General features: G+C 71.2%; 30 protein-coding genes and 1 pseudogene (1 of these 31 running past the window's edge). 11 read left to right on the top strand and 20 right to left on the bottom strand.

The features are described 5' to 3' along the window. Window positions 1-621: 621 nt before the first annotated feature. The 4 genes from ACFP3U_RS20140 to ACFP3U_RS20125 all read right to left on the bottom strand — a co-directional run bounded on the left by ACFP3U_RS20140 (window position 622) and on the right by ACFP3U_RS20125 (window position 5555). The gene (locus ACFP3U_RS20140; RefSeq protein WP_380226974.1) at window positions 622-2247 is read right to left on the bottom strand and encodes an AMP-dependent synthetase/ligase; all 1626 of its coding nucleotides are present in this window, start codon (window positions 2245-2247) and stop codon (window positions 622-624) included. A 130-nt stretch (window positions 2248-2377) separates the two neighbouring features. Continuing rightward, entirely contained in the window at window positions 2378-3559 is a 1182-nt protein-coding gene (locus tag ACFP3U_RS20135) for a 2Fe-2S iron-sulfur cluster-binding protein (protein ID WP_380226969.1), read from the bottom strand. 53 nt (window positions 3560-3612) lie between these two features. Further along, window positions 3613-5100 (bottom strand): phytoene desaturase family protein, encoded by a 1488-nt coding sequence (locus ACFP3U_RS20130; RefSeq protein ID WP_380226968.1) that lies wholly within the window; start codon window positions 5098-5100, stop codon window positions 3613-3615. Beyond that, window positions 5097-5555, bottom strand: coding sequence for a nuclear transport factor 2 family protein (locus ACFP3U_RS20125; RefSeq protein WP_380226967.1), 459 nt, complete (start codon window positions 5553-5555; stop codon window positions 5097-5099). Before ACFP3U_RS20125 ends, ACFP3U_RS20130 begins: the two co-directional genes overlap by 4 nt. 199 nt (window positions 5556-5754) lie before the next feature. Here ACFP3U_RS20125 and ACFP3U_RS20120 point away from each other — a divergent pair, with 199 nt between their 5' ends. Together ACFP3U_RS20120 and ACFP3U_RS20115 are read left to right on the top strand one after the other, a co-directional pair. Further along, window positions 5755-6321: a PadR family transcriptional regulator gene (locus ACFP3U_RS20120; protein WP_380226966.1), complete on the top strand. Its 567-nt coding sequence runs from the start codon at window positions 5755-5757 to the stop codon at window positions 6319-6321. Between the two features lie 159 nt (window positions 6322-6480). Next, complete coding sequence (locus ACFP3U_RS20115) at window positions 6481-7317, top strand: alpha/beta fold hydrolase (protein WP_380226964.1); 837 nt, start codon at window positions 6481-6483, stop codon at window positions 7315-7317. Between the two features lie 67 nt (window positions 7318-7384). Here ACFP3U_RS20115 and ACFP3U_RS20110 read toward each other — a convergent pair whose 3' ends face one another. Both ACFP3U_RS20110 and ACFP3U_RS20105 read right to left on the bottom strand, forming a co-directional pair. Next, entirely contained in the window at window positions 7385-8260 is an 876-nt protein-coding gene (locus ACFP3U_RS20110) for a helix-turn-helix domain-containing protein (protein WP_380226962.1), read from the bottom strand. A gap of 242 nt (window positions 8261-8502) precedes the next feature. Continuing rightward, window positions 8503-9786 carry a PucR family transcriptional regulator gene (locus ACFP3U_RS20105; protein ID WP_380226961.1) on the bottom strand — a complete coding sequence of 428 codons (1284 nt, stop codon included), beginning with the start codon at window positions 9784-9786 and terminating at the stop codon, window positions 8503-8505. Window positions 9787-10561: 775 nt separating this feature from the next. On the opposite strand from ACFP3U_RS20105, the gene ACFP3U_RS20100 reads away from it, so the two are divergent. After that, window positions 10562-11923, top strand: coding sequence for a ricin-type beta-trefoil lectin domain protein (locus ACFP3U_RS20100; protein WP_380226960.1), 1362 nt, complete (start codon window positions 10562-10564; stop codon window positions 11921-11923). Window positions 11924-12061: 138 nt separating this feature from the next. Here ACFP3U_RS20100 and ACFP3U_RS20095 read toward each other — a convergent pair whose 3' ends face one another. From ACFP3U_RS20095 to ACFP3U_RS20065, 7 genes are all read right to left on the bottom strand, one after another. After that, window positions 12062-14455, bottom strand: a complete 2394-nt coding sequence (locus tag ACFP3U_RS20095) for a ricin-type beta-trefoil lectin domain protein (protein WP_380226959.1) — start codon at window positions 14453-14455, stop codon at window positions 12062-12064. 466 nt (window positions 14456-14921) lie between these two features. Beyond that, window positions 14922-16202 (bottom strand): FAD-binding protein, encoded by a 1281-nt coding sequence (locus ACFP3U_RS20090; RefSeq protein ID WP_380226958.1) that lies wholly within the window; start codon window positions 16200-16202, stop codon window positions 14922-14924. A 38-nt stretch (window positions 16203-16240) separates the two neighbouring features. After that, window positions 16241-18172 (bottom strand): phosphatase PAP2 family protein, encoded by a 1932-nt coding sequence (locus ACFP3U_RS20085; protein ID WP_380226957.1) that lies wholly within the window; start codon window positions 18170-18172, stop codon window positions 16241-16243. A gap of 117 nt (window positions 18173-18289) precedes the next feature. Beyond that, complete coding sequence (locus ACFP3U_RS20080; RefSeq protein ID WP_380226956.1) at window positions 18290-19651, bottom strand: jacalin-like lectin; 1362 nt, start codon at window positions 19649-19651, stop codon at window positions 18290-18292. Between the two features lie 253 nt (window positions 19652-19904). Then, window positions 19905-22304 carry a non-reducing end alpha-L-arabinofuranosidase family hydrolase gene (locus ACFP3U_RS20075; protein ID WP_380226955.1) on the bottom strand — a complete coding sequence of 800 codons (2400 nt, stop codon included), beginning with the start codon at window positions 22302-22304 and terminating at the stop codon, window positions 19905-19907. Between the two features lie 258 nt (window positions 22305-22562). Then, window positions 22563-25184, bottom strand: coding sequence for an RICIN domain-containing protein (locus tag ACFP3U_RS20070; protein WP_380226954.1), 2622 nt, complete (start codon window positions 25182-25184; stop codon window positions 22563-22565). Window positions 25185-25419: 235 nt separating this feature from the next. Then, window positions 25420-25791 carry a winged helix-turn-helix transcriptional regulator gene (locus ACFP3U_RS20065; protein ID WP_380226953.1) on the bottom strand — a complete coding sequence of 124 codons (372 nt, stop codon included), beginning with the start codon at window positions 25789-25791 and terminating at the stop codon, window positions 25420-25422. Between the two features lie 53 nt (window positions 25792-25844). Here ACFP3U_RS20065 and ACFP3U_RS20060 point away from each other — a divergent pair, with 53 nt between their 5' ends. Beyond that, window positions 25845-26732: an NAD(P)-dependent oxidoreductase gene (locus ACFP3U_RS20060; RefSeq protein ID WP_380226952.1), complete on the top strand. Its 888-nt coding sequence runs from the start codon at window positions 25845-25847 to the stop codon at window positions 26730-26732. Window positions 26733-27706: 974 nt separating this feature from the next. Beyond that, window positions 27707-30421 carry an AfsR/SARP family transcriptional regulator gene (locus ACFP3U_RS20055; protein ID WP_380226951.1) on the top strand — a complete coding sequence of 905 codons (2715 nt, stop codon included), beginning with the start codon at window positions 27707-27709 and terminating at the stop codon, window positions 30419-30421. Window positions 30422-30436: 15 nt separating this feature from the next. Here ACFP3U_RS20055 and ACFP3U_RS20050 read toward each other — a convergent pair whose 3' ends face one another. Then, window positions 30437-31327 carry a serine/threonine-protein kinase gene (locus ACFP3U_RS20050; protein ID WP_380226950.1) on the bottom strand — a complete coding sequence of 297 codons (891 nt, stop codon included), beginning with the start codon at window positions 31325-31327 and terminating at the stop codon, window positions 30437-30439. A gap of 73 nt (window positions 31328-31400) precedes the next feature. On the opposite strand from ACFP3U_RS20050, the gene ACFP3U_RS20045 reads away from it, so the two are divergent. The 6 genes and pseudogenes from ACFP3U_RS20045 (at window position 31401) to ACFP3U_RS20020 (ending at window position 42542) form a co-directional block, all read left to right on the top strand. Further along, entirely contained in the window at window positions 31401-32951 is a 1551-nt protein-coding gene (locus ACFP3U_RS20045) for a PD-(D/E)XK nuclease family protein (protein WP_380226949.1), read from the top strand. After that, window positions 32948-33994, top strand: a complete 1047-nt coding sequence (locus tag ACFP3U_RS20040; protein WP_380226948.1) for a pPIWI_RE_Y domain-containing protein — start codon at window positions 32948-32950, stop codon at window positions 33992-33994. The genes ACFP3U_RS20045 and ACFP3U_RS20040 overlap by 4 nt, the downstream gene beginning before the upstream one ends. Next, the gene (locus ACFP3U_RS20035) at window positions 33987-37544 is read left to right on the top strand and encodes a pPIWI_RE_Z domain-containing protein (RefSeq protein ID WP_380226947.1); all 3558 of its coding nucleotides are present in this window, start codon (window positions 33987-33989) and stop codon (window positions 37542-37544) included. The genes ACFP3U_RS20040 and ACFP3U_RS20035 overlap by 8 nt, the downstream gene beginning before the upstream one ends. Continuing rightward, a pseudogene (locus tag ACFP3U_RS20030) lies at window positions 37532-39288 on the top strand (pPIWI_RE module domain-containing protein); the annotation flags it as partial. The gene ACFP3U_RS20035 and the pseudogene ACFP3U_RS20030, both read left to right, overlap by 13 nt. Before the next feature lie 42 nt (window positions 39289-39330). Then, window positions 39331-40293, top strand: a complete 963-nt coding sequence (locus ACFP3U_RS20025) for an RNAseH domain-containing protein (RefSeq protein WP_380226973.1) — start codon at window positions 39331-39333, stop codon at window positions 40291-40293. 659 nt (window positions 40294-40952) lie between these two features. Further along, window positions 40953-42542 carry a PucR family transcriptional regulator gene (locus tag ACFP3U_RS20020; RefSeq protein WP_380226972.1) on the top strand — a complete coding sequence of 530 codons (1590 nt, stop codon included), beginning with the start codon at window positions 40953-40955 and terminating at the stop codon, window positions 42540-42542. A 32-nt stretch (window positions 42543-42574) separates the two neighbouring features. Here the strand turns inward: ACFP3U_RS20020 and ACFP3U_RS20015 are convergent, their stop codons facing one another. The 6 genes from ACFP3U_RS20015 to ACFP3U_RS19990 form a co-directional block, all read right to left on the bottom strand. Further along, window positions 42575-44143, bottom strand: a complete 1569-nt coding sequence (locus ACFP3U_RS20015) for an NCS1 family nucleobase:cation symporter-1 (protein ID WP_380226946.1) — start codon at window positions 44141-44143, stop codon at window positions 42575-42577. Window positions 44144-44238: 95 nt separating this feature from the next. Continuing rightward, window positions 44239-45255 (bottom strand): TIGR03842 family LLM class F420-dependent oxidoreductase, encoded by a 1017-nt coding sequence (locus tag ACFP3U_RS20010; protein WP_380226945.1) that lies wholly within the window; start codon window positions 45253-45255, stop codon window positions 44239-44241. 77 nt (window positions 45256-45332) lie between these two features. Further along, on the bottom strand, window positions 45333-46733 hold the full coding sequence (gene hydA / locus ACFP3U_RS20005) for a dihydropyrimidinase (protein ID WP_380226944.1): 1401 nt from the start codon (window positions 46731-46733) through the stop codon (window positions 45333-45335). Window positions 46734-46822: 89 nt separating this feature from the next. Then, window positions 46823-47665, bottom strand: a complete 843-nt coding sequence (locus ACFP3U_RS20000; RefSeq protein WP_380226943.1) for a nitrilase-related carbon-nitrogen hydrolase — start codon at window positions 47663-47665, stop codon at window positions 46823-46825. A 322-nt stretch (window positions 47666-47987) separates the two neighbouring features. Next, window positions 47988-52856: an aminotransferase class I/II-fold pyridoxal phosphate-dependent enzyme gene (locus ACFP3U_RS19995; RefSeq protein ID WP_380226942.1), complete on the bottom strand. Its 4869-nt coding sequence runs from the start codon at window positions 52854-52856 to the stop codon at window positions 47988-47990. Between the two features lie 184 nt (window positions 52857-53040). Next, window positions 53041-53702 carry the 3' portion of a TetR/AcrR family transcriptional regulator gene (locus ACFP3U_RS19990; protein WP_380226941.1) on the bottom strand. The gene runs 106 nt beyond the window's last position, so the window shows 662 of its 768 coding nt (coding positions 107-768); its start codon lies beyond the right edge, outside the window — the gene reads right to left on this strand; it ends in the stop codon at window positions 53041-53043.

The raw sequence follows: 53702 nt of genomic DNA, 5'->3' as shown, positions 1-53702 counted from the left end.
TGTTAAGCACGCCGCCAGCGTTCGTCCTGAGCCAGGATCAAACTCTCCGTGAATGATTACCCGTCATCGGGTCCGCACTCGCGTCGAGCGGCACGGCAACCACCGGAATAGGGCGGCCCCGCGCACTGCGTCCTCGCTAGTGTTTTACTTCAAAAGGAATCTCCAACCACGGAACAGAGTCCGAGGCCGGGGATGTCAACATATCTGGCGTTGACTTTTGGCACGCTGTTGAGTTCTCAAGGAACGGACGCTTCCTTCAGGCGGCTTTCACACCGGCCCTCCGGGCGCTTCGTTCTTTCGTGTTTCCAGCTTATCAGATGTTTTCCGTGCCGTTCCCGGCGCTTCCTTCATCCAACTCGCTGCTGTCTTCTGCGGCTTGACGCCCCGTCCGACGTTTCAAACTCTAGCCGATCCCCGCCCCGAAAGGCGAATCCGGCCGCAATCCCCGGAATTACGCACGCCGAATAAACCCGATGACCGGGCTGCGATGGTATTTCCAGAGGATTGGCCACTCCGGGACCGTCCGCGCTGTTGCGTGTCCGGTGCTCCCTGCCAAGCGACTTAAAAACACTACCCCTCCCCCAATCCACGAGGCAAGTCGGCCCGGCGCACCACGGCAGCTCAGGAGTAGAGCGAGTCGATGAGGGGGGCGTAGCGGGTCTCGACGACGTTGCGGCGGATCTTGAGGCTGGGGGTGAGGGTGCCGTCCTCGACGGTGAAGTCGTGGTCGAGGACGGCGAGGGCGCGGGCGCGGGTCGCGGGGGCGAAGTGGTCGTTGACCCGGTCGAGCTCGGTCTGGACGAGGGTGCGGACGGCGGGGTGGCGGGCGAGGGCGGGCAGCGGGTCGGCGATGCCCCGGTCGGCGGCCCAGGCGGTGACGGTCTCCGGGTCGAGGGTGACCAGGACGGCGGCGTGCGGGCGGCGGTCGCCGATCAGCACGGCCTGGGAGACGTAGGGGCTGCGGCGCAGCAGGTTCTCCAGGGCGGCGGGGGCGATGTTCTTGCCGGCCGAGGTGATGATGAGGTCCTTCTTGCGGCCGGTGACGGTGAGGAAGCCGTCGGCGTCGAGGGTGCCGAGGTCTCCGGTGTGCAGCCAGCCGTCGACGATCGCCTCGGCGGTGGCCGCGGGGTCGTCGAGGTAGCCGGCGAAGACACCGGGCCCGCGGGTGAGGATCTCGCCGTCCTCGGCGATCCGGATCTCGACGCCGGGCAGCGGTCGGCCGACGGTGCCGTGGCGGCGCTCGTCGAGCCGGTTGGCGGTCATCAGCGCACTGCTCTCGGTCATGCCGTAGGTGTCGAGCACGGGGATGCCGCAGGAGTCGAAGAAGTCGAGGATCTCCGGGGCGATCGGGGCCGCGCCGGTGGCGGCCAGCCGGATGCGGCCGCCGACCGCCTGGGCGACGACCTCCGGCGGCAGGTCCTTGACGGTGGCGTAGGCCTTCTCGAACAGCCGGGGCGCGGAGGGCAGGACGGTCGGGCGGACCTCGGCGAGTTCGGGGATGACGGCCCGGATGTCGCCGCCGAAGTAGGCGATGGCCACGCCGTGGGAGAGGGCGACCAGCTGGATGGAGCGCGACATGATGTGCGCGAGCGGCAGGTGGAGGTAGACCTCCTCGTCCTCGCCGAGGCCCTCCACCAGGGCGGCGGTCGCCGTGCAGGAGGCCTGCCAGTTGGCGTGGGTGATCATGCAGCCCTTGGGCCGGCCGGTGGTGCCGGAGGTGTAGATGACGGTGGCGGTCGCGGACTCGTCCGTCGCGCGGGCGAGGTCGTCCAGCCGGTCGCGTTCGGCGTCGCTCAGCGGGACGCGCAGGGAGTCCAGCGAGCGGTGCGGCAGCGCCGGGTCGGGGTCGAAGACGACGATGGTGTCGACGGCCTTGGCGTGCGCGACGGCGTCGGCGCGTGCGGGGGTGTCGCAGAGGACGACGCGCGCCCCGGCGTGGTCGAGGACGTGAGCGCACTCCTCGGGCGAGCCGGTCGGGTAGACGGGGATGCTGACGGCCCCGGCGCGGGCGATGGCCAGGTCGCAGAGCGTCCACTCGGGGCGGGTCTCGGCGACCAGGCCGACGTGGTCGCCGGGGCCGACCCCGAGGCGGACCAGTCCGGCGGCGAGTTGGTCGACGGTCTCGGCGAGTGCGATGTAGTCGAGGGTTTGCCAGGTGCCGTCGCGCTTGAACCGCAGCGCGGTGCGGTCCCCGAAGGCCTGGGCGGCGAGGCCGGGCAGGTGGGCGACGGTGGGCGGGGTGATCATGGACACGGTGGTGCGCCTCCTTCGGGTGCCGCGAACGGCGTGGGTACGCGGTGGTGTCGGGCGGACGGCGGTGGCGTCGCGGACGGCGGTGGTCTCGCGGACGGGGATGTCGCGGGGTCCGGTCGGTCGGTCAGACGTCGAGTTCGGTGTCGGTGATCGGGTAGGCGACGCAGGCGTGGGTGTAGCCGAAGCGTTCGTCGGAGAGGCGCAGCCGGGCCTCGATGGCGGTGTGCACCTGGCCCTTGACCACGCGGACCCGGCAGAGGCCGCACTCGCCGGAGCGGCAGGCGGCCTCCGGGCGGACGCCGGCGTCCTCCAGCGCGTCCAGCAGGGGCCGGTCGCGGCGGGTGCGGAAGGTGCGGCCGCGGGCGGTGACGTCGACCTCGCCCGCCGGGTCGGTGCCGGCCGGCCAGTGGGGCTGGGCGGTGGGGTCGGCGGGCGCGCCGTTGGCCTCGAAGCGGATCCGGCGCCGGGGGTGGTCGAGGTCGGCGAGCTGTCGGAGCGCGTACGGGTAGAGGGCCTGGGGGCCGCAGACGTAGACCGTGCGGCCGTCGAGCGGTCCGGCGAGGGTGTCGATCAGGGCGGCGGTGAGCAGCCCGGTGGGGCCGGTCCACTCCTCGGTGGCACCCTGGACGTCCTGGACGTCCTGGACGACGTGGTGGACGTGGATGTTCGGGTGCGCGGCGGCGAGGGCGTCGAGTTCGGCGCGGAAGATGATGTCGTCGGCCGAGCGGGAGCCGAGGAGCAGGTGGAAGCGGCGCGGCAGGGCGTCGTCGACGATCTCGCGGATCATGCTCATCGCCGGGACGACGCCGGAGCCGCCGGCGAGGAAGACGACGTCCTCGCCGTGGAAGAGCGGGTTGTGGTGGAAGGTGCCGGTGGGGCCGGTGGTGGTGAGGGTGTCGCCGGGGGCGAGGGTGTCGATCAGGTGGTTGCTGATCCGGCCACCGGGCACCCGGCGCACGGTGAGGTCCCAGTGGTCGAGCCGGGCGGGGCTGGAGGCGATGGCGTAGGGGCGGTTGGTGCCGTCGGCGAACACGCCGACGTACTGGCCGGCGAGGAAGGGCGGCAGGTCGCGGCCGTCGGGGCGGCGGAGGCGGAAGGTCCTGGTGCTGACGGTCTCGGTGCGGACCTCGGCGATGGTGAGGCGCAGCCGCTTGGGGTGGTGGGTGTCGACGGCGGCGAGGGCGGCCGCCGCGTCCCCGGTGGGACTGGTGGGCGGGGTGGCGCCGGTGGCGTCGTGCGGGCGGGTGTCGATGTCGGCCCGCACCGCGTCGTGGCCGTCGTAGCGCGGGGCGAGGGGGTGGCTCACGGGAGTGCTCCGTCCTGGTTCGGGAGGGTCGGCGGGCCGCAGGCGGGCCGGGCTCAGGCCGCGGCCCTCGCGCGCAGCAGACGGCGGGCGACGCGGGCGCCGGCTTCGAGGGTGGGCTGGAAGCCGCCCATGCCGGCCCAGGAGCCGGCCAGGTGCAGGCCGGGGACGTGGCTCTCGCGTTCGCTGTTGCGGAAGAGCCAGCCCTCGGTGCGGTCCTGGTCGTAGCCGTAGATCGCGCCGCCGGGGTGGCCGAGGTAGCGGGCCATGGTGAGCGGGGTGGCCACGTCGACCTCCTCGATCGCGTCGCGGATGCCGGGGGCGACCGCCTCGACTCGGTCGAGCAGGGTCTGCGCGTAGGCGAACTTGACGCGGGCGTAGTCGGCGGGCGGGATCTTCGCCCAGTGGTCGCCGTACTGGAGGGTCATCAGGCTGATGTGGGTCGCGCCGGACGGGGCGAAGCCGATCGGGGCGACGTCGTAGGAGGTGACGCAGATGCCGCGGGCGGGTTCCAGGGTGCGGGCGGCGGCGTAGGTGCGCTCGTCGTCCTCGTCGGCGTGGACGAAGGTGGTGCTGGTGGTGAAGCCGAGTTCGGCGGGGGTGGCGGCGAGGCCCATGTGCAGGACGACGCCGGAGACGCCGATCCGGCGGGTGGCGAGGTCGTCCCGGACGGCCGGGGGGACGCCGCCCTCGCCGAGCATCGCGTAGGTGAGCGGGAGCGAGGCGTTGGAGACGACGTCCCCGGCGGTGACCTCCTGCCCGTCGTCCAGCCGGACCCCGGTCGCCCGGCCGTGCTCGGTGAGGATGGCCTCGACGGAGGTGTTGAACCGCACCTGGCCGCCGGCGGCGAGGAAGGAGTCCAGGATCGCGGTGGACAGCGCCTGGGAGCCGCCCATGAGGTGCCAGGGCTTGAACTCCAGGTAGGCGTAGAGGGTCAGCGCGAGGTCCTGGAAGGCGAGCCGGGTGGGCGGCTGGCCGAGGTACGTCCAGTAGGTGCCGATCACCGACTTGAGGCCGGGGTCGTCGAAGTACTCGTCCAGGACGTCCTTGACGGGGCGCAGCCCGTACCGGAACAGCACCGGGTCGACCTGCTCGGGCGGCATGCCGCGGCGGGCCGCGATCTGCCAGAAGGTGACGTCCTTGACGAGTTGGAGGAACCGCTCGATCCGCTCGCGGTTGCCGGGGAAGGCGGCCTCCAGGGCGTCGGAGGTGCCCTGCCAGTCGGCGGGGAGGGTGACGTCGAAGCGGCCCGGGACGACGGCGCGGTAGAGGTCGGGCTCCTCGACGAACTCCAGCTTGTCGCTGACGCCGAGCCGGTCGAACAGGCCGCGGAGAGTGAAGGGTTGGCCCTCGGCGCCGACGCCGGAGAGCTGGTGCAGGGCGACCTCGAACTCGAAGCGGCCGCGCCGGAAGGAGGTGGCGCAGCCGCCGGGGAGGTTGTGGCGCTCGACGAGCAGGGTGCGCAGGCCGGCGAGTTGGAGGCTGGTGGCGGCGGTCAGTCCGGCGTTGCCGGCGCCGATGACGACCGCGTCGAAGTCGCTCACCGCTCCGCCGCCCCGGCCGCGTTCGCCAGCGCGTCCGCCTTCGTCAAGGCATCGGCCCCGGCCGCGTCCGCCGCCGCCTCGGCGGAGATCCGGTCGAACTCGGCCGCCATCGCCGCCGCGAGCGCCTGGGCGCCGGAGAGCGGACGGACCATCACGGTGAGCTCGTCGATCTTCCCGTCCTCGTCGAGGTGGAGGAAGTCGCACCCCTGGAGCCGCTTGCCGCCCACGGTGGCGGTGAAGAGGAGCGCGTGGTCCCGCCCCTCGGGGTCGCCGATCTCGCGGGTGTACGCGAAGTCCTCGAAGACGCGCAGCACGCCCCGCAGGATCGCCCCGGTGACGGCCTTGCCGGGGTAGGGCTTGAAGGCGACGGGGCTGGTGAACACGACGTTCTCGGCGAGGAGTTCGGTCATGGCCTGCGCGTCGCGGTCCTCGACCGCCTTGCGGAAGGGGTGCATGGGGAAGCCTCCGCTCCTAGTCATCGAATTGAGTAGGTGTACTGGCGAGTATGAAGCGGTCGCGGAGGCACTGTCCATAGCCCACCCGGGCCCCCGGCCCCCCTCCGCCCCGGGTCCCCCCGACCCCGCGGATCCCCCGGACGGCCGACGCGATTAGTCGCCTTGTTGACCAGTCACCGGTGGCTGCTACCGTGACCGCATGGCTTTGCGGAACGCGGTGATGGCCGCCCTCCTGGAGGGTGAGGCCTCCGGCTACGACCTCGCCAAGGGCTTCGACGCCTCGGTGGCGAACTTCTGGATGGCCACCCCTCAGCAGCTCTACCGCGAACTGGAGCGCATGGAGGCCGCGGGCCTCATCTCGGCCCGGGTCGTCCTCCAGGAGAAGCGCCCCAACAAGCGCCTCTTCTCCCTCACCGAGGCCGGTCTCGCCGCCATCCACGCCTACACCGCCGAGCATCCGAGCAAGCCCACCACCATCCGCGACGAGTTGATGGTCAAGGTCCAGAGCGTCGACGCCGGCGACGTCGGGGCCGTCCGCGCGGGCATCGCCGAGCGCCTGGACTGGGCCCGCGCCAAGCTCGCCCGCTACGAACGCGTCCAGGCCAGGATCCTCGACGGCCGCACCGAGGAGCAGCACCTCGCCGAGGCCGAGCGCATCGGCCCGTACCTCACCCTGCTGCGCGGCATGGCGTTCGAACGCGAGAACATCCGCTGGTCCGAAGCCGCCCTCAAGGCGCTCAGCGCCCGCACCGCCTTCCACGGCTGACCGGCCCGCGCCCGCGCCACGCCGAAGCAGCGCGGGCCCTCCCACCTGCGGCGCTCTCGGACGACACGGCGTGCTCTCAGAGGCAATCCGGCAGCGGCGGCCTAACCTAGCGTGTGGCTCGCCGCAGCCGGAGTGCTGCGTGAGAGAGAGGGAAAACCCATGCCGTTCATCACCGTCGGCCAGGAGAACTCCGCCGCCGTCGAGCTCTACTACGAGGACCACGGGACCGGGCAGCCGGTCGTACTCATCCACGGGTTCCCGCTGAACGGGCACTCCTGGGAGCGGCAGAGCGCCGCCCTGCTGGAGGCCGGCCACCGGGTCATCACCTACGACCGCCGCGGCTTCGGCCGCTCCTCGCAGCCGACCACCGGCTACGACTACGACACCTTCGCCGCGGACCTCAACACCGTGCTGGAGACCCTCGACGTCCGGGACGCCGTGCTGGTCGGCTTCTCGATGGGCACCGGCGAGGTCGCGCGGTACGTGTCCCGGTACGGCTCCGGCCGGGTCGCCAAGGTCGCGTTCCTGGCCTCGCTGGAGCCGTGGCTGCTGAAGAACGACGAGAACCCGGACGGCGTCGCGCCCAAGGAGTTCTTCGACGGTGTGGTCGCGGCGGTGAAGGCCGACCGCTACGCCTACTACAGCGACTTCTTCGGCGACTTCTACAACCTGGACGAGAACCTCGGCACCCGGATCAGCGAGGAGGCCGTCCGCAACAGCTGGAACGTCGCGGCGGCCGGCGGGTCCTACGCCGCGTCGGCGGCGCCGGCCACCTGGTACACCGACTTCCGGGCCGACATCCCGCGCATCGACGTGCCGGCGCTGATCGTGCACGGGACGGCCGACCGCATCCTGCCCGTGGAGAACACGGGTCGGCCGTTCCACGCGGCGCTGCCGACCGCCGAGTACGTGGAGATCGAGGGTGCGCCGCACGGTCTGCTGTGGACCCACGCGGAAGAGGTGAACACCGCGCTGCTGTCCTTCCTCGCGAAGTGACCCGCCGGGACGGCCGCGGTGTGCGCACCGCGGCCGTCCGCGTGTCCCGGCGTCGGGTTCGTCGGGTTCAGGAGAGCCGGCCGCGGGCGTCGGACTGCGCGGCGTAGGCCTGCCACTCCCGGGGCGAGACGCCGTACGCGTCGCGGAACGCCCGGCTGAAGTGGGAGTGGCTGACGAAGCCCCAGCGGTGCGCGACGGCGGCGACACCGACCTGCCGGCGGGACGGGCGCTCCAACTCCCGGCGGCAGGCGTCCAGTCGGCGCTGCCGGACCCACTGGCCGACGGTCGTCCCGTCCTGCTGGAAGAGCTTGTGCAGGTAGCGCACCGAGATGTGCTGCGAGCGGGCGATCGACTCGGGCGAGAGGTCCGGGTCGGCGAGGTTCTCCTCGATGTGGTCGCGGATCCGCGTCAGCAGTTCGGCCGCGGCGGTCGGCTGCTCCGGGTGCTCCCGGTCGAGCAGCTCGGTCACCAGGATGCTGACGATGTCGGAGACGCCGCGCGCGAGGTGGTTGCCGGGCCGGGCGCGGTGGGCCCGGGTCCGGCCGGCCAGGGTCCGCAGGAACTGGGAGGCGAGCGAGCCGATGCCCTCGCTCCCCCGCGCCAGCAGCCCGCCGGCGCGCCGGACGTCGCGGTGCCGGACGCCGAGGTAGAAGCAGGGGACGCGGAAGTACGCCATCCGGCAGGCGGGTTCGCTCAGCAGGCCCGCCGGGTGCGGGGTGGTGCCGATCAGCAGGTCCCCGGGTTCCAGCGCGGTGCTGGCGCCGTCGCGGCGGACGGCGGCCGCGCCGTGGAGGTGCAGGGCGACGTAGAGGCAGTCCTCGGGATCGGCGCCGGGGGGCGGGGCGAGGACGTCGATGCAGCCGGTGCCCCCGTCGTGGGCGGTGCCGCCCGGCTGGGGGTGGTGCTCGGGTTGGGGCATGGGCGTGGCGCCCGACTGGGTCACGGAGGGCTCCGACCGGTTCTAGTGGTGCTGTGCGATTGCTAGGGGGTGAGGGGGCGCGGCCTCAGGAGAGGAACTCGTCCACGACGGCGTCGAACTCGTCTCGTGTCGGCCCGTGCCGTCTCGTGTCGGCTCGTGTCGGCTCGTGTCGGCTCGCGAGAATGACCGGCCGCCCGTGGAAACGATTCTTGCCGCGGGCCGACCGCGTTGACCACCGACCGGCGTAGGGATTGGCCGACGGAGCTTCATCGCTCTGTAGCAACACCGGCGTCGCCCACCTGCGGCGCGGCGCCCACCTGCGGCGCCGACAGCAGGTCCCACAGCCGCAGGCCCATGTGCAGCACGAGGCGATGCCCGCCGTCGTCCAGGTCCAGGCCGGTGATCTCCTGGATCTGCCGCAGCCGGTAGTAGAGCGAGGTGCGGTGGACCTCCAGAACCTCCGCGGTCCTGGGCACCGAGCCCGCGTTCTCCAGGAAACAGCGCAGGGTCTCCGCCAACCGGGAGGTGCCGCCCCAGTCCAGCAGCCGCCGCAGCGGCTCGGGCAGCAGGGCGGCGTTCAGCACGCCGTCGGGCAGTTGGAGGAACACGGCGTACTCGCCGAGCCGCGCCCAGTCCCCGATGCCGTCCAGGTGCGGCAGCCGGCGGGCAGCGCGCACCGCGACCCGCGCCTGGTCGTGGGAGGTCCAGGCGTCGGCGAGGTCCGTCCCGCGTCCGCCGACGCCCACCGCCGCGGTCGAGCCCGCGTCCAGGAAGGTCGCCAGCGAGCGGACGACGCCGCGGCACTGGAGGTCCAGCTCCTCCTCCGTCGGTGCGCGCTCGAAGACCTGCACCAGGACGGCCCGGTCCTGGTCGATCGCGGCCAGGCCGCGGGCCACGCGGGTCCGCCGGAACGGTTCCAGCGCGCCGCGCAGCGCGACCGCCGTCCGGCCGGACGGGGCCTGCTCGCCGGCGACCGCCACCCTGGTCACCACGACGTGCGGGCCGGCGGGGAGCAGACCGTCGTCGAGCAGCTGACGGCGCGCCGCCGAGCGCTGCGCCGCGTCCTGGCCGACCAGTTGGCGCACCAGCCGGTACGTGCGCTCCTCGTCGGCGTCCGAGGCCAGACGCTCCGCGTACATCTCGGCGGCCACGGCGCGGGCGGTCCGGGCGATGGCCTCGGTGTCGGCCGCCGTGAGGATCCCCTCCGAGGCGACGACCATGAGGATGCCCAGCAGGTGGCCGCGCTCCCGGACCGGGACGCAGTAACGGGGCCGGAGCCCCAGGTCGTCGCGGCCCCGGAGGTAGCCCGGGCCGGTCCACCGGGCGACGCCCTCGGACACCACGTGGCGGATGGACTCCTCGTCCGCGACGCCCTGCAGCAGGGTGCGCACGCGGACCCGGTCCTCGTCGCCGAAGTGGCGGCTGGTGCAGATCATCCGCACCAGTGGGTCGTCGAGGACGACGGAACGCCCCAACTCCTCGGCCAGACCGTCCACCAGCGACTGGAGCGCCTCGCCTGCCGGACGCGCGCGCTGGATCCACCTGTTCATGATCAATAGCCTCCCGGCGCATTCGTACAAGAGGCGAAACCGGGTGGGCAAACCTTCGACAAACCGAGAAAGGCGCCGCCCCGCCCGGGCCTCGCGCCCCGGTGCCCGGCCATCATCCGCGTCGGTGGGGCGGTCCCCATCGCCCCGCCCGGCGCCGGACCGAGCCCCCCGACAACGCCCGTGACCTGGCCTTTCCCGGCTCCGCGCGGATCCGGCGCCGCCCCGGCGGCCGTGGCGCACCCCGGCCCTCGCGCGCCGGACGGGCCGGGCGTCGGGCGCCGCGAAGGCCCCCGCCGGACGCCCCGCGCACCGGCCGAAGCGTGCGCGGACCGTCGCTCCCCAGTGCACCGCCAGGACATCCCCGCCGGGAGCGTCCTCCTCGGGAAAGTTTCACACTCGTCGCCGGGCGCCGAGGGCGAACGGATCGACGGGGACGCCGAACTGAACGTCATGGCCGAGTGGACGGCCGAGCGGCCCGGCCGGCTTGACCGGACCCGACCAAAGCCCTTGTCAGAAAGGTTGACCGTGCGTGCGGCGTGATGCACGCTGCGACCGTCGCCTTCAAACGCCCCGCCACCTGGTGGCGGGGTGCAGCACCGCACATTTGTGAGCGCTCACATTCGGCGGACCCCCACCCGCGCGCCTCAGGCGACGCCCCACCCCGCGCGCACCGCCGAGGGTCCGCCGCGCTCGATCGCACCGTTTCAACCGGCCGACGGAGGTCCCGTCGGTCGACGCCCTGAACTCCTGTCCACCCACAGGCAAGGAAGAGCTCATGAAACGCAGATCCCCGTTCACAGCCGTGCCGGCCGCACTGGCCGTCATCGTGGCTGTGATCAGCATGGTGCTGAGCAGCGGCCTCAGCGCGTCCGCCGCTCCGGTCAGGGCCGCTGCCGCTGCCCCCGCCGCCCCCGCCGCGGGCACCGGTGGCTGCGGCAAGCCGGCGGCGCTGACCAGCGGCGGCCACACGATCTCCAGCAGCGGGCAGAACCGCAGCTACATCCTGCGGGTCCCCGCCAACTACGACCAGAACCGGCCCTACCGGTTGGTCTTCGGATTCCACTGGCGGGGCGGTACCGCCAACGACGTCGACTCCGGCGGCACCGACGGGTACAACTGGTCCTACTACGGGCTCAGGCGCCTGGCGGACCTCGACAACAACGGCACCATCTTCGTCGCGCCCCAGGGCTTCGACAACGGCTGGGCCAACTCCAACGGCCAGGACATCACCTTCGTCGACGACATCACCAGGCAGGTCGAAGCCGGGCTCTGCGTCGACCCGACCCAGCTCTTCTCCACCGGCTTCAGCTACGGCGCCGGAATGTCCTACGCGCTCGCCTGCGCCCGGCCGACGGTCTTCCGGGCGGTCGCGACCTACGCCGCGGCGAACCTCAGCGGCTGCAACGGCGGTACGCAGCCGATCGCGTACATGGGGGTGCACGGCCTGCGGGACAACGTCCTGTCCATCTCCGGGGGCCGGGCGATCCGTGACCAGTTCGTCAGGAACAACGGCTGCACCCCGCAGAACCCGCCGGAGCCGGCGAACGGCAGCCTGACGCACACCGTCACCGCCTACTCCGGCTGCAAGTCGGGGTACCCGGTCGTCTGGGCCGCGTTCGACGGAGCGGGCCACGACCCCGGCCCGATCGACGGGTGCACCTGCGACGGCTGGCGCACCTGGACGTCCGGCGAGGTGTGGAAGTTCTTCAGCCAGTTCGGCTCCACCACTCCCACTCCCGGCGGTGGCACCCAGGCGATCGTGGGCCAGGCCTCGGGCCGTTGCGTGGACATCGGCAACTCCTCCACGACCAACGGCACGCAGGCCCAGCTGTGGGACTGCCACGGCGGGACCAACCAGCGGTGGACCTACAACACGACGAGCAAGCAGCTCATGGTCTACGGCAACAAGTGCCTGGACGCCTCCGCCAAGGGCACCGAGAACGGCACCGCGGCGGTGATCTGGGACTGCAACGGGCAGACCAACCAGCAGTGGAACGTCAACGCCGACGGCACGATCACCGGAGTGCAGTCGGGCCTCTGCCTGGACGCCACCGGCACGGCCACGGCGAACGGGACGAAGGTCCAGCTCTGGGCGTGCTCGGGCGCGGGCAACCAGAAGTGGAGCCTGCGCAGCTGAACAGGGTTCCGGGGCCGGTCGCCGCGCTTGCGGGACCGGCCCCGGAGCCACGCACCGCCTCGCGCACCAAGGGCGCCCTCGGGAGACCGAGGGCGCCCTCACTGGACCGGCGAGGTCCTCAGGAGGCTGGCGGGGTCCTCAGGAGAGGGTCCACCGCTGGTTGGACTGGCCGCTGCAGCCCCAGAGTTGGACCAGTGCGCCGTTGCTCGTGGAGACCCCGGTCACGTCCAGGCAGAGTCCGGACTGGACCCCGGTGATCGTGCCGTTGGCGTTGAAGTTCCACTGCTGGTTGGTCTGGCCGTTGCACGTCCAGATCGCGACCGCGGTGCCGTTGCTGGTGCCCTTGGCGTAAGCGTCGAGGCAGAGCCGGCTCGTGCCGCTGTAGACCGTCAACTCACCGCTCGCGGTACGGGTGAAGACCTGGTTGGCCGCACCGCTGCAGTCCCAGATCTGGGTCTGGGTGCCGAGGGTGGTCGACCCGTTCGGTACGTCCAGGCACTTGCCCGCGCCCACGGCGCGCAGGGCTCCCGTGGTGGAGCCGCCCGTCACGCCCGCCTGGGAGATCACCTGCTGGGCCTCGGACGGCCAGTTGGTTCCGCTGACCTGGATGTTCCCGCTGAGGACGTTGTTGTGCGGGGCGCCGGTGGCGACCTGGGTGACGCCCGCGTTGTACCAGTTGACGGAGAAGGTGCTGTCGTTGGTGTTGTTGGTGCCGCCCGCGTTGGTGAAGGCCCACACGCCCGAGTCCTGGACCACGTTGTTGCTCAGGGTCTCGTAGCGGGAGCCCTCGTCGAGGTAGAGGCCGACGGTGTTCCGGTTGTCGTAGATGTAGTTGTGGTCGATGGTCGTGCCGGGGTTGGCCGACAGGGTGTAGATGCTGCCGCCGTCGTGGAACACCTTCTTGGTGCCGTGCACCTTGTTGTAGCTGATGACGGTGTTCTTCAGGGTCGTCGCCGTGGTGTAGACGGGCTGGTAGTTGTAGAGGCCGCGGTTGCGGTAGTCCTGGCTGCCGCCGACGTCGTTGGCGCCCCAGCCCCAGCCGACGTCGATGCCGTCGTAGGCGAGGTCCGAGACCTCGTTGTGGGTGATGACGGCGTGGGTGACGTAGGTCGAGAGGATCCCGGCCATGTCCTTGTAGTCCTTGGCGACATCGCTGATCCGGTTGTCCCGGATGGTGATGTCCTTGACCGTCATCGCGGGGTCGGACGGGTGGTGGGCGTCGGGCCGCACGCCGCCGACCACGATGCCCGCCCCGGAGTCGTCGGTGAACGTGTTGCCCGCGACCGTGATGTCCGAGGCGCCCAGGCCGATGCCGGAGCCGTGGGCGTTGGCGTCGTTGCCGATGCCGAGGCCCACCTGGCCGAGGTGGGAGAAGGAGTTCCCGGCGAAGGTGATGGCGGAGGCCGCCGAGACCTGCACGGCCGCCGGCACCTGGTTCCAGCTGTTGCGGGCGGCCTCGAACAGCTGGCATCCCGACTGACAGGAGGTCATGAAGTCCGCGGGCTGGGTGAAGGTGCCGGCCAGGAACGCCCCGCTCTGCTGGTCGGCGTAGCCGACGTTGGTGCTGGGCTGCAGCCAGGTGGTGTGGCTGAAGGCGATGCCCTGGAAGGTGAGGTCGTGCACGGGCTTGGTGTAGCTGCCGCTGATCTGCAGCAGGGAGGTCAGCCGCGGCAGTTCGATGTCGTGGGCCGAGGCCTGCCAGCCCGCGGGGGCCTTGTAGTACAGCTGGCCCGCCTGCGGGTCCAGGTACCACTGCCCGGTGGTCTTCAGGAAGGCGTAGGAGTTCTGCAGCTGCAGCGATCCGCCGGCGAAGGGCTTGGCCAGGGTGTCGTAGCCCCAGTTGTTGTTGTTCCAGGCCGGCTGCTGCATGGTGACGGTGGTCCCGCTGATGGACTGCACCGGGGCGAAGCGGTCGGTGAAGGAGTTCTGGCTCTCCAGCTCGATCCGGTTCTGCTGCGGCAGCGTGGCCAGGTAGTTCAGCGCGGGGTTGACGATGGTCATCCCGGTGGCGGTGATGTTCACGTCGTTGCGCGAGATCGGGATCGACGCCCGCGGCGCCAGCATCCCGTCGACGAACAGCTGCCGCGAGTCGACCCCGGTCGGGACCGGCGCCGCGTAGATGTTGTTCGCGGAGTCCTTCAGGGTCCAGCCCGTCACCTGCTGCCCACCCGACAGCACCGGGCTCGCGCCCGGGGCGGCCTGCCAGATCACCCGGTGGCCGTTGTTGCCGGAGTCCGCGCTGCCGAGCGTGAGCGGCGCGGTCAGCCGGTAGGTGCCGCCCGCGAGTTGCACCACGATGTCACCGGTCATGCTCCCGTTGACGGCTGCCACGGAGGCCTTCGCCTGGGTCAGGGAGCAGGGGGCCGAGGAGGAGCAGGCGGTTCCGCTGCCGCTCGGCGAGACGTACAGGGTGGTCATCGTCGCCGCGTGGGAGATCGCGGCGGGCGCGGCCACGACGGCTCCGGCGGCCAGGGCCCCGGCGAGGGCCCCTCTGAGGCTGAACGCCGGGAGTCGGCGGTGGATGGGTTTCATGGATCGCTCTCCTCGCATGGTGGTGGGAGGTGCGGGGGCAGGCGGAACACCGCTGCGGTGCCGGGGCGGCTCGAAATGAGTACGGCACATCAACGGCGCGGTGGATCGGTCTCGTCGGCAGGGCGCCGACCACGCGACCACCGCCCGGGGCGGCTCACGGGAGGAACAGGACGCGCTGGACACTCTGGACGATCTCGGGAAGGGAAGAAACAGCAGCTCCCCCAATTGTGAGCGCTCACAATTTGGGGAAAAGGATCACCGGTGCACAGTGCTCGCCGCCGGAGATCGTCCGGTACGACGAAATGAGACTGACACATAGCTCGGCGGCTCTTCAAGAGATGTGCAGGACAAGCCGTGCGATCCGAGCCGCGCGCCACCGGCCTCCGGCAACGGCGAGGGGGCCGGGCGACGACCGCCGCCCAGCCCCCTTCAGGCCCCGTACGTATCCCGTACTACCCGGCCGGTGCTACCCGACGGGGAAGTGCCGGGCGAGGAACTCGTTGCGGAACTTGCCCGCCGGGTCGAACTCGCCCAGCAGCCCCCGGAAGTCCTCCCAGCGCGGGTACGAGGCCCGGATCACCTCGGGCGCCGTGCTGAAGACCTTGCCCCAGTGCGGCCGGGCCGCGAACGGGGACAGCGCCTCCTCGACCGCCTTGAGCACGTCCGCCACGGCCGCCGCGTCGGGGTGCCAGGTGAAGTGGAAGGCCACGCAGTCCCGTTCGTAGGCGGGGCTGAGCCACAGCCCGTCGGCCGCCACCGTGCGGATCTCACCGATCTGCAGGACCGGTGCGATCCGTTCCCGGACGGCGTCCAGCGCGTCGAACGCGGCGACGGCGTCCGCCCGGGCGACGAAGTACTCGGACTGCAGCTCGGCCCCGCTGCTCGGCGTGAAGTCCAGCCGGAAGTGCGGGAGTCGGGTGTGCCAGCGGCCCGACACGCCCAGCTGCGTCGTGCAGGGCTCGGGCGGGCAGCCCGGCACGGGGTGGCGCGGGCCGTCGGCGAGCGCCGCGCCGTGCCAGGCCGCGGGGGCGTCGGAGCCCTGCCACGTCCCGGGGGCCCCGGGGTCGCCGCCGCGCCGCTTGAGCCAGACCTGGTCGATCCGGTCCGCCTGCCAGCTCGTGAAGAGGCTGACGCTGTACGCCGCCGCCATGATCTCGTCGAACCGTTCGCGCAGCACGGCCGTCGGCAGCCCCTCGTAGACCCACTGCCGGACCTCGAAGGCCGGCACCACGTCCAGGGTGAGCCGGGTGACCACGCCGAGGGCGCCCAGGGCCACCACCGAACCGGGGAAGTGCGCCTCGCCCCGCTCGATCGTCACCAGGGCGCCGTCCGCGGTGACCAGTTCGACGGCCCGGACGGCCGTGGCGAGGCAGCCGTTGGCGACCCCCGAGCCGTGCGTCCCGGTGGCGCAGGCGCCCGCGACCGAGATGTGCGGCAGCGACCCGAGGTTGTGCAGCGCGAAGCCCGCCCGGTCCAGCTCCTCGACCAGCTCGCCGTACCGCATCCCGGCACTCACCGTGACCGTGCCGGCCCGCTCGTCCAGCTCGACCGCCCGGGGCAGGCCGGCGACCGACACCAGGTCGCCCGCGGTGTCGGCGATCGCGTTGAACGAGTGGCCCGTCCCGAGGACCCGCAGGGACCGGCTGTCGGCGACGATCCGCCGCAACTCGGCTATGGAGCCGGGTTCGTGGAACCGCTCGGCGCCGAACGTGATGTTCCCGGCCCAGTTGCTCGCGGCGACGGTCACAGGGGGTGCTCCTTCGGTCTCGGGACGTGCCGGTGCGTTCAGCAGCGGGTCAGCCGCACCGAGAGGCCGCTGTGGGTGTAGAGCGGAGTCGCCCGGTACCCGTCCGCGTCGACGGTGACGCTGCCGAACCCGCCCTGCAGCGTACGCCCATCGATCACCGGCAGCACCACGTCGTCGCCCAACTCGCAGGCGTCCGACAGCCGCAGGACGAGCTGCGCGTCCCGGCCGAGCGTCACCCGGCCCTCGACCGCCAGGGCCGGCCCGCGGTGCTGGTGGAGCGTCAGCTCAAGCCGCGTCCCAGCCGACTGCAGGTAGTCGCCGCGCACCCGGACGGCGCCCCGCTCGGCGTCCACCCGCAGGGTGCCGCCACGGACCTGGACGGCGCCGCGCCCGAGGGCGTCGCGGGAGCCGGCCACCAGGACGCCGTCCGCCACCACGGTGGTGCCCGCGTAGCGGTTGGTGCCGGTCAGGGTCAGCGTCCCGGTGCCGCGCTTGGTGAGGCCGCCGGGGCCGGCGATGTCGTTGCGCCAGGCGTCGGCCGCGGAGAACCCGCCGTCGGCGGCGTTCAGTTCCACGGTGACGTCCCGCTCGAACGCGCCGTAGCCGTCGGCCGCGGCGAACAGGTTGAGCCGGCCCCACATCTCCGGGCCGTCCAGCAGGACGTAGCCCGAGGGCAGCGCGGTGGTGCGCAGCACCTCGCGGCGCTGGGCGGCGTCGAGGTAGGGCAGGCGGGTCTCCAGCAGGACTTCGGCGCCCTTGGGCACCGTCATCGGGACGTCCCGGCCGGCGCGGCGCAGGACGTACGTCAGCTTCGGCGTGACCTGCTCGGCGTTGGCCGCGCGGTCGGCGTACGGGTCCTCGGCCGCGCCGGCCCGGTGGGCGTAGGCGTGCAGGGTGTCGGCCGTGCTGCCGGTCTTCGACCGGAAGTACGCGGCGGCCTGGCCGCGGGCGGCGGCCTTGAGGGCGGCGTTGCGCGGGTCGGCGAGGGTGGCGGCGGCGAGCGCGGTGGCGAGCGTCCGGCCGCCGATGACGTCGAGCGGGGAGTGCATGCCCGCGGTGATCCGGGTGTGGCTGAGCTCGAACGCCCGGGCGATCAGCTCCTGGAAGCGCTCGGGCACCGCGTACGCGAGGGCCAGCGCGGCCAGGTGGAAGGCGTTGGTGTGCCCGCTCACGAAGCCGCCGTCGTCGACCGGGGAGGTGTTGCGCTGGCGCAGCAGCTGCGGGGCGACGACGACGTCCGAGGCGTAGACCGGGAGGCCGAAGGCGTCGGTGGCGCCGGTGTCGACCACCGCGCTGTCCGCGTTCAGGCGCCAGGGGCGCGGGTACTGGTAGGCGTACTTGGAGGGGTTGCCGGAGGCGTACGGTCCGCGGAGGGTGTTGACCAGGGTGACCACCTGGCCCAGCTCCGAGTCGACGGCCCCGGGGCCGAGCGCGGACCCGGCGGGCGCGCCGGCGGGGACGGCGTCGTCGACCTTGGCGGGCGGGGTGGAGTCGGGCGCCGTGGTGATCGAGGTGACGGCCCGGGCGCCCGTCCGGTAGAGGTCGGCGAGCGGGCCGAGGCCGGCGATGACGGCGTAGCTCTGGTGCTGGCGGTCGTAGACGAAGGCCTCCCGGGCCTGCGCCGCGGTGCGCTGGGTGGTGACCCGCACGCAGTAGCGGACGTTGGCGCGCAGGATGTCGGCCATCAGCGGCGAGCCGGTGTTCCAGGCCCCGCCGGTGTGCCAGATCCGGCTCATCCCGCCGAGGATGCGCACGGCGGCGTTGCCCTCCGGGGTGAGGTCGGCCGGCGTGTTGGTCGTGTAGGAGTCCACGAAGGCGAGGGCCTGGGCGGGGCCGCCGGCGGGCGCGGCGGCGGCCTGTTGCGGGGCGGCCAGCAGGCTCAGGGCCGTGGGCGCGGTGAGGACGGCGACCGAGGTGGCCGCGGAGTTCCACAGGAAGCGGCGGCGGTTCAGGGTGGGCTGCTGGTTCATGCTGGACTTCCTGCGGTGGTGGGCCTGGTGGCGGAGCGGTGTGCGGGGAGGAAGGGGAGGAGGGCGGATCCCCGGACCGGGTGGCGGCCCGGTCCGGGGACGTTCGGGGGGGGAGGGTCAGCGGCGGGTGAAGAGGAAGCCGAGCTTGTCGACCTCGTCGCCGGCGCGTCCGTGGAAGCCGGCGATCTGCCAGCCGGCGGGGGCGGTACGGGTCACGCAGTCGCCGGTGGTGGTGCCGCCGGCCAGGGAGCGGCCCAGGTTGGTGCCGAACGAGGCGTAGAAGATCCGGGTGTGCCCGCCGGACGAGCCCTGGCAGAGGGTGGCCGAGTTGACGTACTCGCCGCTGCCCAGGGTGAGCGAGGAGGCCGTGCCGCCGGAGCCACCGTGGGTGAGCGCGGTGCCGCCTGCGAGGGTCAGTCCGACCTGGTCGACGCGGGAGCCGGCCCGCAGGCTGATCGCGGTGGCCCGCGCACCGGCCGGAACGCGGTCGATGTCGTCGTAGTAGTCGCCGTGCGGGCCGCCGAACTGCTCGCTCGCCTGGTAGGCCTGGTTCCGGCTCCAGCTGAAGCCCACGGCGACCGGGTCGTGGTCGGAGAGCATCTTGCCGGCGCCGTCCAGGAAGTCGGCGTGCTTGTTGGCGTACGAGGTCGCGGTCAGCGAGACGAGCGCGCTGCCGCGGTAGAGGACCTTGTCGACGATCTCGCAGGTGTCGGTGGGCGCGTTCTGGTCGCAAAGCAGCGGGTCGGCGCCGCGGGTCGGCGCGACGCCGCCGCGCTTCAGCTGCACCCACGCGTCGGTCAGCCGGTTGTCGGCGGCGAAGGCGGCGATGGTGTCGTCGGCCCGGGTGTAGCGGGTGTTGGTGTCGCCCATCACGACGACGGCGTTCCCGGCCGAGTGGGTCCTGATGTAGCCGGTGAGCTGCGCCAGGTTGGCGGCGCGGGCCGCTTCGTCCCCGGGGTTGGTGCCCGCGTTCGCGTGGAGGTTGTAGAAGTCCACGTACACGCCCTCGGCCAGCCTGGTCCGGGTGAAGGTGAACCCCTTGGGCGTGAGGCAGTCACCGGAGTCGAGCTGACAGTCCTTCCACTTGACCCGCTCGAAGTCGTCGGTGTCGTAGGGGAGGCCGGAGAGCGTGTTGAGGCCGCTGCCGATGCCGGCCCCGCCGCTGGTCCCGGTGCGGTACGGGTGGGAGTCGGCGGCGTACAGGGCGGCGTGGTAGTTGAAGTCCTCCTGGACGTTCACGATGTCGTACGGCGCCAGCCGGCTCCCGATGGCCGTGGTGCTGCTCTGCCGGTCGGTCGAGGCGCTGGACAGCACCTGCGGGAGGCCGGCGACGTTGTACGTCAGCACGGAGAGCGACCCGCCCGCGTCGGCGGCCTGCGCGGGCGGCGCGCCGACCAGGCCGCCCAGCGCGGTGGCCGCGCCGAGCGCGGCCGCGAGGACGGGGCGGACGCGGGAATGGCGGGGGCGGGGCTTGGACATCGGTGCTCCGATCGGAGTACGACCACGGGATCCGGTGCCCGGAGCGTATGGGCGGAGCAAAGTGGGCGTCAATATCCACAGCGACCGTCAAAACAGCCTCTGAGCTGGGTCTTTATAGGGCCCTGCCAAATTCTCCACAAGGGTTCTGTTAGCGTTAACAGAATGTTCTTGCCCGACGCGGGGCCCACGAACAACGGGAACCCCGGCCGACGCACGGCTGGGGTTCCCGGTTCAGCGGGTATCGGTCAGCGGGTCAGCGCTGGAGGGTCAGCAGGCCCGGCCGGTACGGCAGCTGGTCGTAGGGGCCGCCGGCGGTCGGCGCCTTGCCCTGGTAGAGGAACTGCAGGTTGCAGGGGTCGATCGTCATCGTCTGGTCGGGGTTGCTGCGGACCAGGTCACCGTGGCTGATGTCGTTGGTCCAGTTGGCACCGCTGTTGGCCTTGCCGGCGAAGGGGTTGGCCTCGCTGGCGGCCTGCGGGGTCCAGTTGCCGTTCAGGCTGGTGGCGGTGAAGGAGCGGAAGTAGCGCCCGTTCGCACCCTGGGCCTCGACGAGCATCAGGTACTGGTTCTGGTCCTTGACCTTGTAGACCTGCGGCGCCTCGAAGAGGTTGTTCGGGGTGTCGGTCATGACCGTGGTGTAGTCGGACCCGAAGTTGCCCGGGAAGTTCCCGATCGGCATGCTCGCCCGGTAGATGCTGCCGTTGTCACCGGCGAAGAACAGGTACATGTTCTGGCCGTCGGCGATCAGGGTCTGGTCGATCGGACCGGTGCTGGACTTGGGGATGCTGCCGGTGAAGAGCGGCTGCGGCGCGGACCAGCCGTTGGGGTTGGTCGGGTCGCTGGAGATGCGGTAGATGAACGGCCACTGGCCCCACTGGTAGGCCAGCACCCAGACGTTCTTGGGCGCGAAGTAGAACAGCGTGGGCGCCACCGTGGCCTGGCCCATCCCGGTCTGCCCAGCCGAGGCCATGTCCGACCAGTTGGTGAAGGGGCTGAACATCATCGAGCCGTACGAGGATCCCGACACGTCCGACGCGTAGACCAGGTGCTTGCCGTTGTACACCACGTTGGTGAAGTCCTTCACGGACGCCCACCCGTTCGCCGGCTGCGCCAGCGCCCCCGTGGAGGACCACCGGTAGGTCGACGGAAGGGCGCACGAGCCGCTCGGCGCGGACGTGGTCGGGGTCGGCGCCGGGGTGGGCGACCCGGTCGCCCGGAAGGTCCAGTGCTGGTTGGCGGCGCCCCAGGAGTCCCAGATCTGGACGGGGGTGCCGTTGGCCGTCCGGTTGCCGGGGGTCTCCAGCACGCGGCCGCTGGCGACGTTGATGAGCGTGTAGGAGCCGTCGCTGTTCTGGGTGGCCTTCCAGTGCTGGTTGGCGCCGCCGTTGGCGTCCCACACCAGCACCTTGGTGCCGTTGGCCGTCTGGCCGCCCGGCTCGTCCAGGACGCGGCCACTGGCGACGTTGGTCAGCGTGTAGGAGCCGTCGCCGTTCTTGGTGGCCTTCCACTGCTGGTTGGCGGCGCCGCTGGCGTCCCAGACCTGGAGCGGGGTGCCGTTGCCGTTCTGTCCGGCGGGCTGGTCGAGGACCCGGCCGGCGGCCGCGTCGGTGAGCGTGTAGACGGTGCCGGAGGCGATGCCCCCGCCCGGTGCGCCGCTGGCGGCCGCCAGGGCGCTGAGCGTCGCGTTGTAGGCGGGCTTCTTGTTGCCGTTGTTGTCGAACGGCAGCGCGTTCTCGCCGCCGCGCCAGGAGTCGCTGTCGCGGATGCCCCACACGGTGATACCCGTGCAGCGGGCCACGCTGAGGCAGTCCCGGGTGGCGTTGCCGTACGTGTCGGCGGAGGCCTGGGCGATGTCGAGCTCGGTGATCTGGACGTCCACGCCGAGCGCGGCGAAGCTGGACAGGGTGGTCCGGAAGCTGGCCGGAGCGCCGCCCGCGCCGAAGTGGCTCTGGAAGCCGACGCAGTCGATCGGCACGCCGCGGGACTTGAAGTCCTTGACCATGTTGTAGACGCCCTGGGTCTTGGCGTCGGACCAGTTCTCGATGTTGTAGTCGTTGTAGCAGAGCTTGGCGGCGGGGTCGACGCCGCGGGCGGTGCGGAAGGCCTCCTCGATGAAGCCGTCGCCCAGCACGTCCTGGAACACGGAGCTGCGGTGCTGGCCGCCGGGGCCGTCGGCGAAGGCCTCGTTGACCACGTCCCAGGCGTAGATCTTGCCCTTGTAGTGGGACATCTCCTGGGTGATGTGGTTGTTCATCACGCCGCGCAGGGTGTTGGCGTCGTTGATGGAGCGGACCCAGTCGGGCAGCTGCGAGTGCCAGACCAGGGTGTGGCCGCGCATCTTCTGGCCGTGGGTGGTGGCGCGGTTGACGATCGTGTCGGCGGCGCCGAAGTTGAAGGTGCCGCGGGACGGCTCGATGGCGTCCCACTTCATCTCGTTCTCCGGGGTGACCATGTTGAATTCCCGGTCGAGAATGCCGGCGTACGTCGAGTCGCCGAGCCTGCCCGCCGCCACCGCCGTACCGAAGTAGCGGCCGCTGCCGGCCGCCGCAGCGCCCAGCGTGGTCGGCGAGCTGGAGTCCGACGTGAAGGCTGCCTGGGCCATCAGCGGTACGGCGGCGCCCACGGCGGCGAGGGCCACGGCGACGGCGATCACGCGGCGGGTGGGCCTACGGCGGCGATGAGCACGGATCTGATCTGACAACGGCTTGTCCCTCGGGCGCAGTTGGTGCCTCGGTCTCGGCTCCGGTTGCCTGTTGGTTGCCGCCGCGCACGGGAAGGTTGCCGTGATTCGAAAAAAATATCTTTTCTGTTCCGGAGCGGACGACGCGCGGTCCGTGGAACCACGGCGGGGCCGCAGGCAGTCGCGCCTGCGGCCCCGCTCAGGATTCGGGATCGGAAGGATCAGGAAGGATCAGGAAGGGTCGCCGTACTGGAGACCGCGTCCGTTGGTGCCGATGTACACCCGACCGTAGGTGTCGGGGTCGCCGGTGACGATGCCGTTGCTGGCGAAGTTGCCCCACTGGTGGGCGTCGTCGTTGACGCGGACCCAGGTGGCGCCCATGTCGGTGGAGCGGAAGACGCCCGCGACGCCCTTGACGTTGCCGATCAGGTACAGGGCCTGGTACGAGGCGCCCGGTGCGGCCTTGCCGAAGCCGACGCCGGTGGTGGACTGCACCGATCCGAGCGTGGTGAAGGAGCGGCCGCCGTCGGTGGAGTGCAGCAGGCCCTTGCCGCCGCCGGCGATCCACAGGTCATTCGGGACACCGGGGACGGCGCTGAGCTTGCCGGTGGGCAGGTTGCCGGCGCGGGCGGTGAAGGTCGCGCCGCCGTCGGTGCTGGCGTAGAGGGTGCCGCCGGACAGCGAGTAGAAGGTGTTGCCGGTGGACCGGTCCGCGACGACCACCGCGTCGGCGCCCAGGCCGTTGACCTTCGACCAGCTCGCCCCCTTGTCGGTCGAGCGGTACGGCGCCTGGCCGGCCTCGGTCCAGACGATGTTGGAGCCGTCCGCCGCGATGGCGATGTGGCCGCTGAAGGCGCTGGGCACCGGCTCCGACTTGAAGCCGTTCCAGGTGTGGCCGCCGTCGGTGGAGATGGCGCCGTCCTGCTCGCCGCCCCGGCCGACCCGGACCACCAGCGAGGGGTTCCACTGGGCGAAGTCGAGCGAGGTGCTGTGGTAGATCGTCGGGTTGACCAGGCGGCCGTTGGGCTCCTTGGTCAGGTCGTTGTACGCGAAGCCGCCCTGGTCGCCCATCGAGGTGATGAGGGTGGTGGCGCCGGGCGGGGAGATCGCGTCCGCCAGCGCCGTCTCCTCCAGGCCGCGGGCTCCGATGAACCAGTGGCTGGTGCCGCCGTTGTCGGTCGTGTTGGCGTCCTTGCTGGCCCAGATGCCGTTGCCGGTGCCGTACATCACGTGCCCGGAGTCGAACGGGTCGATGCTCAGGGCGGTCATCCAGTGACCGATGTCGGTACCGAGGTACGGGGCGGCCGAGGCGTCCCGCACCGACTTCGCGCCCTGGGCGGTCCAGCTCGCGCCACCGTCGGTGGAGCGGTAGATCTCGTCCCCGGGGTACCAGCGGTCGAGGGTGGTGACCATCACCGTGGACGGCTTCTGCGGGTCGACGGCGAGACCGGCGAACCCGTAGCTGCCCTGGGACGGGGAGATGTTCTTCCAGGCCCCGGCGGACGGCGTGTACTTCCAGACCGACCCGGCCGTCACGTCGTTGGGTCCGGGCTTGTCGGTGTAGGTCAGGTACAGCGAGCCGTCACCGGAGAGCACCCCGTGCTGCGGCAGCTGGCCGGTCGGCTGCCCGGAGACGGCCTGCCAGGTGTTGCCGCCGTCGGTGGAGCGGTAGAGGCTGGTGGACTTGTCGGCGACGCCGGCGTAGACCGTCCTGCTGCCGGCCGGGCCGTACGTCACGAAGGAGATGCCCGTGCCGCTGCTCGCCCCGTCCTTGACCGGGAACGAGGAGACCTGGCTCCAGGTCGCGCCCTGGTCGGTGCTGCGCCAGAGGCCGTTCTTGCGGGTGCCCAGCAGCAGGGTGTTGTGGTCCGCGGGGTCGATCACCAGGCGCTCGCCCGCCCCGCGGCCGTCCTCGTTGCCGCCCAGCTTGAACGGCAGGTCGGTGCGCTGGAAGGTGCGGCCGCGGTCGGAGGAGCGCAGGATCGCGCCGTTGCCGGCCCAGTCGTTGGTGTAGGTGCCGGCCGCGAGGTAGAGCCGGTTGGGGTCGACCGGGTCGGTGGCCAGCGACTCGATGCCCAGCAGGTTCCAGTCCTTCTCACCGACCCAGTCGGTCAGCGGGATCCACTGCTCGGCCCCGGTGTCCCAGCGGTACGCGCCACCCATGTCGGTGCGCGCGTACAGCAGGCCCTTCTCCTTCTGGTTGAAGACCAGCCCGGTGACGTAACCACCGCCCGCCACCGGGGCGTTCTTCCACGCGTACGACCCGTTGCCCGACGGCTGGGACCCGGTCGACTTCACCAGCTTCCACTGCTGGTTGGCACCGCCCGTGCCGGCCCACTGGACGATCTGCGCGCCCGCGGTCGTGGAGTACCCGGAGACGTCCAGGAGCTGGCCGCTCTTGCGGGAGGTGAAGGTGACGGCCTCGGAGCCGCCGACACCGTCGACCTTCCACTGCTGGGCGGCGGCGGAGCGGTCCGTCTGCTGCTCGGCGGCGGCCCCCTGGGAGGTCGAGTCCCCCGCTATGCCCAGCACCTTGCCGCTGTTGCGGTTCACCAGCTCGTAGTAGCCGTCCCCGGTGGACTTCAGCTTCCACTGCTGGTTGGCGGTGTTCTGGTCGGTCCACTGCTGGATCCGGGTGCCGTCGGCGGTGGAGAAGGCGCTGACGTCCAGCACCTGGCCACTGCGCACCGAGACCACCCGGTAGTACGCGTCACCGTCGACCGTCGCGGCCTGGGAGTCCTCGTGCGTGAACAGGTACGTGACGCCGCCGAGGGGCACAGCGAGCAGCAGAGCGGTCGCGCTCCAGCGACGGCGGTGACGCCCGCGGCGCCTGCCGTCCGTGGGGTTGCTCATGGGTAGACGTTCTCCTTGCGAACCGATCACGAGAGAAGGGCGGACCCGGCCGGCACAACCGCCCGGATCCACCCCCTTGTGGTCACCGGCCCAGCGAAGGGTTGCCGCGCTCCGAAGACTTTTTTTCGGTCACCTCGCGGCGCTGCCCGGTAGGCACTTTTTTGTGCGTACTGGGCAGCGGCGTGCGGTGCGGCAAGACTGGTGCGCAGAAGGGGCGAAGGGAGATGACAGCAGGTCAGGAGGCCTCTACCTGGCCGGCGTGTGCGGCCTGTTCGGCCGTCATGCGGTCGAGGCGTTCGTGGCCCAGGTCGGAGATGGGGCCGAGGGCGTCGGAGAGGCGGCGGCCGAAGTCGGTCAGGGAGTAGACCGTCTTCAGGGGGAGGACGTCGTGCACCTCGCGGTGCACCAGGCCGTCGGACTCCATCTCGCGCAGGGCCTGGGTGAGGACCTTCGCGCTGAGGCCGGGCAGCCGTCGGCGGAGTTCGGCGGGGCGTTGCGGGCCGGCCTCCAGCAGCCAGAGCAGGGACGTCTTCCACTTGCCGTCGATCACGGCGATCGCGGCGGTCACTCCGCACACGTTCGGGTTTACGGCCTGACTGCGCGTCATCTCTTCCCCCGGGTCGGTCATTTGTCCACCACCATGTCTACAGGAGCTGAAGCATGCCCACCAACCACACCCAGCCCACCGTCACCGTGCTCGGCCTCGGGCCGATGGGGCGCGCCCTGGCCGGGGCCTTCGTGGACGCCGGTGTCCGCACCACGGTCTGGAACCGCACGCCGGGCCGGGACGCCGAGCTGGTCTCCCGGGGCGCGGTGAGCGCGGGCACGGCCGAGGAGGCCGTGGCGGCGAGCGAGCTGACCGTCGTCTGCGTCGTCAACTACGACGCCTCGGACGCCGTGCTGCGCCGTGCGGAGGTCGAGGCCGCGCTGAAGGGGCGGGCGCTCGTCAACCTGACCGCCGACTCGCCGGACCGGGCCCGGTCCACGGCCGCCTGGGCGGCGGAGCACGGCGTCGAGTACCTGGACGGCGCCATCATGACGGCGGCCCCGAGCATCGGTACGCCGGAGGCGGTCTTCATCTACAGCGGGCCGGTCGACCTCCACGAGCGGTTCGCGCCGGTGCTGGCCGTGCTCGGCGGTACCCACACCCACCTCGGCGCGGAGATCGGCCGGGCGGCCGGCTTCGACATCGCGCTGTTGGACATCTTCTGGACGTCGATGGCCGGGTACGTGCACGCGCTGGCGCTGGCCAAGGCCGAGGGGATCAGCGCGCGGGAGCTGGCGCCGTTCGCCCAGGGGATCGGGGCGATCCTGCCCGCGCTGTTCACCGAGTTCGCCGAGGACTTCGACAGCGGCAGCTACTCGGGCGCGATAAACCCGCTCGCCTCGGGGGTCTCCACGATGGCCCACGTCGTGCACACCGCCGAGTCGCACGGCATCGAGTCCGGCGTCATGCGCGCGGCCGAGGGCCTCACCCGCCGGACCATCGCCCTCGGCCACGGCGCGGACGGGGTGAGCCGCCTCGCCGAGGTCCTCGGCCGCCGCTGATCCCCGGGCGCACCCGCGCGAACAGCCACCGCGAGGGCTCCGGACCCGACCCGCGACGGGCCCGGCCAATCACGGCGGTCTGATCGCATTACCCAAGGTCCCCTGGGGCCGGCAGGCCGACGATCTCATGAGAGGGAGCACGGGGCCGCCGCAGCAGGTAGCGGGGGCCCTTCGGCCGGCGGCCGCGGTCCCCGGCTGGTCCCTGGCAAGATCGCAGAAGGACGGCGCCACGGCCGTCGGCCATCCCGTCGGCCCATCAGCAAGAAGGCCGTTGGCCGGGGATCTCTCCCGGTCAACGGCCTTCCGGCATTCTGTCGGGACGGCAGGATTTGACCCTGCGACCCCTTGACCCCCAGCCGCGAAGAAGAAAGCTGAATCCATCCTCTTTCCGCCGCCGCAATTGTCGGACACGCCGACGATTCGGTTGAGCCTTCCAACCTCCTCGTCGGCGTGTCCACCCTCAGCTTCTACATGAAGCGCCCCTACTCGAGATCGCCGAAGAGCTCAACCTCGTAGACCCGCTGGGCTGTCGGACGGACCGGCCTCAGCAGGCCCGAGTGCGCCGTGGCGATGCCCTGCTGGGGCGCCGGAACCGGCTCCGGGCGGGGCCGCCGCTTCCGGCGGGGCGGGATCGTCGCCTTGGGCCGACGAGTGGTCGCCGGGCGCGTGCTGTGCTGCCGGCTCTTACGCTGATTCGAAGTCATAGTCGTCTCTTGAGTGGTTCGTTGGATACTGGCGAGCTCGAGCCGCTTCACCGGATGGATTCCGGTAGCCGGCCAGGATGCTGGTGGCTCGATGGCGCACCAGGCGACCATCATCGAGCTCGGGCTGATGACGCAGCAGCGTGGCAGATGTCCCTGTAGGCCATCAACTCCGATGCGTTAACCGAACGTTAAGGGCCTTCCGGCGACCCGTGCAATGCTGTCCAAGGCACCGCCATCGGGCCAATTCGCTCCTGGACATTGGGGATTGACATGAAGTTCCGCCTGCTCGGGCAGCTGGCCGCACTCGACGACGGACAATCGGTCGATGTTCCGTCAGGCAAGACCCGCGAGCTCCTGGCTCTTCTGCTGCTCACCCCGGGCGAACCGGTTTCCCATCGAGAAATTGTTCGATTCCTTTGGCCGGGCGAGGACACGAAACCCTTGAACATCCGGCAGTACTGCCTCAAGCTGCGCCGAGCCGTGGGACTGGAAGTGGGAAACAGCGGCGGTACCACCCACATCCAGACCGACCCCGCCAGCGTCGACCTGGTCCGCTTCCAGAGCCAGTACGCCACCGCGCTCCGCACCAGGAATCCACAGAATCGGCGCGGCTCGTTGCTGGCTTCGCTGGCCGAGTGGCGCGGATGCGCCCCGCTAGAGGACCTGCCAGGTGAGGCTTTCGCCCAGCAACGAACCCGGATCCTCCGCGATCTGCACGACGCGTTCGCGGACTGTGTGCGCACCGACCTGGAGTGTTCCGAACCCCATATCGCACTCCAGCGGGCCGACGACGCGCTGGTGCACTGGCCCGACAGCGAGACTCTGCTTGGCCTCAAAGTCCAGTCGCTGGGTGCGCTGGGCCGCCACCACGCGATCGACCCGCTGCTCGCTCAGTGGAAGCGCCGCTTCAACCAACCGACCGCCCATCTGCTGCTGGCAAGGACGAGCCCGGAGAACATCATCACGGCCGGCAGCACACCCCCGGAGCTGGGACTCCCGGAGCGGCTGAACCAGCTGCCGGCCCAGCAGAAACAGCTGATCGGCCGCCGATCCGAGCTGAAGCTCCTCGCCGACGTCGTGCTGGGCAGGGAGCCCGGGACAGGGCCGATCGCCGTCGTGGCGGGCCTGGCGGGCATCGGGAAGACTTTCCTCGCGGTAGCCGCGGCCCAGCGCGTCGCCCCGAACTTCCCGGACGGGGTCCTGTACATCGACCTGAGGGGATTCTCCTCTCTCGAGCCCGAGGAAGTCGCCTCCGTCCTGGTCCGGTTCCTGAACGACTTGCGGACGACCCCGGCCACCGTGAACGTCGACGGGCTGGTATCGGCCTACCGTTCGGCGCTGTCGGGCCGCCGAGTGCTGGTCGTCCTGGACAACGCCAGAGACGAAGCACAGGTCCGACCGCTGCTGCCCGGTCAGGGCCGAAGTGCCGCTATCGTCACCAGCCGCCGACGGCTGGAAGGGCTGGTCGTCAAGGAAGGCGCGAAGCCTATCAATCTCGCGCCGCTCGACCGCCCCGAGGCCGCTGAGTTGCTGAAAGCATCCCTGGGAGAGGAACGGATGGGCCTTGCCAAACCGTTCGCCGGCTCGTTGCTCGACTACTGCTCCGGTTTGCCGATCGCTCTGCGCATCGTGTCCGCCCAGATCGCCCGCCGCCAACCCCAGGACTTGCCGGGCATCGTCCGCAGACTACTGGCAGAGGGTTCCGGGCTAAGCCCTCTCGACCTGCGTACCGACGAGTTGAACGTCAGCTCCCTGCTGGAGAGTTCCTACCGGCTCCTGCCCGCGCCTGCCGCCAAGCTGCTGTGGCAGCTCTCCGTGCATCCCGGCCCGACGATCAGCTGGCGCGCGATTCAGGCACTGGGGCACGACCGTGCCACAGTCGGCCGATCGTTGGATGACCTGATCGACATGAGTCTGGTGACCGAGCCGACCCTCGACCGATACGCCATGCACGACCTGGTCCGCATCTATGCCACACAGTTGGCCGATCAGCAAGCTCCTGGAGATCGTGACGAGAGCCTCCGCCGAGTACTGGAGTTCCTCCTGCAGAACGCCTGGTCCTGTGATCTGGTACTCGACCCAGATCGCCGGCTGCCGATCACGGCGAGCGGGGAGTTCGCCGTGGTCTCACCCCCGAATCACACGGCCGCGACGGCCTGGTTCGACGCCGAGTACGCCACCCTGAGCGCCGCACTCCAGCTGGCCGGGAGACTCCGGCTCGACCGATACACCTGGCTCCTGGCGCTCACTGTGCTGACCTATCAGTGGCGGTCCCACCGGTACCTCGACGCCCTCGGTCACCTCACCAATGCCCTCTCGGCAGCCGAACGGATCGCAGGGCCGGGAGACGTGGCCATGATCCGACGCCTGCTCGCCGGAACCCACCGCGGACTCGGCGATCGGACGAGGGCCCTCGCGGAACTGCGTCGGGCGGTCCGTACCAGCCAGGACCACGGCGATCTGAAGGGCGCCGCGCTGGGCCGTTACAGCCTGGGCATCATGCTGCACGAGGACGGCGCCACCGACCAGGCGGTGGTGGAACTCAGGGCCGCTCTGGCAGGCTTCAAAACGCAGGACGACCGGCTCGGACAGGGAGCCGCGCTTGACGGGCTCGCCAACGTCCACCACCGGGCCGGCGACCACTTCTCGGCCCTCGAGTACTGCCGCCGGTCATTGGCCCTGCTGGACGGAACGGCCGATCTCAACGGGCAGGCGCACGGCTCGTTCACCATGGGCCGGCTTCGAGCGGCCATCGGCGAGCACGACGCGGCGGCCGCCGCCTACCGCCGCGCGCTGCGGCTCTACCGCTCGATGGCGTACCCGAGCCGGGAGGCCAGGACACTGGTTCGGCTCGCCGACTCGCTCAGCGCCCTGGGCCGTGACCAGGACGCCCAGCAGGCCGTCGAAGAGGCCCGTACGCTGCTGGCGAGGCTCGGCGAGGACGACCTCGATGCCGCGGTGGAGCGTCAGCGTCAGCTCTCGTGACCGTCGGTGGCAGGCTCATCGCGTCGGATCGACCAGCCGGAAGTAGGCCGAAGGATCGGGGCGCGCCGCCTTCGGACTCCGCTCGGAGCCGAACCTCGGCAGCCAGCGCCCGAGGTAGCCGCGGACCTCCCGCACACCGGGACGCTCGCGCGGGTCGACGGCGACCATGGCGAGACCGAGGCTCCTCAGCTCTTCGGGGACATGGGCATCAAGTCCGTTCGGGAAGGCCGGCTCCGTCTCGCCGGGCGGGCCTTCGACACGGCTGTAGGGCAGTTTCGAGGTCATCATCTCGAAGAACAGGGCGCCGAGGGCGAAGACGTCGGATTTCGCGGTGGACTCGGAGTCCTGCACATACTGCTCGGGGGCGGCGTAGCCGGGTGTCCCGCGGGGGTCGTAGTTCGGGGTCGAGAAATCCGTGGAGTTGCCCACGTCGAGGAGTCGAATCCGCCCGTCAGGCTGGATCATCACGTTGTTCGGTGTCACGTCCCGGTGGACGTAGCGCTCGTGCACCAGCGCCAGGGTGTCGCAGAGCTGGGCCACCACACAGGTCGCGTCGGTGGCGAGCACCGGCTGGTGCCGGCCCATCCAGGACCGGAGGGTGGAACCGTCGATCAGTTCCATCACGATGTATCGCCGCTTGCCCCAACCGTAGTGCCAACCCTCGTCCAGTACGCGGGGAATCCCGGGCACCGATTCCATGTACTGAAGTCGGTCCAGTTCTTCCTTGAGAGGCTCTGCGTCTCTGGCGTATTCGGTCAGTGATTGACCAAAGCGTCGAAACTGTGCCTTGACAGCAACATCCCGGCGGTCGTATTCATCACGGGCAACGAAGAGTTCGCCTTCGCCGCCTTGGCCGAGTTCCCGCAGGATCCGAAAGCGGTTATTCAGGAGAGTGCCAGGACGCAAGACTCGAACTCCAAGACCAGATCCACCCGGTACCCGGGTTCAGGAGAGCAATGGACAAGAGATGGGGGACAGTATGGCAGGAACCTGGCCGCCCGAAGGCCTGATCAGACGTTCTTCCGTGGTCGACATCCGGCTGGGGATGTTCGGGCCGGAACGCTACCGGTGCCCGGCGTCAGATGCGCTCAAGGCGCGCGGAATGCGTCCGGCCCGGCCGACCGCATGGAAACCGGAGGCCTTGGAGACGTTCGCCAACGGCCCGTTCATGGCCGCGCTCGACCGGATCGAACTGCCGCACGACGAGGCAGGGTCGAACAGGTCCACCAAGCCCGCCCACGACGGGGTGCACCAATGGACCCGGCATGCCCTCCGGATGTACGAGACGGCGTTCGCCGACAGCCCGGAGCTCCGGCCAGCACCGCACCACTGGAGCTACCGGCACCGCGGCTCGCGAGCTGACGTGTCCGTGAGCACGGAGTATCGGATCAGCGCCTGGGGGCGCTGCTTCGAATCGGTGGACGGCCGGCTGCGGGAACTCCGGCTCCCAGTGAATCGCCTTCGCGAGCGCACGGACGCCGAGCGGGCGATCGCAGCCCTGGTCGCGGCTGAAGGCGATCCCGACGAGCGGTTGGAGCGCGTCCGGGTGACGCAGTTCGCGCTCTCGGACGGTCGGACCGAGGAGCTGTTCGACGGCACCCGGGCAGAGGCCCTGGCCCTCTACCGGAAGAACGGCGCGCCCGCGATCCGAGCGCTCCTGGACCGTCCGGAGTACCGGCCCGGGTCGGCCTGCGCATCCTGCCGAGTGGCATCCGTTTGCCCTGCCCTCCCGCGAGCCCCGGGGCTGCTCGGTATAGCCGATCGCACCCGGCCGCGTCGGAGTTGGTCCCCGACCACCGGTCGCGGGCACAGGTCCTGCCCGGCGCGCGGCTACCTCCGCGGCCTGCGGCTCCCGGTGGACGACTCCGTCGAACGTGGTGCCGCGGCCGAGCGAGGGCGCGCCGTTCACGCCTTCCTCTCCGCCCGGCACGGCCAGGAGGGACGGACGCCGTGCACCTCCGACATACCCGCCGACTGGGTCCCCGACGGCTACCGGCTACCGCAGTCCGAGCGCCTCCTCGGCGCCCGCCTCCTGCGCCATCACGCCGAGGTGTGCCCGCTCCGCATCACCGATCCGGAGTCCGACAGGACACCGGAACCCCTCCTGGTGTTCGATGACCCCGCGGCCGATCTCCTGGTGCTGACGGAACCCGATCTGCTGTACCGCGAGCGCGGCTCGTGGGTGTGGCGCGAGACCAAGACCTCCGGCGGCAGGAGGATGCCGCGCGACCTGCTCGCGGCCTACCCCCAGCTGGCGCTGGCGGTACAGATCATCGCCAAGGGCCTGCTTGCCGCCGACCGGGTTGAGCTCGAACTGCTGCGCCCCGATGGTGTGGACCTCCGGAGCCTCGACCCGTTCGCGTCTGAGACCGCAGCGGCAGCCGAAGCGGTGCTGCGCGACCAGGTCGTCGGCTGGCACCAGGAGCGACTGTTCGAAGCAACCCCGAGCGCGGAGTGCGACAGCTGCGAGATGGCACGCTGGTGCTCGGCCCGCCGGCTGCCAGAGCCTTCACAGGAGGGGGCGAAGTGAGCCCGGACTTCGAACTACTGGCGGCGGTGGCTCGCGGGGTGCTGGACCTGAGTGACGTGGCCCGTCCGACCGCACTCCGGCTCCCGTACCCGGCAAGCACTCAACTCGCCTTTGATCGCATGGTGTTGACATTCCTCCAGCAGGACCGTCCAGCGCCCCTGAGCGTTCCCGATCTACTGTCGCGCTGCCGGGACCTCCTCACGACCTGGCCGCTGGCACTCCCACCCGACGTGCTGACCGATGACGCCCGGCTGATCGACCAAAGCTCGGCCGAGCCGACCCTCACCTGCGCCGAACTCGCCTCGTACGGCCGGCTAGGCAGACTGGAACAAGGCGCAGCCCAGGTGATCGCCGATCTCGCCGACGCCTGCGGGGCCCCCGAGCGGTTCGCCGCCTGTCGGAATTTCCTGATCGCGCATCCCGTCATCCTGGACCCCGACAGCTCCCAGCTCATGCGTCCAGCCACCATACGCACCTGGCGGACGGTCCGGGAGCTGTACGAGCCGGTGCCCGAGCGCTTCTCAACCGGCCACACGGTCTCCATCTGCACAGAATGCCTACTGTTCGCCAAGCCGGCAGAGGGCGACGGGGCATGGTGCGAGGGAGGATGCACGAAGCGGCGCGGAGGGCTCGAAAGGACGGAGGAGCCCAAGCACCCGATCGCCCTCCCTCGCGCTGTCCGGCTCTTCTTCGCCCTCCCCGGCCGCACCGAACTCGCCCTGCGCAAGGAGTTGCCCGGCGGGTCCCAGCTGGTTCCGACAGCGACGGGCGGCCTTCGGCTCGTCTGCGCGGGTGGGACGGGAAGGGCTGTCCGGGTGCTCAACCGCGAACAACCGGCGCTGGCCGCGTTCAGGGCTGCCGAGTTGGCTGTCCTCGAAGACTCCCCGCTCGATGTCGTGATGCCTGACGCAGTCGTCGACCGCCCGGGCTACCGGAACGCCTTCGACCACAACCTTCCCGACGGCGCCCGGGTACGGCTCAGCTCCGTCAGCGAATTCACGGCTCCGCACCGGAGCGACCGACCCGGGAGGACTCGTGCGTAGCACTGCCAAGGCCCTGCACCAGGTGGTGCGGGAGCTCCGCTCGAGCGGCTCGGAACTGCCGCGCCGCAAGCTGGTCGACCTGTGTGAGATCGAACTGGGCCTGTTCCTCCAAGAGCAGCTCACCCCCGGCGCTCCAGCCTCGGAGGGCTGGACCCTGTTCAGTGGCTACCCGTTCGCCCGCGAGCGCGACGACATCACCGACCGGCAGGAGCACATCCGTCGCACCGCTCGCTACGCCCTGTGGACCTGGGGACGCCGACTCGCCTGGTCCGAAGCACTGAAGAACTACCAGCAGCAAGACCGCCAGCTCAGGGCGTTTGACGTGCCCGACCCGGACGCCCCTGCTGCCCGCCGTCCGTCACTCTCGGTGGCGGAGGACCGGTGGGCCTCCTATGAACGCCTGCTGAACCAGGCGCCGCCGTTCACCGGCGATCCGGCAACCTTCGCCGGCCCCGGCCGGTACGCCTTCCCCATCGGCCGGCACCTGACCACTGTGCTGCTGCCAGAACACGCAGCCCCAACCCCGCTCGGTCACGACCTCGGTCGGCTGCCGGTCCACAAGGGCAGACCGCTGACCTTCAAGTGGACGAAGCTGATGATCACGGCCGCAGCCATGGACGCCCGGAAGCCGGCCGGCTGGGTCGCCCGCCTGATGGCGATCCGGCTTTCCACCCGTCGCCGCGGAGACTTCCGCCCCGCCCGCAGCTTCTCCGTGTCCGGGATCGAGCACCTGCTCGGGATTGTCGGCGCCGGCAAGAGCACGCTTCGGGACGTCCTGGCCGTGCACCTTGCCCGGCAGGGACGGAACGTGACAGTGGTGGTCGGCGACGTCGCGGAGCAGCTCAAACTGGTCGAGCTCTACAACACCCACGTTCCCGGCTCCGCCGCGCCCGTCCTCGGCGCGACGGGCCGCCAGCAGCACGCCGAACGGCTCCACCGCAGGATGGCAGGACGCGGCGAGCCCAACCTGCTCGCCCACCTGGATCCGGGCTTCCAGTATCTGAGCACCTCCTGCGCTCTGAACGCGCTGCGCCACGCCGACGGCCACCCCGCCGACGACCTCCTGGGCTTCGGCGAAGCGCCGTGCACCAAGCTCCAACCGCCCAAGAGACGCGAGAAGGACTTCGAGGACCCATGGGCCTCGTACCGAACGGCCTGTCCGTTCTGGTCCCAGTGCCCGCGCCATCACCGGCCACGGTCCCTTGTCGACGCGAGGATCTGGGTCTCCACCCCGCCCAGTCTGGTGGACTCCCGCGTCCCACACCCGCAGAACCCGGAGCGCATCCGCTACCTCGAACTCGCCTGCCGACGCAGCGACCTGATGATCGTCGACGAGGCGGACCGAGTGCAGATGCAACTCGACCGCATGTTCGCCCCCGCCATCCCGCTGCTCGGCGGCGGCCCCGAAACCCGTTCGTTCCTCGACGAGGTCAACCAGCACCGCATCCGGGAGCTGGCCAGCGCCGGACGGGTGCAACTGTCCGATCGAGATGTGGAGAACTGGTCCGCGGCGGTAAACACCACCCAGGCTGCGGCAGACCGGCTGGTGGCGATGCTGGTCCGCGACTTCGACCTGCGCAAATGGGTCCGAACCGGCTACTTCAGCGCCGGAATGCTCCAACTGCGCCTGCTGGAGGAGCGGTTCCCGCTGCCGGAGGACCGTGACGGCCAGGCCGGCCCCACCGTCGAGCACCCGCACCGGGAGCCGCGGAAGCACCTGATGGAGCTCCTGGACGCCTTCCGGGACAACCCGTTCGGCGACCGGCGACCGCCCGAGGACGACACTCTGCCGCTGCTCGGGTTGCTCGGTGAACTGCTCCACACCAACTACCGCGAGAATACCCGCGCCCGGCTGCGGGACGTGGTGTGCGATCTCTTCGGCCTCGCCCCGCTCCTGGGGGAGGAGCAGGAGAACCAGGACCTGTACCAGGAGCTCAGGGCCCTGGTGAACGGGGACCGGGACACCTCGGTCGAGCGACAGGAAGGTGTCGCCAAGGACACGAAGGGACGCCGGCGCGGCCCCTTGCCCCAGGACTCGGACGACTGGTTGGAGGCCCTGCTGGACCGGTTCGAGTTCACCATGCTGCTCAGTGCCCTGGAACCGAAGCTCGCGCTGATCAACACCATGTGGCCGCGGGTCGCGGACTCACTCAGCCTCGGTTTCAACGAGATGTACCGCCGGCCCCTCGATTACGCGCCGATGGTCCCCGAGTCTCCGATGGGCAATGTGATCGGGTTCCAGTTCCTCTTGGAGGGGCGGGACGAGGGCGGTGTCCGCAGCGGCGAGCTCCGCTTCTTCCGCTGCAGCGGGGTGGGACGTGAACTGCTGCGCGCCATGCCAGGCCTACCGAAGGTGGACGGCCTGCCGGGGACCAACGTCCTGCTGATGTCGGGCAGCAGTTGGGCCGACAAGTCCAGCCGCTACCACGTGCCGGTGCCGATCGGCACACTGATCGAACCCGACCCGGCGGAACTGGAACGGATCGCCGACCAGAGCGAGTTCCGCTTCGAGTTCGTCCGGGAGACCTGCGCCTGTGCGACACGATGCACCTGCGACAATCCGAGCGAGGCCCTGCGGCTCTCCGGGGCGCCGATCGACCGGCGTGAAGACGTGCTGCGCCGGATGGCCACCGAACTCGGCCGCAACGACCACGGCCAGGGGCGCCTCCTGCGGGAACTGCACCGACTACCGGGACCCCGTCGGCACATCCTGCTCCTGGTCGGCAGTTACGACGAGGCCGCACTGGTGGCGGACACGCTGCACACGCTCAACGACCGTTGGCGCGGCAGGGTCCGGCGACTGGTGTCCGACGACGACCCGGACGCCACCGCCCGTCCACTGGACGACGAGCACCACGCTCCGGTACTGCGTCGCGGTGATGTCGAGACACTCGCCGCCACGGAGGCCGAGATCCTGGTAGCGCCGCTGCTCGCGGTGGAGCGTGGGCACAACATCCTCGCCCTCGACAGCAAGGAGGCCGCGATCGGCTCGGTCTACTTCCTGGCCCGACCCAACCCCCGCCCTGACGACCTCGGCCTCACCGTGCACGCGATCAACGACTGGATCGCCCGGCTCATGGACGGCACCGGGTTCTCCGACCTGGTGCGCGGCGCGCCCACGCTCGGTCTGGGCGCGCGCAGGTTCCGCGATGCCGCCCGGTCCAAGTGGTTCCACGTACTCTCCAGGAGCATGGCCTGGAGCCACCTCGGCGAGGAGGACCGCGTCCAGGTCACCTGGGACATGCTTGTTCTGATCTGGCAGGTCATCGGCCGATCCGTCCGGGGTGCCGTTCCCACTCGGGTCGCCTTCGTCGATGCGGCGTTTGCCCCGCGCCTCGCGGCGGCCGACCCGACCGGGCCCACCGACACGCCTGAGACGAGCCTGCTACACAGCATCCACGCCGTGCTCGCCCCCTACTTCCGACCGGGCGGCAGCGCGCCGAAGGCCGAGCGCCGCATCGTCCACGCCCTCTATCGGCCGCTGTGGACCGCGCTCGACCGCTGCCTGACCGAAACCATGGAAGGAGAAGGCCCCGCATGTACCCACTGATCCACCACACCGCCTACGAACCCGATCCCGACCACGGGCCTTGGTTCGAACAGTTCCGTGTCATGCACTTCCCCGAGGAGTGGCGCACCGAATTCCTGGGCCTCTACCATCGCCGGTGGCGCCGACGGGACCAGCCCCCGGGCCTGCCGATCGGCAGGCTCAATGCCCTGCTGAGGGCCACTGCGCCCGGTGTGACGGCAACCGGCCGGGGAGCGGGATCGAGCTCCGAGGTACCGTGGTTCTACGCCACAGATGACCAGCCGGCCGAGTTGGTGGCCCCACTGCTGGCGTCCTGGGTGATGACCCTGCCCCCCGGCACCGACAAGGATCCGGTACGGGTCGCCGGGCACGAAGCCGCACTGGACCGGGCACTCGCCCTGATCGACGAGGCGCCCTCGGACTGGCGCCATGAGTCCGTCAACCTCACCGCCATGGAACTCTCCGCAGGCGGTACCGCCGAACCCGACCGACGGCTCTACCATCTGCTTCCGGAGCGGATCGGCGCGCTGCTCGCGGCCCGGCCGCTGCTGATGGACGGCGCCGAACTGCGTTTCCGCCAGGTCACCCGGGATCAAGGGGTGGAACTGGTCAGCTGGCCACCGCGCACCTACACCAAGTACAAGCGCACCTGGTACTACTCGGCGCTGGTGACGGTCACCGTGCAGACCGTGCCCTTCACGGAACGCTTCCGGGTACACGTCTCGTACGGCGTGCGGCGCTGGGCCACCGGGTCTCCGGTGAAACTGCAGAACGGCAGTGGGCAACGGTCCTACTCGACGCACCGATGCCCTGGTCCGAGGAGTCCGAGCCGCGCCGCCGGCTCGCCGTCAACTCGATCTTCCTCGACCGGACTCTCAGCGTGCCGGTCTGGAGCAGGAAGAGCCTGGTCGACCTCCTGCCTGAGCTGGACATCCAGCATGTGTACCCGAAGCCTGCCGAGCTGACCGCCGAGGCGGCCGGCTGGCTGACCGGGCAAGGCGGGGTGGCCGCCGGCATTGTCCACGACACGGACTTCGGCAAGCACGGGGTCGGCGCCGGCCTGATGCCGCTGGAACGAATGCTCCTCGACCGGTGGGTCGAGGAGGGCGTCCGCCCATTTCTGCGCCGGGTACCAGCCCTCGAGCGGGCGCACCGTCGGTCGAACCCCAGACTGCTCGCCGCCTCGCACACCAAGGACCCGGAGAAACTGGCCGAACGCGCCCGGCTGCGCGTCGAGGCCAGGCGCGCCGCCATCCGCGCGGTACTCGACGGACAGCCGCTGTCCGTGGACGTGGTCTGGCAGACCGAGGAGACCCGGGACGAACTCGTCACGGCACTGCGCCAGTGGCTCGACCTCCCGTCTGCCGTCCCCGATGCGGACGGCACGTACGAGTGGCATGCCGACGGTCTACGCGTGGTGCTCCGTGCCCGTCCGCTGGAGTCTCTCGGCGGCGCCCTGCGAGTTGTTCGGGAAACCGGTCACTCGCGCGCCCAGTCGGTCGCGACAGCCGTTCGGGAGCGCGCGGCACGGATGGCCGCCAGGCTCGGAGCGCCCCGGGAGGCAGTCGGAATCGCATTCGTGGAGATCCTCGGACGCAGCCGGTTTCCCGTGACCGATATCGACCCCAAGTCGGCACTGCGTCTCGGGTGCGCTGGAGCCGGACGGCTGAGTCAGTTCATCGTCGTCCCGGAGGACGCCGACGGCCCGCTGCCCGAACGGGCGGGCTCTGCGATCGCGGACGGGATACGCCAACTCGGTGCGATAGTCCCTCCGGAACAGCAGCTCGACGAGACCCTGATCGACGACATGCAGTACCTGGCGCTCTGGCACGTCCGCCATCGGGCCGGCGGGCCCACCCGGCAGGCCGGTCGTCACCTCGTCGCACTCCGGATCCGCCCGCGCGACCCGGTACACCCGGTCCAGGGCTGGGACGAGGCCAAGAAGAGCTGGGTCCCGTACGCCCAACTGCTGCTCACCATCGCCGCCGCCGGCGTCGCTCCGGTTGACCAGGAGGAATCGGTGCGGTCCGGCACAACAGCAGAGGAAACCCGTTACGAGGTCGAACGGCAGATCAGGTCACTGCTGTACCAGGTCCGGGACCGTCCCACCCTGTTGCTCGCCAACAGCGGCAACCTGCGGAGTGTCTGGCCCGGCCTGAGCAATGGCCAGCTGATCAAGGACAGCCTGGTCTTCCACGGAGAACGACCCACCCGGCTCTCCCTGTTCGGCGCCGACCTGCGCGTGATACTGGTCCGGGACGCCAACAGCCGTGAGGAGACCGCCGAGTGGTACGCCCCAGGAGCCCAGCAGGACGACACACCGGGGGTGTCCATCGGACTGTGGGCCCCGCAGGGCGCCGCCCCGGACAACCGGGTCTTCACCAGCACGGTCGGGAAGCCGCCGACCGCCGGAACGGTCCGTACGGACCTGCGGAAGCTCGTCCCGACCACGCGCTGGCCGCACGCCCCCGCTGCCACCGCCTGGAATCCGCAGGCGCTCGAACTCACCGTGCTCGGCTGTCTCTCTGAACGGGCTCTGGAGCAGGCCCGCCGGACCGACCGACCTACGGACCGACCCTCGCTGCTCGCCGCCGCCGTGCACCAGTTGCGCTTCCACGACGAGTACCACCCGCTCTCCCGGCCGCTACCGCTCCACCTCGCGAAGCTGGCCGAGCAGTACCTCCTACCACTCGCTGCCGAAGTTCCGCCGACGGACGGGGCGGTAACCGGGAACGAAGTCGAAGCCGGCAATCCGTCAGTAGCGCAGTAGTACCCACCGGTCCGTCGTCGTCCCTGCTTCTGGCCAACCGCCCTGCGGCGGCCAGAAGCAGGGACCGCACAGACGGTGCGCCGAGTTGCCTTGATGCGTGCAATCTCAGCGGTGGCCGAGCGAACGTCCAACATGATCAACGGAGGTTCCTCGTCTGGTCAGCGAATGCTAGGACTCGACCATGGCAACCACCTTCCAGACCTCGCGGGTGGTATTCACCTGGCGCTCCACGCTCTGGGCCCTCGGCTGACGGCGCAGCACCGTGTTCTTGTGTCGCAGCACCAGCGGTTCGGGGTCCTTGGCGGTGTCCCGCCGCAGCAGGATCGCCGGTACGGACGGCAGCGTGCGATCGACGCGCTCACCGCGGGACCCGGTCCGCGGGACTGCGTATCAAAGGCCTTTCCGCAGCATGCCGCCGCTCTACCGCGGGCTGTGCGGTGACCGTGGCCGCGGTCCGTTTCCGCTTCGACCGGGGTGACGGCGGGGGTGGGGCGTAGACTCCGCGGAATCGAAAGTGCCGGGGCCCGGTGCGAGTACCGGGTCCGGCCCCAGCACACTCAGCAAGGTCGGTCCGCGTGAGCGACGAGACATATCCCGGGCCGGACGCCCGGGGCCCGGCCGGGCGGCTCACCGTGCGTGATGTGCTGGGGCTGGACCTGATGGCGACCTGGGGCCCCGAGGTGGTGGCCGGTGCGGCGCACCTGGACCGGCCGGTGCGCTGGCTGCACGTGGCCGAGGCGGCCGACGTGGGGGTGATGCTGACCGGTGGTGAGATGGTGCTCACCACCGGTCTGCTGCTCGCCGGCGACGAGCAGGCCCAGGTCGCCTATGTCGAGTCGATGCAGCGCGCCGACGTCGCGGCCGTGCTGCTGGGGCTTGGCCGGGCCTTCCGGACCACGCCGGCGGCGATGCGGCGGGCGGCGGAGCGGTGCGGGGTGCCGCTGATCGTGCTGCACCGTCCGGCGCCGTTCTCCCGGCTCACCGAGGAGGTGCACGCCCGGCTGGTGCACGGCAGGTTCGCCGCGCTCAACCTCTCCGACCGGATCCGCTCCTCGCTCACCACGCTCAACCTCTCCGGCGCCCCGCTGCAGCAGTTGCTCGACGAGATCGCCGCCTTCGCGGGCTGCCCGGCGGTCGTGGCCAACCTGGCGCACCGGGTGCTGGCCACCGCGGGCGACCGGAACTCGCTGAGCGAGCTGATGCGCGACTGGGACCGGGTCTCCCGGCAGGTCGCCGAGCTGGTGCGGAACGACCCGGTGACGGTCGGTCCGGACGGCTGGATCGTGGCGGCGCTGGAGGCCCGCGGCCAGCGCTGGGGGCAGCTGGTCCTGTTCGGCCACCCGGGCTCCGAGGAGTCCGGCCGGATGCTGGGGCAGCGCGCCGCCGAGGCGCTGGCCATGAACCGGCTGCTCGGCGACCGTGACCGGGGCTGGGAGGAGCACGCGGCGGAGTCGCTGCTCAGCGACCTGGCCGCGGGCGCGGCCCGGCCGGAGCACCTGCTCACCCGGGTCCGGGCCGCCGGACTGCCGGTGAACCGGCGCACCTTCGTCCCCGTGGTGGTCCGCGAGCCGGCCGGGCGGGCGGGCGACAAGGGCGACAGGAGCGACAAGGCGGCCGACAAGGAGGGCCTGCCGCAGCTGCTCGACCGGATCCTCGCCGAGGAGGCGGTGGCGGGCCTGGTGGGGAGCATCGGCGCGGACGGCACGGCCGTCCTGCTGAGCGTCCCGCACGACCAGGACGCCGACGCGGCGCTGGAGCGCGTCGCGGTGCTGACCCACGAGCGGCTGGCGGCCCGGGGCCGCCGGGCCGTGGTCGGGGCGGGCTTCGGGTGCACGGTGCTCGACGAGGTGCGCCGGTCCTTCGTCGAGGCGGTGCACGTCGCGGACGCCGCGCTCGCCGGACCGGCGGCCACCGCGGTGGCGCGGCTGCGCGACGTACGGCTGCGCGGGCTGGTCCGGCTGCTGCGGGACGAGCCGGAGCTGCAGGCGTTCATCGAACGGGAGCTCGGGCCGCTGCTGGAGAACGCGCCGCTGCTGGCCGTCCTGCGGACGTATCTGAAGAGCGGCCGCAACAAGTCGCTGGCCGCCCAGGTGCACCACGTCAGCCGGCCCGCGCTGTACCGGCGGCTGGAGAGCATCCAGGCGCTGCTGGACGTGGACCTGGACGACTGGGAGCAGCTGACCTCGCTCTATGTCGCGCTGCTGGCCCACGAGGCGCAGCAGGCGGTGGGCCCGGAGGCCGCCTGGTGACGATGGACCGGGCGGCCTCTCAGTGACTGGCCTCAGACGTCGGCCGTAGCCGGATCGGCGGTAGCCGCACCGGCCGCGATCGGTGCGACCCGCTCCGTGGGCGGGGCCAGCCGGGTGAAGGCGACGTAGAGCAGCAGCGAGGAGGCCACGCCGACGGCCCAGCCGTAGTCGGCGAGCGGCTGGAGGAACGGGATCAGGCCGTCGGTCGGGAAGGGCCCGCCGTAGGAGCCGCCGACGGCCAGCAGTCCGCCGAGGGCGAAGGCCGCCACCGCCCGCCAGTTCCAGCCCGAGGCGTACCAGTAGCGGCCGCCGGGGGTGTAGAGCTCGGCCAGCTCCAGGTGGGTGCGGCGGATGATCCAGTAGTCGGCGATGAGGATGCCGCCGACGGTGCCGAGCAGGCCGCCGACCACGCCGAGCCAGGTGAAGATGTAGATGTGCGGGTCGGCGACGAGCTTCCAGGGGAAGATCACGATGCCGACCACGCAGGCGATCAGCGCGCCGGTCCGGAAGCTGATGATCTTCGGCAGCAGGTTGGAGAGGTCGTACGCGGGGCTGACCACGTTGGCGGCGATGTTCACCGACAGGGTCGCGACCAGCACCACCAGCAGCGCGAAGAGGGTGCCCGGCACGCTGTCCATCTTGGCGGCGAGCGCGATCGGGTCCCAGATCGGCGTGCCGTAGACGGCCTGGGAGCCGGAGGTGACCAGGACCGAGAGCAGGGCGAAGAGGGTCATCGTGGTGGGCAGGCCGAGCGCCTGGCCGCGGATCTGGGCCTTCTGGCTGCCGCCGAAGCGGGTGAAGTCGGGGATGTTGAGCGACAGCGTCGACCAGAAGCCGATCATGCCCATCAGCGAGGGGAAGAAGATCTTCCAGAAGCCGCTGCCCCAGCCCAGCTTGGAGGGCTGGTCGAGCAGCGGGCCGAAGCCGCCGGCCTTGACCGCGATCCAGGCGAGCAGGGCCAGCGCGCCGACGATGACGAAGGGCGCGGCCCAGTTCTCGAACCGGCGCAGCGTCTCCATGCCGCGGACGATGATGGCGATCTCCAGCGCGCAGAAGAGCAGGAAGGAGAGCCACTGCGTCCAGGGGAAGCCGCCGATCTCCGAGGCGGTCTGCCAGCCGTCGCCGAAGAGCTTGCCGGCGAGCAGGAAGATGCCCTCGCCGCCGATCCAGCTCTGGATCCCGAACCAGGCGCAGGCGACGGCGGCGCGGATCAGCGCGGGGAGGTTGGCGCCGCGCAGGCCGAAGGAGGCGCGGGCGAAGACCGGGAAGGGGATGCCGTACTTGGTGCCGGCGTGGCCGGTGAGCAGCATCGGGGCCAGCACGACGACGTTGGCCAGGGCGATGGTCAGCACCGCCTGCTTCCAGTCCATGCCGAGCGCCACCAGGCCCGAGGCGAGGGTCCAGGAGGGGATGTTGTGGGCCATCCCGACCCAGAGCGCCAGGAAGTTGTACGTGGTCCAGCGTCTGCGCCCGACCGGGACCGGTACGAGGTCCTCGTTGGTGAAGCGCGGGTCGGTGAGGTCGACCCCGGCGGCGAGTTCGACTCGTCCGTCGGGGTGGGCGGTCTGCGCCGCCGTGGGGAGGGGAGTGACAGTGGACATGGACGGCCACCTCGGTTCGCGGGGTCTCGCGTGGGGACGGGGCAGGGGCCGGCGGGCACGGCGGTGGGCTGCCGGACGAACGAGTGGAGCGGTGGTCAGCCCAGCGCGGGGATGACGTCGGTGCCGTAGGCGTCGATGGTCGACTCCACGGCGTCGTGCATGGCGTAGACCGCGAACTGGTCCACGCCCAGGTCGCGCAGCTGCCGCAGCTTCTCGACCTGGGCCTCGGGCGGACCGATCACACAGAACCGGTCCACGATCTCGTCGGGGACGAACGCGGTGTCCGGGTTCCCGGAGCGGCCGTGGTGGCGGTAGTCGTACCCCTGGCGCTCCTTGATGTAGGCGGTCAGCGCCTCGGGGACCAGGCCGGAGCTCTCGCCGTACTGGCCGACCAGGTCGGCGACGTGGTTGCCGACCATGCCGCCGAACCAGCGGCACTGCTCCCGCGCGTGCGCCAGCGCCTGCGGCGAGTCGTCCTCGGTCACGTACGCCGGGGCCGCCACGCAGATCTTCACGTCGTCCGGGTCGCGTCCCGCCGCGGCGGCCGCGTCGCGGACGGCCTTGACCATCCACCGGGTCAGGTAGGGGTCGGCCAGCTGCAGGATGAAGCCGTCCGCCTGGCGTCCGGTCAGGTCCAGCGCCTTGGGTCCGTACGCGCCCATCCACACGGGCAGCGAGGCGCCCTCCTTGACCCACGGGATCCGCATCGCGGTCCCGTCGACGAGGGTCTCCCGGCCCTCCGCCAGCTCCTTGATCGCGTGCATGGCCTCGCTGAGGCGGCCGAGGGTGGCGGGCTTGCGCCCGGCCACGCGCATCGCGGAGTCGCCGCGGCCGATCCCGCACACCGTCCGGTTGCCGTACATGTCGTTGAGCGTCGCGAACAGCGACGCCGTCACCTCCCAGGTGCGGGTCGAGGGGTTGGTGACCATCGGGCCGACGACCATGCGCTCGGTCTCGGCCAGGATGCGGCTGTAGACGACGAAGGGCTCCTGCCAGAGCACGACCGAGTCGAAGGTCCAGCCGTGGGTGAAGCCGGCCGCCTCGGCGCGCTTCATCCGCTCGATCAGCAGCGAGGCGGGCGGGTCGGTCTGCAGGACGAGGCCGATGTCCACGGGAATCCTCCGGTAGTGCGAGAGTGGGAAGTTGGGGGCGGGCCAGGGGGGTGGGCCAGGGGGTGGGCGAGGGCGGGTCAGATGAGGTACTGGCAGGTGTCGCGGGTCTGGTACCGGCCGTGCCCGGGGCGGCCCAGATAGGTGTCGTCGTCGATGATCACGGTTCCCCGCGACAGCACCGTCGACGCCTTGCCGCGCACCCGCAGGCCCTCGTAGGCCGAGTAGTCGACGTTCATGTGGTGGGTGGCCGCCGACAGCGTCTGCGTCGCGTTCGGGTCGTAGACCACGATGTCGGCGTCCGCGCCCGGCGCGATCGTCCCCTTGCGCGGGTACAGGCCGAACATCCGGGCCGGGGTGGCCGACGCGATCTCCACCCAGCGCCGCCGCGTGATGCGCCCGTCCACCACCGCCTGGTGCAGCAGGTCCATCCGGTTCTCCACGCCGGGCAGCCCGTTCGGGATCTTGGAGAAGTCCCCGCGGCCCAGCTCCTTCTGCCCGGAGAAGCAGAACGGGCAGTGGTCCGTCGAGACCACCTGGAGGTCGTTGGTCCGGAGCCCGCGCCAGAGCGCGGCCTGGTGCTCCTGGGGCCGCAGCGGCGTCGAGCACACGTACTTGGCGCCCTCGAAGCCCGGTTCGGCGAGGTTGTCGGTGGACAGGAACAGGTACTGCGGACAGGTCTCGCCGAAGACGTTCAGCCCCCGGTCCCGCGCGGCCGCCAGCTCCGCCACCGCCGAGGCGGCCGAGACGTGGACCACGTACAGCGGCGAACCGGCCACCTCGGCCAGCCGGATCGCGCGGTGCGTCGCCTCGGCCTCCAGCAGCTCGTGCCGCACCTCGCCGTGGTACCGCGGGTCGGTGCGCCCGCTGGCCAGCGCCTGCTCCACCAGGACGTCGATGGCGATGCCGTTCTCCGCGTGCATCATCACCAGGCCGCCGTTGTCCCCGCCCTGCTGCATCGCCCGCAGGATCTTGCCGTCGTCGCTGTAGAAGACGCCGGGGTAGGCCATGAACAGCTTGAACGAGGTCACGCCCTCGTCCACCAGGAGGTCCATCTCCTTGAGGCTGTGCTCGGTGACGTCCGACATGATCATGTGGAAGGCGTAGTCGACGGCGCAGTTGCCCTCGGCCTTGGCGTGCCAGGCGTCCAGGCCCTCCCGCAGGGAGCGGCCGACGGACTGCACCGCGAAGTCCACGATCGTGGTCGTCCCGCCCCAGGCCGCGGCCCGGGTACCGGTCTCGAAGGTGTCCGAGGCGGCGGTGCCGCCGAAGGGCAGCTCCATGTGCGTGTGCGCGTCCACCCCGCCCGGGATCACGTACTTCCCGGTCGCGTCGATCACGCGGTCCGCCGTCCAGTCCTCGGCCGTCCGGCTGCCGCCGGCGGCGAGGGCGACCACCCGCTCGTCCTCGATCAGGACGTCGGCCGCCATCTCCTCGGCCGCCGTGATCACCAGGCCGCCCCGGATCACCGTACGAGTCATTCGTGTTGTTCCTTCCGTTCTTCCGTCAGGACGTCTCTGCGGTCTTGCCCGGGCCCCCGGTCAGGCTTCGGCGTGGGCCCGATCAAGGGTCAGGCTTCGGCGAGGGAGCCGTAGGCGTCGGGGCGGCGGTCCCGGTAGAAGGCCCACTGGTGGCGCACCTCCTCGATCAGGCCGAGGTCGAGGTCGCGCACGACCAGCTCCTCCTCCTTGTCGGAGGCCACCTCGCCGACGAACTGCCCGCGCGGGTCCACGAAGTAACTGGTGCCGTAGAAGTCGTTGTCGCCGTACTCCTCCACCCCGACCCGGTTGATCGCGGCGACGAAGTACTCGTTGGCGACGGCGGCGGCGGGCTGCTCCAGCTGCCACAGGTACGCCGAGAGGCCCCGGCTGGTGGCCGAGGGGTTGTAGACGATCTCGGCGCCGGCGAGGCCCAGCGCCCGCCAGCCCTCCGGGAAGTGCCGGTCGTAGCAGATGTAGACCCCGACCTTTCCGACGGCCGTGTCGAAAACCGGCCAGCCCAGGTTTCCCGGCTTGAAGTAGTACTTCTCCCAGAAGCCCTTGACCTGCGGAATGTGGTGCTTGCGGTATTTGCCGAGGTAGCTGCCGTCGGCGTCGATCACGGCGGCGGTGTTGTAGTACACGCCGGGCTGCTCGACCTCGTACACCGGCACCACGATGACCATGTTCAGTTCCCGGGCGAGGTCCCGCATCCGGGTCACGGTCGGACCGTCCGGGACGGCCTCGGCCCAGGCGTAGTGCTCCTCCTCCTGCACCTGGCAGAAGTACGGGGCGTTGAAGACCTCCTGAAAGCCGATCACCTGGGCGCCCTGCGCGGCCGCCTCGCGGGCGTACCGCTCGTGCAGGTCGATCATCGACTCCTTGTCGCCGGTCCATTTCGTCTGGACCAGGGCTGCGCGGACCACACGGCTCATCGGCATTCTCCTCTGGAAGAGCGGGTTCCCCGTTGGGGGTCGAGATTAGGAGACCGCGGCCATGGCGGTGCAGTGGCACGGTGTAACGCGACGGGCATTCGGACGTTCCGCGGCGTCACGCCGAAAGTAGCCAAAAGGCGGCGTTTGAAGAACGGTGACGATTCCAGTGAAATCCGTGTTTCCGGTCGGGCTTCGACGTTAAGTTCGAATGACGCGGTCGGCCGCCGCGGAGGGCCGGTGTGACAAGAGGAAGAGCCGGTACCTGGTTTCCCAGGCACCGGCTCTCGCGATCGACCTCACCGACCGCGGTCCGTCAGCGCAGTCAGCTCAGCCGGGACAGCTCCTCGGCCAGCACCGCGACGGTGGTCTCGATCTGCTCCTCGGTGTGCTCGGAGGTGATGAAGAAGCGCAGCCGGGCCAGCCGCTCCTCGACCGCCGGATGCAGGATCGGGTTGGCGCTGATGCCTCGCGAGTAGAGCCGGTCGGCCAGCAGCAGCGCCTTGTGGGAGTCACCGGTGATGCACGGCACGATCGGCGTTCCGTCGCTGGTGCCGACCTCGATCCCCGCCTTGGCCGCGAGGCGCAGGAACAGCGCCGAGCGGTCGTGCAGCCGGGTGACCCGCTCGGGCTCCGCGCGGATCAGGCGCAGCGCGGCCAGGGCCGCGGCCGTGCTCGCCGGGGGCAGGCCCGCGCTGAAGACGAACCCGGGCAGGGTGTAGCGGAAGTGCTGGATCAGCTCGTGCCGGCCCGCCACGTAACCGCCGCAGCTGGCCAGGGACTTCGACAGCGTGCCCATCCAGATGTCCACGTCCGCGGGGGTCACGCCGGAGTGTTCGGCCATGCCGCCGCCGGTCTTCCCCATGACGCCGATGCTGTGCGCCTCGTCGACCATGAGCAGGGCGGAGTGCTTCTGCTTCACCGCGATCAGGGCGGGCAGGTCGGCGGTGTCGCCGTCCATGCTGTACACGCCCTCGACGACGATCAGCACCCGGCGGTAGCGGTCCCGGACCTGGGTGAGGATTCTGTCCAGGGCGGCGACGTCGTTGTGCGGGAATGGCTGCCGGGCCGCTCCGGACTGCCGGCAGCCCTGGAGGATGCTGTCGTGCGCGAGGGCGTCGTGGACGATCAGGTCCTCGGGGCCCATCAGGTGGCCGATGACGGTGACGTTGGTCGCGTGGCCGCTGACGAGGGTCAGCGCGTCCTCCGCGCCGATGAGTTCCGCGATGCCCTGGTCCAGCTCCTCGTGCAGGGGGCGGCTGCCGGAGAGGATGCGGGCCGCGGAGACCGAGGAGCCGTACTTCTCCACCGCTTCGACCATGGCCTTGGCCACCGCGGGGTGGCCGGACAGGCCCAGGTAGTTGTAGCTGGAGAAGGAGATCAGTTCCTGGCCGTCGACGTGGGTGGTGCCGCCGATGACCCCGTCGTGGACCAGGAAGTACGGGTTGCGGACCCCCGCGCGTTCGGCGAGCTTCGACCGCTCCACCGAGGCGACGATCTCGGGAAACGCCCTGACGTCGGCGGTCTCCCGGTGGTCGCGCACGGCCGGGGCCGGCTCGGTCCGGGTCAGCACGGCCGGGGCCGGCTCGGTCGGGGTCTGGTCGAGCACCGGTGCGGGCGGTGCGACCTCACTGGTTTCCGGGGCGATGCCCAGCTTCTGTCGGAGCAGGTCGGCCAGCGCCCCGACGGTCGTGATCGTCACGATCTCCGTTATCTCGACCTCCAGCCCGGGCCACTGCTTGCGCAGCCGCGCGGTCATCTCCGCGATCATGAGGGAGTCGAAGCCGAGGTCGGTGGCGAACGAGTGCTCGGGGCGCAGGAAGTCGGCCGGGTAGGCGCTGACTCCCGCGATCGCCTCGCGCACCAGCGGCAGCACCTCGTCCGCGCGCCCCGGTGCGGCCGGCAGCGCGGGGGCGGGGGCGGCGGCCTGGACGGGGAGCGGAGTGGGAGCCGGGGCGGCGGCCAGAAGACGGACGCCGTGGGGTGCGGCGGCGGCCGTCTCCGGCACCCACTCCGTGATCAGGTGGGCACCGTTCGCCTCGGTGCCGTTCACGGTGGTGCCGTTCAGCGCGGTGCCGTTCAGCGCGGTGCCGTTCGCCGTGGCGAGTCGCGGGGACGCCGCAGGCTGGGCGGAGGGGTCGAAGGACTGGAGCAGGGTCACCTGGGCGTGCAGGAACTCGATGAGACCACTCATACTCGGGCTTCCGATCCGGGAGGTTGGCGCGGTGGCGGGCATCGCGGGAGCGGGAATGATCGTGCGGGCGACCGAGGCGGCCGGCCTGGGCGCCGGCGGGGGGACGGCGGTGTCGGGGCGCGGCGAGGTGGGTCGGTAGTCGGCGCCCCGGGGGCGGCCGGTTCCGGTCAGGACGGTGAAGGAGCTGGTCTCCAGCGGGGAGGACGGCAGGGCGAGCAGCTGAGTCCCGGGCGGGAAGAGCGGAGCGAGGTCCACGGGCGCTCCCGCCACCGCGAGCCTGCCGAGCACGGTCATGAAGGCCCGGCCGGCGTCCGGGCGCCCGGCGCTCACGGCCAGCCCCTCCAGGCCCGCACCCGCTTCGCAGCGCTTCGCCATCCGCAGCAGGGTGTCCCCGCCGTAGAGCTGGACGAGGAACCGGGCGCCGGCCTCCGCCACCGCCGTGACCGCGTCGGTGAACCGGACCGGGCTGGTGTTGTGACGGGCCCACAGCTCCCGGATCTCACCGGGCTCGGAGCAGCTCGCGCCGCTGACGCTGGAGACGAAGGTCCGCGCCGGAGCGCTGAGCGGAAGCTCCGCGATGACCTGGGACACCGCCTCGTCGGCGGCGGCCACCAGGGGCGAGTGGAAGGCGTGCGAGACCTTGAGCGACACCGTCACGGCGTCGTTCTCCGCGCACACGGCGCGGAGCCGCTCCACCGTCTCGGCGCTGCCGCTGAACACCAGCTGACCGCTGTGGTTGTAGCAGGCGGGCCAGACGTCCGGTACGGAGGCGGCGAGCCGCTCCGCGTCGGCGCGGGGCACCTGGACGGCGAGCATCGCGCCCGTCCCGGCGGGCACGGCCGCGGCGAGCGCGGCGCCCCGGCGGGCCATGAAGCGGACCGTTTCGGGCCCGGCGAACGCGCCGGCCGCCGCCGCGGCGGGGAACTCGCCGACGCTGTGCCCGACCGCGATGTCCGGGGAGACTCCGCAGGCGGCCAGCAGTTCGGTGGTGGTCACGCCGGTGATGCCCAGGGCGGGCTGGCACAGCTCGGTCGCGGTCAGTGCCGTCTGGGCCTCGGTGTCGTCGCGGCGGTGCTGCTCGAACAGGAGGCCCGGCAGCGTCTCGGCCACGGCGGCGGACTGCTCGGCGGTCAGCGCGGCCAGTTCGGCCGCCCGGTCGGCGAGGACGGGGAACCGCCGGAAGAGGTCGGAGAGCATGCCCGGGCGCTGGGATCCCTGGCCCGGGAAGGCGAACGCGATCTTCCGCTCGGCGGGCGGCAGCGGCTTGGCCGCCGCGTGGACACCCGGGGCGAGCTCGCCAACGGCTCCTGCCGCCAGCCGCTCGGCGGCCAGGCCGAGCCTGTCGAGCAGTTCCGCGCGGGTGGCGGCGACCACGGCGAGGCGTGCGGTGAGCAGCTCACGGCCGGCGAGGGTGCGGGCGACGGCGGCCAGGTCGGCCGCGGGGTCGTCGGTGACGGCCTGCGCGATCCGTCCGGCGTGCTCGGCCAGCTTCGCCGTCGACCCGGCGGAGAGGAGGAAGAGCCACGGCTCCTCGGCGGGCCGTCCGTCAGTAGCCGCGTCGGCAGCCGTGTCGACAGCCACCGCGTCGACGGCCGGACGCACCGGCCGTCGGGCGGTGGAGCTGGGCGGCGGGGCGCTCTCCAGGACGGCGTGGACGTTGGTGCCGCCGAAACCGAAGGAGCTCACCGCCGCCCGGCGGACGTCCTCGTGCGGCCACTGCTCCGGTTCGGTGGTCACCCGGAGCCCCGAATCGGCGAGCCGCAGCGCCTCGTTGACGCGTAACCCGCTCGGCTGCGGCGGTACGACGCCGTGGTGCACGGCGAGCGCGGCCTTCACCAGGCCGGCCGCGCCCGCCGCCGAGAGGGTGTGGCCGATGAGCGCCTTCGAGGACGAGACGTAGCAGGGCTTGACCTCCTCGCAGTCCGCCCGCAGCAGGCGGAGCGCCTCGACCTCGGTCCGGTCGCCTACGGGCGTGCCGGTACCGTGCAGCTCCAGCAGGTCGATCGCTCCCGGGCTGGTGCCCGCGTCGCGGTAGGCCGCGCGCAGGGCGGCGAGCTGGCCCTGGGCCTGCGGCGTCATGGGGCCGCCGCCGCGGCCGTCGTTCGCGGATCCGACGCCCGTCACGACGGCGTAGATGCGGTCCCCGGCCGCGATGGCGTCCTCCACGGGACGCAGCGCGAGCATCGCTCCGCCCTCGCCGAGCACGAAGCCGTCCGCGCGTTCGTCGAAGGGGCGGCAGACGCCGTCCTGGGAGAGCGCCCTGGCCCGCGAGAAGCCGACCAGGGGGGTGGGCGTGAAGCTCAGGTAGACGCCGCCCACGAGGGCGATCGAGCAGGCTCCGGTCCGCAGGCTGCGCACCGCGGCGTCCAGGGCCACCAGGGCCGAGGAGCAGGCGGCGTCCAGCGAGATCGACGGTCCGCCGAGGTCGAAGACCTCGCTGACCGTGGCCGGCACCATGTTGGCCAGGGCCCCCGGGATGGTGAACTGGCCCATGGGCACGAGCGAGGACTCCGCCGCGTCGCGCAGGGCGGCGAGCAGACCGGGGTCGGCCTCGCCGCCGTGCAGGGTGCCGTCCGCGAGCAGGCTCGACGTGACCCAGGAGACGCTGACGTCGCGGTGGTCGAGCGAGGTCACGCCGGCGAACACGCCCGTCGACGCCCGGTCGAAGCCGGCCCGTTCCCACCCGGCGTCCTGGACGGCCTCCCTGGCGAGGTCGACGAAGAGCCGCGCCTGCGGGTCCATGGTGCGGGCCCGCCGGGGCGGAACGCCGTAGTGCGCCGGGGCGAACTGGTCGACGTCGTCGATGAACGCGACCTGGTCCGTGTAGGTGCTGTGCGGGTCCCGGGTCTCCCCGGCCTTGAAGTAGTGGGAGTGGTTCCACCTGTTCTCCGGTACCGCGGAGAACTGCGGCTGGGCACTGACGAGAAGCTTCCAGTACTCGTCGATTCCGGAGGCTCCCGGAAGGCGACATGACATTCCGACAATTGCGATACCGGCCACGCCATAACCTCGATCCCACGTAGGCGGAACGAACCTGGCGTCAAGACAAGGTGCTGCGCATCATGGGTTCGTAGTGCCCCGACGCCATCGCCACAAAGTCTCGGCAGGGCGGGCAAGATCGGACAACCCGGGTTCTCACGCAGTGAGAATGGTTCGATGACGGTTACCTGTCAATCGCTGTCGATCACCCGTCAGTCGCCGTCGGTCGCCCGACCTCGGCCTTCGCCTGACATCGGCCTTCACCCGACGCGCGGTCGACCCGGAAGCCGGCCTGGCGGGCCAGCTCCACGACGGCGTGGTCGAAGAGCGCGTCACTGGAGTCGACGAGCCGCTCGAAGCGGCCGAACGCGTCGAAGCTGATCAGGCCGAAGAGCTGGGCCCAGACGCCGAGCAGCCTCGGCAGGGCCGAGGCCGGCACCAGGTCGGAGGACCAGAGGAACTGCGTGGCCTCGTCCGCCACCGGCGCCGGGAGGCCGGCGTCGCAACCCGACACCGCCACCAGGCCGGCCCGGTGGGCGTCCTCGACGACGCGGAACAGCGCGAGGGCGACCCGGGAGGCCGGGCCGACGGTGTCCGGCGGCGCCGCGTAGCCCGGTACCGGCGAGCCGTAGAGCAGTGCGTACTCGTGCGGATGCGCCAGGGCCCAGCCGCGGACCGCCCCGCACACGGCGACCCAGCGCGCCACCGGGTCCGTCTCCCGCGAGGCCGCCAGCTCCTGTTCGGCTGCTTGACCGATGGCGTTGTAGCCGTCGATGATCAGCGCCGTCAGCAGCTCGTCGCGGCTCGGGTAGAACCGGTAGAGCGCCGACGAGACCATCCCGAGCTCGCGGGCGACCGCGCGGAGCG

The sequence above is a fragment of the Kitasatospora misakiensis genome, assembly GCF_042656005.1.
GTDB lineage: Bacteria > Actinomycetota > Actinomycetes > Streptomycetales > Streptomycetaceae > Kitasatospora > Kitasatospora misakiensis.
This window is presented reverse-complemented; position numbering and strand designations above follow the sequence as displayed.

Coding starts and splice junctions, on each gene's coding strand:
- ACFP3U_RS20100 (WP_380226960.1), top strand. CDS start 10,562: ATGAAACGCAGATCCCCGTTCACAGCCGTGCCGGCCGCACTGGCCGTC.
- ACFP3U_RS20105 (WP_380226961.1), bottom strand. CDS start 9,786: ATGAACAGGTGGATCCAGCGCGCGCGTCCGGCAGGCGAGGCGCTCCAG.
- ACFP3U_RS20000 (WP_380226943.1), bottom strand. CDS start 47,665: ATGAGCCGTGTGGTCCGCGCAGCCCTGGTCCAGACGAAATGGACCGGC.
- ACFP3U_RS20125 (WP_380226967.1), bottom strand. CDS start 5,555: ATGCACCCCTTCCGCAAGGCGGTCGAGGACCGCGACGCGCAGGCCATG.
- ACFP3U_RS20025 (WP_380226973.1), top strand. CDS start 39,331: ATGCAGTACCTGGCGCTCTGGCACGTCCGCCATCGGGCCGGCGGGCCC.
- ACFP3U_RS20020 (WP_380226972.1), top strand. CDS start 40,953: ATGGCGACCTGGGGCCCCGAGGTGGTGGCCGGTGCGGCGCACCTGGAC.
- ACFP3U_RS20045 (WP_380226949.1), top strand. CDS start 31,401: ATGGCAGGAACCTGGCCGCCCGAAGGCCTGATCAGACGTTCTTCCGTG.
- ACFP3U_RS20140 (WP_380226974.1), bottom strand. CDS start 2,247: ATGATCACCCCGCCCACCGTCGCCCACCTGCCCGGCCTCGCCGCCCAG.
- ACFP3U_RS20115 (WP_380226964.1), top strand. CDS start 6,481: ATGCCGTTCATCACCGTCGGCCAGGAGAACTCCGCCGCCGTCGAGCTC.
- ACFP3U_RS20085 (WP_380226957.1), bottom strand. CDS start 18,172: ATGAACCAGCAGCCCACCCTGAACCGCCGCCGCTTCCTGTGGAACTCC.
- ACFP3U_RS20015 (WP_380226946.1), bottom strand. CDS start 44,143: ATGTCCACTGTCACTCCCCTCCCCACGGCGGCGCAGACCGCCCACCCC.
- ACFP3U_RS20120 (WP_380226966.1), top strand. CDS start 5,755: ATGGCTTTGCGGAACGCGGTGATGGCCGCCCTCCTGGAGGGTGAGGCC.
- ACFP3U_RS20060 (WP_380226952.1), top strand. CDS start 25,845: ATGCCCACCAACCACACCCAGCCCACCGTCACCGTGCTCGGCCTCGGG.
- ACFP3U_RS20065 (WP_380226953.1), bottom strand. CDS start 25,791: ATGACGCGCAGTCAGGCCGTAAACCCGAACGTGTGCGGAGTGACCGCC.
- ACFP3U_RS20055 (WP_380226951.1), top strand. CDS start 27,707: ATGAAGTTCCGCCTGCTCGGGCAGCTGGCCGCACTCGACGACGGACAA.
- ACFP3U_RS20095 (WP_380226959.1), bottom strand. CDS start 14,455: ATGAAACCCATCCACCGCCGACTCCCGGCGTTCAGCCTCAGAGGGGCC.
- ACFP3U_RS20070 (WP_380226954.1), bottom strand. CDS start 25,184: ATGAGCAACCCCACGGACGGCAGGCGCCGCGGGCGTCACCGCCGTCGC.
- ACFP3U_RS20080 (WP_380226956.1), bottom strand. CDS start 19,651: ATGTCCAAGCCCCGCCCCCGCCATTCCCGCGTCCGCCCCGTCCTCGCG.
- hydA (WP_380226944.1), bottom strand. CDS start 46,733: ATGACTCGTACGGTGATCCGGGGCGGCCTGGTGATCACGGCGGCCGAG.